Genomic DNA, 57,671 nt, shown 5'->3' with positions numbered 1-57,671 from the left:
TGAGATCAATCGGGTCGTTGATCCGGAGGGAACTTTGGTGAAAACCGCGCGGGGCTTAGGGATTTGTCTTGGCGATCGCCCAGGCGAAATTTAGGCCACATTTAAGCCGCCCAGAACTCTAGGGAGAAGCTGGCTCCAGAAGATAGGGCTGCAGATCGAGGGGCACCTGGTTTGCGGTTTCTAATTGCATCCCCTCTCCCCATTGGCGCAGGGGCAGGGTCAGATCCGCAAAAAACTGCGTTGGGTCTGTCTCTGGCTTCAAAATTAGGAGCGTCGTACAAGGGCCGCCTTTCGTTTGAGTCAGGGCACAAATTGCTTCCCGTTCTGGGGTGGCCGGGTTGGGCTGATAGGTGAGGGCGCGGAGTTGCTGTGGTACTAGGGAATCTAGGCGCTGGGCGACCTGCTCACAACGACTTTTGGGGGACACATCCCCTTCCATGCCCGGCACCATTTGCAGCCAAGGTTGCGGTTGTCCTTGGCCCTGATGAAAGACCGTCCACATCAATTCTCCTGTTTGGGGTTCTATGACGGGCTGACAGGTAAACTGCCGGGGTTTAAGAATATTGCGCCCCAGGGCATTGCTGACCCCCACCGTCAGGCCCACCGTGAGAAAGGCGATTGCCACTACGCCGCCCAACAATAATTGATAAGGCTCTAACATCATCAACTTCGCCATTGTGTTTCCCTAATACTTCACCATGATTATCTGTCGGGGATAACCCCAAAAAAGTTTCCCGATTAGACCCTAAATTTCCAGAATTTTGCCTATTTCGTCCGATTAATAAGGTAATTGGGAATAGGCGGCCTGGGAAATGGTCGGCAACTCCGCATATTTGCCGAGGATCGATTGCACCATTGCATAGAGGCAAGCCACTAAAGTACCAAGAAAGGCAACATTTGAAAGGGTTTCAACGAGAAGACTGCCGCCCCCAAAGCCGAATAATTGAATCACAATGCTCAATAAAATCAAGGCAATATCGATGAGAATCGCTTGTAGGGTGTTGAAGCGGATGAAGTGACTAATCCGGCTGTTGCGTACCACCGCAGCATAGAGAATGAAGAAAATAATCAGTCCCGCAAAGGGAAACGAATAAAGGCGGATTAATGGCTGTAGGGGTACATAGATAATCGAGAGAATCGGGAATTGCCTCAAAAATGGAATCCCCAGGGGCAAGGCGTAAACGAGGGGCAGAAGGTAGGGTAAGGCCCCAAATAAACGATCTGTGGGTTCAGTGGTAGTGGACATAAAACTTTTTCTGCAATGGACTAGCTCCTATTTTACAGAGAAGTCTTGAAGAAGTTCTGTGGCGATCGCCAGGGCCAAACAATGGGAAAAATTAAACGAAATTCAGGAATTTTGCGGCGATTTCCCCTGCATCCTGACAAAAGGCAGTAGAATTGTAAACATTTGTTAATCTCTTTTTGAAACTGAATGCAAAGTACAGTCCGCTCCCCAGGGAGTCGCGAGTCTCTACGGCAAGATCTGCCCTTCACCCTCAAGGATGTGAAAGCAGCCATCCCAGACTACTGTTTTCAGCCTTCTGTCTTCCGTTCCCTCGCCTATTTTTTTCTTGATATTGGGATCATCGCTGGCCTCTATGCGATCGCCGCTTATTTAGATTCTTGGTTTTTCTATCCCATCTTTTGGTTTGCCCAGGGCACCATGTTTTGGGCTTTGTTTGTGGTCGGCCATGATTGCGGCCACGGATCTTTTTCTAAGTCCAAATGGCTCAATAACTTGATTGGGCATTTGAGCCACACGCCGATTTTGGTGCCTTTCCATGGTTGGCGTATTTCCCACCGCACCCACCACTCCAACACGGGCAACATTGATACCGATGAGAGTTGGTACCCAATCCCAGAGTCAAAATATGACCAGATGGGTTTTGCGGAGAAACTTGTCCGTTTTTATGCGCCCCTGATTGCTTATCCGGTTTATTTGTTTAAGCGATCGCCGGGTCGGGGGCCTGGTTCTCATTTTTCGCCCAAAAGTCCCCTGTTTAAGCCTGCCGAGCGCAACGATATCATCGTCAGTACCGCCGCGATTATTGCCATGGTCGGTTTTCTCGCGTGGTTTACAGTGCAGTTCGGGCTTCTCGCCTTTGTGAAATTCTATTTTGTGCCCTACGTCATCTTCGTGATTTGGCTCGATCTAGTCACTTATCTGCACCATACTGAGGCGGATATTCCTTGGTACCGGGGTGATGATTGGTATTACCTCAAGGGTGCTCTTTCCACCATTGACCGGGATTATGGCATTTTTAACGAAATTCACCACAATATCGGCACCCACGTCGCCCACCACATTTTCCATGCTATTCCCCATTACTATCTCAAGGATGCGACCGAAGCGATCAAGCCTCTCCTAGGAGATTATTACCGGGTGAGCCATGCTCCGATTTGGCGCAGTTTCTTTAGATCCCAAAAAGCCTGCCATTACATCGCGGATCAAGGGTCTAACCTGTACTACCAACCGAAAAAGTAACGCTATTATTCTCAACTGCAATCTTTTTTATTGATCCTAATTTCCCCTGGAAGTTAGGTTTTTTTGCGGCGATCGCCTGGGGAAAGCACCGGATTTTTGAGAGATCGCCTATGATCGAAACCGTTGAATTTACGACAGCAGCACCATGAAGCGGGTTCGGGTCAAGTACAGTTCGCCAACCTTTTGGATTGGCCTTGGTTTAACGGGGATCTTGGGTCTGGGGGCGATCGCCGCCCGGCAACAAATACCCTTACTGTCCCAGAGCGCTGGCCAGGTGGAATCCTCTGAAACAAGCGATTCTGAAGTACTGGCTTTGGTAGAACAAACACCAGAGGAACGGCGGGAATGGCTTGAGGCGATCGCCAACGGGAAAAAAAATAGCCTTGACCGCAGTCGCGCCCGTTACCTATTAGGGATGGACTATCTCGTTGAACAGGATGGTGCCGCTGCCCTGGCCGCCTTCGAGAATCTAGAGCAAGATTATCCGGTGTTGACGCCCCATATTTTGATTAAGCGGGGCCGCGCCTACGAATTAACGAACAACCCCGAACAGGCCCAGGTGATTTGGTTTGATGTGGTGCAAAATTACCCAGAGGATGCCGCCGCAGCCGAAGCCCTCTTTCGCCTCAGTGCCTACGACCCGAAATATGCCGACCAGGCGATCGCCGAATATCCTGCCCATCCCCGCACCCAAAGCTTGATCCAGCAACGCCTTGCAGAAAATCCCCAGCAACGGGATCTTCTGGAACTACGCCTCAAGTATGACGCCGACGCCCCAGATATTGCCACAGTCCGTCAAGCTTTAATTGATAATTTCGCCGATCAGCTATCCCCAGAAACCTGGCAGGCGATCGCCGATAGTTTTTGGGATCAATGGCAATATGCCGCCGCCGCCACCGCCTACCAAAAAGCCCCCGAAACTCCTCAAAATTTATACCGTCTCGCCCGCAGCTTCCAGGTCAGTGACCAACCGGAGCAAGCCCGACCTGCCTACGAAGCCTTGATCAAGACTTTCCCCGACGCCCCAGAAACAGGCCTTGGTTTACGTCGCCTCGCCAGTTTAGTCAATGACACCACAGCGCTGACCTATTTAGATCAAGCCGTCGAAAAGTTTCCAGAAGAAGCCCCCGAAGCCCTCTTTACCAAGGCCAACCTTTTAGAAAAGCTCGGTAGCAATAGTTCCGCCAACCAAACCCGCGAAAAAGCGCTCAATACTTATAAAGACGGCACCGCCACCACAGAATACCGCTGGCAACAGGCCGAACGCTACGCCGCAGAAGGAAATTACACCCAGGCCATTGAATGGGCCAAGGCGATCGCCCCCCTGACCCCGGATCATTCCCTTGCCCCTGAATCTATTTTTTGGACAGGAAAATGGCAACAACAGCTTGGCCAAACCCAAGCAGCAAAACAAGCCTATCAACAAGTCCTCCGCGACTACCCCGAATCCTATTACGCTTGGCGATCGGCGGTACAACTCGGCTGGGATGTCGGGGATTTCACGTCGGTACGCAGTCTCCAACCGGAATTAACGATCCCAGAAACTCGCCCTGTGCCCCCGGCGGGTTCCGAAACATTTCAGGAGCTTTATCGCCTCGGCCAGGATTTTGACGCCTGGAATACCCTCCAACTCGAACTCGCCAGTAAAACAGAACTCACTGTCCCCGAAGCCTTTACCCAAGGTCTGTTAAAACTGGCCCAAGGTCGCTATCTCCAGGGGATTAATACCATTTGGAATCTCAGCCAACGGGACGAACCCGGCGATCGCCAAGCGTGGTTAGCACTCCGGGAAAACGAAACCTATTGGCACGCCCTTTTCCCATTCCCCTATGCTGAACCGATCCAGCGGTGGGCCGCCGAAAATGACCTTAATCCCCTGCTGGTCGTTTCTTTAATGCGTCAAGAATCTCGCTTTGAGAAAAATATTGAGTCCCCCGTGGGAGCAAAGGGACTGATGCAAGTGATGCCCAGTACCGCCGAATGGATTGCCCAACAGACAACCGGGAACGCCTATGCCCTCGATGAACCAGAGGACAATATTAAACTCGGTACCTGGTATCTGCGCTACACTCACCAGGAATATGATGATAATTCCATGTTGGCGATCGCCAGTTACAATGCTGGCCCTGGTAACGTTGCCCAGTGGCTCCAACGCTATGGCCTTAACGATCCCGACACCTTCATCGAGCAGATCCCGTTTAATGAAACGAAAAACTACGTCGAAACTGTCTTTGCTAACTATTGGAACTACGAACGCCTCTATAATCCTGAACTTCAAGCCAAGCTAGACTCTTTGTAGCAACTTCCTTGGCCGCTCGTGCGAATTATGATGCATAAACCTAAGGCAAATGTAAAGATCTCCCCAGAACCCTTTACAAAACTTCATTTTGTTGCTAGTATGGACACATACATACAAAACAGTTCTGGTTTTTCCAGAGCGCACCTTGATAATTTCATAGCAATCATAACGATATGACTACTACACTACAACAGCGCGGAAGCGCTTCCTTGTGGGAGAAGTTCTGTCAGTGGATCACCAGCACCGAGAACCGCATCTATGTCGGTTGGTTCGGCGTCCTGATGATTCCTACCCTTCTCACTGCTACTACCTGCTTCATCATTGCGTTCATCGCAGCTCCCCCCGTTGACATCGACGGTATCCGTGAGCCCGTCGCAGGTTCTCTTCTCTACGGTAACAACATCGTCTCTGGCGCAGTTGTACCTTCTTCTAACGCAATTGGTCTCCACTTCTACCCCATCTGGGAAGCTGCTTCCTTAGATGAGTGGTTGTACAACGGTGGCCCTTACCAGTTGGTAATTTTCCATTTCCTCATTGGTGTTTTCTGCTACATGGGTCGTGAGTGGGAACTTTCTTACCGCCTCGGTATGCGTCCCTGGATCTGTGTTGCATTCTCTGCTCCCGTAGCAGCAGCAACTGCAGTATTCCTCATCTACCCCATCGGTCAAGGTTCCTTCTCTGATGGTATGCCTTTGGGTATCTCTGGTACGTTCAACTTCATGATCGTATTCCAGGCAGAGCACAACATCCTGATGCACCCCTTCCACATGCTTGGTGTGGCTGGTGTATTCGGTGGTTCTTTGTTCTCCGCAATGCACGGTTCTCTCGTAACCTCTTCTTTGGTACGTGAGACCACTGAAACCGAATCTCAGAACTACGGTTACAAGTTCGGTCAAGAGGAAGAAACTTACAACATCGTTGCAGCCCACGGCTACTTCGGTCGTTTGATCTTCCAATATGCATCTTTCAACAACAGCCGTTCCTTGCACTTCTTCTTGGGTGCATGGCCTGTAGTCGGTATCTGGTTCACTGCTCTTGGTGTATCTACCATGGCATTCAACCTGAACGGTTTCAACTTCAACCAGTCCATCCTTGACTCTCAAGGTCGTGTAATCAACACCTGGGCGGACATTCTGAACCGTGCGAACCTCGGTTTTGAAGTAATGCACGAGCGTAACGCTCACAACTTCCCCTTAGACTTAGCAGCTGGCGAGCAAGCACCTGTGGCTCTGCAAGCACCTGCAATCAACGGTTAATAACTGTTTGAGTCTTCGGGCTTAGTTGAGAAAAGATGATTGCTTTGACAGTAAAACTGAATAAGTAATGATTGGCGAGAGCCCCTACCAGAGATGGTGGGGGTTTTTGCTTGCTTTTTTTGGGAAAATTTCGGATTGTTGGTATCGCAATCGCAGTTGAAAAAATATATTTTTGGTCAATCATTAACAACTACTTTGATTTTTGAGCCATTCGTAATCTTGATCTTGGCTTTTTTGATTTTTCTTGGGTGAAATTAATATTTGATAGCCTGATGTTTTTTTACATTTTTGATAATAAAGGCGCATCAAATTGATATGGGGCACCCGGCATTCTGTCCATTTGTTGTCAGTGGCGCGGACTTTTTTGGCGGCGTAGGCTTGGCCTTCGAGAATATCTTTCAGGGCTTTGATGAGAGCGGCGAGGTTTTCGGGCTGGTCTACTAATACATTTAGAGAGTCCCGCAGAAGGGTGATTTCTGGTAGTAGAGTACCCACAAGGGTTTGTATTTGTTCTGCGTTGAGGCGATCGCCTTGGGTCTTTTGTTGGGAAGCTGACTGCTGTTGGAGATTAAATAAATCAACTCTTTGCTGTTCTAAGTTAACTGCATATTCTTGTAATTGGGCTTTCAGTTGGCTGATTTCTGCTTCTTTGTGGTGCAGGACATCCTGTTGTGATTGTTCTAAAGATTCAAGAATTTCGTCAATGTCGCGGTTATTTTCACGGAGTTTCTTTTGGCTAGCGAGGCTTAATTCTTTTTCCCGTTGTAGCTTTTGCTCGAGACGTTCTTTAATTTGAGTTTGGCTGGCAATGCGTTGTTCAAGGTCGGCGATCGCCTGTTGAAAATCCTGGGCTTGATTCGCCATTTCTAAACTGTAGTTTTCCGCCTGGAGCTGGAGCTGGGATTCGTAGGCTTCCTGTTGGGTGGCAAAGTTTTTTTTGAGCTTTAAAATTTCCTGCTTTTGGACGGTGCGCATCGTAAAAAACAGGCCAATTCCCCCTAACCCTAAGCCCCAAAAAAAAGAAAAGTCCATAGCCGCAAATGTTGCCTACCGTAGTTACCTTTCTTCCAATTTAGCGTAAGGCACTTTGGATTTAAGTGCCCGTAGAGCCGAACCCGCCCGTACCTCGGCTTGTGTCGCTGACTTTGTCAACCACCGTAATATCCAAATGCATCACGGGAACCATCACCATTTGGGCAATGCGCATCCCGGCTTTGACCTCAAAGACTGTATCGCTATGGTTGATTAAGATCACGCCGATTTCACCGCGATAGTTGGCGTCGATGGTGCCAGGGCTATTGAGGACGGTGACACTTTGTTTGAGGGCTAAACCACTGCGGGGGCGAATTTGAAGTTCGGTGCCAATGGGAATTTCCGCCGCGAGGCCCGTTTTAATCAAGGCGGTTTTGTGGGGGGCGATCGCCACAGGTTCGATGGCATGAAGATCAACGCCAGAATCCCCATCATGTTGATACTTAGGAATAATCGCGTTGGGGTGGAGCTTGAGGAGGCGGAGGTGCATAGAAAGCTAGACAGTGGTGGTTTGTAAACGATGTTTGAGGGTTTGGGGATCGCCTTGGTCAACGACTCGGCCATTTTCCAAGAGGAAGGCCCCATCACAAAAGTCTAATTCATCGAGGCGATGGGTCACCCAGAGGGCCGTCATCCCCCGACTTTTAACTAAATGTTGCACTTGTTTGACGAGATCGAGTTGGGTATCACCATCCAAGAGGGCCGTGGGTTCATCGAGGAGCAGCACTTCACAATGTCTGGCGATCGCCCCGGCAATGGCGACCCGTTGTTTTTGGCCACCACTGAGGGCATAGATCGGCCGACGAGCCAAATTACCTAAACCCACTGCTCCCAAGGCTTCGGCCACCCGCTGTTGGATGCTGGGGGTTGGTAAGCGTTCAGAAACCAGGCCAAAGGCGACATCTGCGCCCACGGTAGGCATGACCAACTGATGATCTGGGTTTTGAAAGACAAAGCCAACGGGTTGGATCAATTCAACGGTACCCGAATCGGCCGTTAGGAGTCCCGCCAGAATCCGTAACAGAGTCGATTTGCCACTGCCATTGGTGCCCAAGAGCATCCAAAATTCTCCCTGGGGGACGGCTAAATTGCAGTGACTGAGGATTTTTTTGTCCGGTTGCCAACTGAAATTTAGGTTTTCGACGGCAATGGCAGAACTAGACATGGCTTTGGGAGTGGTCACTGGGGGCCATAATCACAACGACACAGTAAACGTAACAAAAAAGAGGGCAGCGATCGCCCCCCGTGGGTTGAGGCCAGAGACCTTTGTTATTCTGCCGCTTGGGTCGCAAAAAAGCCTGGTACCCGTCCGCCAGCAGCTGCACCACTTTTCTTGTTGAGGACAACGGCACTAATTTGATCACTGAGGAGGGCGATTTTTTTATCCTCATCCTTTTCGCAGGTGAGTTCGAGGAGGGTGGCGTGGTCGCCTTTCATCGCCTCAAGGACAGATTGATAGAGTGCTTGGGCAGTATCGGCTTCTTTACGTTGGACAGAAACGGGGATCGGGCTATATTTGAGGGTCAAATCCAGACTATACATGCAGGTTTACGGGTTATTTTTCCTGTTATTTATCTTAAACGGTTTGGGAGATCACGGTTGGGTGGCTTCGGCGATCGCCTTGATCCGTCGCAGTTGGGCCTGCATATCTTTCTTTGTCCAGCGGGCGGCAAAGGTTTTAAAGCCCCAACGCACCAAAGGATTGGGAATTTCAAACTGAAAGCGGTTTACCAACTGGGTTCCTGTGGCATTGGGGATGCATTCCCAACGGTCTCGCCCCCGGAAAAAGCCCGTGAATTGCCAGACAATCAAACCTGGTTCCCGTTCCACGACGCGATTATTCAACACCAGGTTAACCAAGGGAATTTTTAACCAAAAGCGACTTTGACTTTCGAGGGCTGTGCTCCAGCGATCGCCGAGGGGTTCACACCGCAGCAGGGGATTTAACCAGCGGTGCATGGTTTCTAGATCCGTAAAACACTGCTCAACACAGGTGGCACTGGCCCGCACTTGAATTGATTGCTCAAAAATTTCCATCAAAATTCTATCTAAAGGTGGATTTTCCCAAAGTTATGAAAAGAAATATAGCGAATTTATCCTTTTTGCGGGTGAAAAATCCGGAGGATCTTTGTAGGGTGGAAGAGGCAACGTCTTGCCGTAAATTAGCGCAAAAACGCCCATTATGGCCGTGATTAGCGATGTAGTTATTTGATTTTAATTCTGAAACAATGTCACCTTTAATCAATACCTTGGGGCCTCCTGTGGGTGACCCCTATGCTGTTTTAGCACTCCAATTACCGGAGTCTCTACAAACCCTCGTCGGGGAAGATGTCGCCAATATCATTAAGGCGATCGCCATCTTAATCATCGGTTGGATCGTTGCCCTAGTGGTGAAAGCCATCGTTAAAGGGTTGCTGAATAAAACCGATGTCGATAATAAAATTGCCGCTTGGATCACCGGTCACGACGGCAAAAGTGATCTGCCCATTGAAATTTGGGCGGCGAATATCGTCTACTGGTTCGTCATTCTCTTTACGGTGGTGGCTGTTTTAGAAACCCTCCAGCTTGACGGGGTTTACACACCACTGAATGAACTGCTTAGTCAAGTCACAAACTTCTTGCCCCAACTGTTTGCGGCGGGTTTGTGGTTAGGGGTTGCTTGGTTGGTGGCCACCATTGCCAAATTAATTGTGGTCAAAGGCCTAAATACCTTTCGCCTAGATGAGCGCCTTAATCCGGCGGACACCGACGCTGAGACCGAGGCGACAGAAGCAGAAACGGCACCGCAATCCCAGACCACGAATATCAGTGAAACCATCGGCAATGCGCTGTATTGGTTTATTTTCTTCTTTTTCCTTACGCCGATCCTCGAAACCCTGGGCTTAGAAAATACCCTCGCGCCCCTACGGGATGTCGTGGATGAAGTATTGCTAATCCTGCCGGATCTCTTTGCGGCGGCCCTGATTGGGGTTGTGGGTTGGTTCATTGCCCAGGTGGTGCGCCGTTTGGTGACCAACCTCCTGAAGGCAACGGGCGTAGATCAAATTGGCGAAAAATTTGGTCTGTCTAGTAGTGCTGGGCGACAGTCTTTGTCTTGGGTGCTCGGTACCATTGCTTATATTTTGATCTTGATCCCTGTGGCGATTTCTGCCTTAGAAGTGGCCCAGATTGAGGCGATTTCGCTCCCGGCGATCGCCATGTTGGATCAAGTGTTGATGCTCTTGCCCAAGATTCTCGCCGCTGCGATTATTCTCACCTTTGCCTATGTGGTGGGTGAATATGTGTCTGAGTTTGTGAGCAATGTACTGACGGGTTTTGGCTTTGATAATGTCTTAACTTGGCTCGGCCTAGACGGAATGGTTAGTGCTGCTCCGAGGGAAGGCGAGGGCGAAACCGCGAAACCGGGTAAAACCCCTTCCCAGGTGATGGGGACGATTTCCCTGGTGGTCATTATGTTAGTGGCGGCGCTGACTGCCGTTGATGTGCTGCAAATTGAAGCTCTCACCAGCGTTGTGGGGGTCATTTTGGCGATCGCCGGACAGGTGTTAGTCGCCCTTTTGATCTTTGCGTTGGGTTTGTATTTCTCCAACATTTCCTACAAAGCCCTGGCTGCCTCTGGCTCTAGGCAATCGAAGATCCTCGGTCAAGCGGCGCGGATTATCATTCTCGTCCTCGTGGGCGCGATGGCACTGGAACAAATGGGCATTGCGACCAATATCGTCAACCTTGCCTTTGGACTGCTGGTCGGTGGGATCGCTGTGGCGATCGCCATTGCCTTTGGTCTCGGTGGTAAAGATATCGCCGCAGAACAGGTGAGAAATTGGCTTGATTCGATGAAAAACGACTAAATGCCCTTAAAAACGTAATTAATCTGGACATGGTCGCAACCATGTCTTTTTTTTTCGGTCACTTTGGCAGAACTTTACAGCCCACTAACGGAACCTTAACGCGCCGATTAAACAACTGTGCCACGCTTCCCCTAGAAACTGCATTTCGTCATTGTGGCGATCGCCTCTCCCTGTGTCGTCATCCTTTTGGGAAGTCCTGTGAACAGCCAGCCAAACCTTCCACTCCCAAAGCCTTCTGCCCGATCAGAATCTGCGTTTGTCCCCAATCCGCTATGCTTGGTCGCCGCTCCCTATCTGGCGAAAAATCAAGGGCGATCGCGGTTTTTGTTTATTGGCGATGCCACCCAGCCCATTACCGCGATTGACGTTGATCCCAATATTTCCAGTCGCTACCAAATCCCCCGCGCCGCTGACCTGCCGATTGTGACCCCCTTTCGGTTAAAAATTTTGCATTTTAATGATCTACATGGACGCATCAGTCACCTTGCCCCAGAGGGAAATATCCCTGTTTTTTCGCGGCTTGTCTCCCGTTACCACCAGCAACAACGCAAGTATGCCAACAATCCCAAAGCTGGGGTGTTACTCCTTTCGGCGGGGGATGACATGGTGGGAACCCCCTTTGATGCGCTGGTTTCTGAATGCAACCATGCCTACGATCTGTATCAAACCTTGGGGGTCGATGCCGCCGCTTTGGGGAATCACGATCTCGATTTAGGCACCCATGCCCTCGCCAAAATGATTCAACGGTCGGGGGATTTTCCGGTGTTGTCGGCGAATCTGTTACCGCCAGCCCAGCTAAAAAAGGTCGTTTATCCGGCGGCATTACTGGATGTGAAGGGGGTACGGGTCGGCATTATCGGCTTAACCACCTCGGCGCAAATGAAGGGTTCCGATGCGCGCCATTTAACCTTTGTCGATCCGGTGCAAGTTGTCAAAAATCTTTTACCTGTGTTGCGTCCCTATTGCCACGTGCTGATTATCCTCAGTCATTTGGGCTATGACCTCCATTCGACCAGTGCCACGGTAGAGGGTTACGGCGATCGCCAACTGGCGGAACATTTACCCTCTGGCGCAGTGGATTTGATTATCGGCGGACACACCCACCACATTTTGAATGAAACCTGCCTCAATCAAGAAAATATCGTCAACGGCATTCCCATTGTGCAGGCGGGAACTTTAGGGCGGTTTTTAGGGGAAGTGACCATTACCCTGAGAGATGAGCAGCAGCCCGCCACTGTGACCAATGCCAAACTGTCTGTGACTGCCGATCTGCCCGTCGAGCGAACCTTTGAGCAAACCCAGATTGCCCCGATCATTACCTCCCTACACAAAAAACTGAATCACCCCTTGGGCATGGTCGCCGATCACCCCGATTTAGAAACCGACGTCGTTTTAAATGATTTTGCCAGCCATGAATCCGCCTTTGCCAATTTCATCACAGCAGGCATGGTGGCACAGGCACAAAAAAACGGTTACGAAGTAGATTTTGCCCTGACCGATGCGGCGGTGTTGTGCGCAGGTTTACCCCCAGCAACGTTGGTCTATGGCGATTGGTTTGCGGTGATGCCCCACGCCGATACGTTGCGTTTGTTTCAAATCACAGGGGCACAACTTTGGGATCTGTTGCAGGACAATGCACGGCGGGCAAATCGCTACGGTGAAGCCCACCTAGAACGGGGTTTTGTGCAATTTAGCGGGCAAATTCGCTACAAAATTCAGCTTGGTGAAAATCGCGCCGCAGCCCAAGCAACAGCTATTTTGGTGCGGGGTACACCGTTAAAAGATCAACTGGCGCATACTTTTACCTTTGTGACCCATAGTTTTATCCGGCAACCTGCCTGCCACTGGGAAACTAAATTTACCCAAAAGCATCTGGATATTGACTTGTTTAATCTCGATATCTTGCCCAGCAAAGATACGGAATTGCTGCTGCGGGAAGCTTTGATTACCCACATTAAAACCTATGGCGGCGTGACGAAAGCGGGGGGTCTATGGCGGGATGGACGGTTACAGATTGAGTTTGCCTAAAACGATTCCTAGTCAAATCTTAAACTAGGCTTGATCTGGGTTTGCTTTGATCGGAAATGTTTTTTTGCCGTCGCGTTTGGGTTGCCACCGATGAAAATTGTCATGTTCTCGATTAATCCCCTGTTTGGCGATCGCGTGCTGGGGGGCGCACCGAAACAGATTAAAAATATTTCGGTGTATCTGGGGGAAATGGGGCATGAGGTGGTGATTCTCTCGACCCGTTGTGCCGATAGTTGCGTTGAATTTCGCTGGCATGACAATGTGCTGGTTAAACCGATTTTGCGGTTCCATCAACCCTTTCCACAGCCCTACGCCATCCCCGCCTACGATATTGCGAACATGATGCAGGATGTGGCAGCTCACCTCGATGGGGCGGATCGCTTTTATATGCACGACGGCGAATTTCTCTTTCCCTATGCTTACCAGCACATTCCGACAGTGGTAGCCCTGCGGGATAACGTCTATCCGGAAACGATCCTTGGGGGATTTTTGTTTCAGGGCGATCGCCTGATTGCGGTGTCGGAATATTCGCGGCGATTTTATGCGGAGACAATGGGGCGATTTTTGCCAGAATTAAATGAGCGGCTATTAGTCGTTTCAACGGGCATTGATTGGGATATTTTTAAACCGACTCCACCGCAAGAAATTTTGGCGATTGTGCCTGTTGATCCGGCAAAAGATGCGATTGTGATTCATCCCCACCGCCCTGAACCCAGCAAGGGTTTACCTCAAACGATCGCCGTCGCTGATTTACTCGTCCACAAATACGGCATTAAAAATTTAAAAGTGCTGGTTCCCCGCTGGTTAGAGGTGAGCATTTCGCCGGAAGTGGCAGCCTTTTATCGGGAGATGGAAACGGAAATTAAAACCCGCAATTTAACGCAAAATTTCATTTTTCATGAATGGATTCCCCAGTCGTTAATGCCGCAATATTACAGTTTGGGTGCTGTCACCTTGGGCTTGGGTAATTTTGTTGAATCCTTTGGTAATTCTCCCTATGAATCCTTGGGTTGTGGCACACCAGCGATTGTGTCCCGTGTCTCGACCCATCGGGAATTGTTGCCCGATCATTTAATTGATAAAGTCCATTTTGGGGATGCAGAAACAGCGGCGGCGATCGCCGCGCAAATTATTATAGAAAAACGCAAAACTTCCCCCAAAACCCTTGCTTATCTCCACGAAAATTATGGCGTACAAAGCCAACTCGAAGGCTATGCCCAAGCGATTTTAAACGCGCAATGTCGTGACCCCCTCGCCTATCGTTATACGCCCATCACGGAGGAAACCAATTACCGTTTACCGTCGTGGTGTTACCTCTGGGAAGGGGGCATTTACCACGATTTTCTCGCCAAACACCAAACCATTCCCGCACTGCAAACTTTGCTCAGTGAATATCCTGAAGGGTTTACCCAAAAAGAGGCGATCGCCAGCGGCATTCCCCCCGCACAGCTTGAAACTTGGTATCGTGACGGTTATCTGATTGTTCAATAGTCCGCAATCTCAGCACTGATAATCTAACTGAAATTCAAAAAACAATTAATGTATTTCAAGATGGAAAAAATTCATAGCAGTTTAATGTTAGCTGGATCTACTGGTTGAGATTTTTAGACTGAAATTGAATTGAGATTTACTGTCAATTACTAGAAAATTTAGAGGCGTTGTTTTTACATCATGAAGCGATCGTTTTAATTTAAACGAAAAAAATATTGCTTTTCCCTTCATAAATCAAACAACAGGAAACATCGCTTGATAAGATAAGAGTTATCTCCCAAGGAATTGATACATAAAAGTTGGTTGTTGCACTTCCTGCCGCGACTTTCTTTCAGCCTATGTGCCATGTCAACAGCACTTCCATCACGGTTTCCAGTGCCCGAAATGATCGCCAGTTTGCTGCATCAACCGGTTATTGTTTCGCCTAATCTATCTCTCATTACATTGAGCGATCGCCTTTGTGCCGATCCTCAGCTTGTTGGTGTGCTGGTTATGGCTAACGAACAGCTCCTTGGCACCGTTTCTCCTGGGGATATTTTACGGGCGATCGCCCAGGGGGAAAATCCCCAAACGGCCACCGCCGCAGAGATTATGCAACGGCCTGCCCCGACCTATCCCGTGGCCGCCCTCGACCAAATTGAATCATTATGTCAATACTTCGCCGAGCAGCAGCTTGCTTGGCTAACCCTTGTGGATGAGCAAGGGAGACCAGTGGGAATCTTGCCTGGCGATCGCCTCGCCGAATTACGCCAACACCTCGACCCAGAACCAGCCGCAGCACCGGAATACAGTCACCATGAACTGAAATTTTTTGAAGAAATTCTTGAAAATGCCTTTGCTGGCTATTGGGACTGGGATTGTATCAACAATATCGAGTATCTCAGCCCCAGTTTTAAGCGGATGTTTGGCTATGCAGATCACGAACTGCCTAACCGCCCAGAATCCTGGCAAAAACTGATTTTTCCCGAAGATCTCCAGAAAGTTAACCACAACCTGCAACAGCACATTGCTAGCCACGGCGAAATTCCCTTCTGCAACGAAGTCCGTTATCGTCACCGAGATGGCTCCACTGTCTGGGTGCTTTGTTCAGGTAAGGTCATCGAATGGGATGCACAAGGTCAACCGCTGCGTATCATTGGCTCCCACATTGATCTGACTCCCTACAAACGCTTTGAAGAACGCCTCAAACGCAGTGAAGCCTCCCTCCAGGAAGCCCAACGCCTCGCCCATATCGGTAGCTGGGAAGTCGATCTAGCCACTGGTCATCTCTCCTGGTCGCCGGAACTGTTGCGGATGTTTGGCTTAAATATGGCCCAGGGGCCGCCCACCTACGATGAACATTGGGCTTTAATCCACCCCGATGACCAGGAACGCCTCAAACGCTGCGTTGAAACAGCGATGCGCACGGGCGAAAGCTATGTGGTGCAATACCGTGCCCAACTGACCAATGGCCAAATTTTCTACCATGAGGCGAGGGGGAGTAGTCAAAAAGATGCCTCTGGCAAAACCATCCGTTTTTTTGGGACTGCCCTCGATATTACGGAGCGAGTCTTGGCAGAACAGGCTCTCCGGGAAAGTGAACTCCGTTGGCAATTTGCCCTAGAGGGTTCTGGGGATGGGGTCTGGGATTGGAATGCCCAAACAAATCATGTCTTTTTTTCGCGGCAGTGGAAAGCGATGTTGGGCTACGGCGAGGCGGAAATTGGTGACACCCTGATGGAATGGGAAAGTCGTCTCCACCCAGATGATTTGGCAATGACTTATCAAGCCATCCAGGCTCACCTTGATGGCCGGACAGAAACCTATCGCAGTGAACATCGGGTGCGGTGCAAAGATGGTTCCTACAAGTGGATTTTAGACCGGGGCAAGGTGATCGAATGGACGCCGTCAGGGGAACCCCTGCGGATTATTGGTACCCATAGTGACATTGGCGATCGCAAACAGGCGGAGCAGGCGTTGATTGATGCCAAAGAAGCAGCAGAAGCGGCCGCCCATGCCAAAAGTATGTTTTTAGCCACCATGAGCCACGAAATTCGGACGCCCATGAATGGCATTATCGGAATGCTCAATTTATTGCTCTATAGCGAAGAGCTCACCACAGAACAGCAAGAACACGCCCGCATCGCCCTTTCTAGCGCCGAATCTTTACTGATCTTGCTGAACGATATTTTGGATTTCTCGAAGATGGAAGCCGGCAAGTTGCAACTAGAAACGGTGGATTTTGATCTTCATCAATTTTTTGAAAATTTTGCCAAGTTGATGGCGTTTGCGGCCCAGGAGAAAGGTCTCAATCTCATTTTTGATTTACGGGGTTTGCGGCACGGTTCTATCCAAGGGGATCCTGGGCGTTTACGACAAATCTTGACGAATCTGGTAAGCAATGCCATTAAATTTACCAACCAAGGGGAGGTGATGATTCGCTGTCAAACGGAGCGGGTTGGCGATCGCCTCGATTTTACCTGCTCAGTGACGGATACTGGCATTGGCATCGCCGCTGAGAAATTGAACGATCTTTTCGAGCCTTTTACCCAGTTAGAAGCAGGAACCACCCGGCGTTATGGTGGCACGGGTCTCGGTTTGGCGATTACCCAGCGTCTTTGTCAGGTGATGGGGGGCACCATTGAAGTGGTTAGTACCCCAGGGGAGGGGAGCTGTTTTACCTTCACCCTAGGGTATGGGGCGGGGCGTTCTCAACTGTCGCGGATGACCGCCGATAGCTTGCAGGGGCTAGAGATCCTCATCGTCGAAGAGCAACAAACCCAACGGGAAATTTTGCGCGATGAACTCCAAGCCTGGGGCGCCACTGTCCAAGCCGCAGCCAATGGCCAAGAGGCGATCGCCCTTTGGCAAACCCAGCCCCCCACCACCGCAACGCCCCTCCTGATCTTGGATCATTCCCTGAGGGAGATCGATGCCCTGACCCTCGCCCAAAATCTCCAACAGCTTTACCTCCAAAAAACCTGCCAGTTACTGCTGCTCACCACGTTTCCCTACAGCCCCACCGATCCCCAAAGCTTCCCCCAACTCACGGCAACCCACCACCTCGTCAAGCCGATTTTATCCCGTCCTCTGTGGCAGGCCTGTCGGCGTTTCTGTGAAAATTTCGCCCAGCCAAACGCTAGAACCTCAGATTCTGGTTCCCAACCTAGCGCAAGCAAACAGGGCCAAAAAATCTCGGCCCGCCTCCTCCTCGTGGAAGATAACCCCGTCAATCAAATTATTATTCGGAGCCTCTGCCAACAGTTTGGTTTTTCCGTCGATGTCGCCCCAGGGGGCACAGAAGCCCTACGGCTGCTCCAAGCAACCCCTGAAAATCAACCCTATCGTTTAATTTTGATGGATTGCCTCATGCCCAAGATGAATGGCTTTCAAACGAGCCAACATATTCGCCGGGGTGGTGGCGGCGATCGCCACCGGCAGATACCGATCATTGCGCTCACCACCACCCTAGGAGAAGCCAACCAAGAGCAGTATTTAGCAGCAGGCATGAACGACTACCTCAGTAAACCCCTCAATCCCCAAACCCTCCGAGAAACTCTCAATCACTGGTTACAGGAACAGTCCCCGACGGGCTAACTTGACCCAAGATTTTTCGCCCAGAAAACAAAAAAAAGCACCCCGGAGGGTGCCCAATGCAGATAATGAATCTTTAAAAGGGTTTAGGAAAAATTACATCATTCCCATGCCAGGCATTCCCATGCCGCCCATGCCACCCATACCGGGCATACCACCACCCATGTCAGGGGCGGGCGCTTCGGGTTCGGGCTTCTCAACGACGAGGGCTTCGGTTGTGATCACCATTCCAGCGATGGAGGCTGCATTTTGCAAAACAGAACGGACAACCTTCGCCGGGTCAATGATGCCAGCGGCAATCATATCGACATATTCGCCAGTGGCCGCGTTGTAGCCAACGTTGAAGTCACTGGTACGAACCCGTTCTACAACCACAGAACCTTCGGCACCCGCGTTATCAGCCAATTGGCGGAGGGGCGCTTCTAGGGCGCGGGAAACGATATCGACACCGAGCTTCTCTTCGTCGCTACTGAGGCTTGCCTTTACTTCAGCGACCTTTTCAGCGAGGTGAATTAGGGTCGTGCCACCACCGGGAACAATGCCTTCATCGACAGCGGCTTTGGTGGCGTTGAGGGCATCTTCGATGCGGAGTTTGCGGTCTTTGAGTTCAGTTTCAGTGGCTGCACCGACTTTAATCACGGCAACACCACCAGCAAGCTTAGCGATCCGCTCCTGGAGTTTCTCCATGTCATATTCGGAGTCGGTTTCAGCCAGTTGCTTACGGATTTGGCTAACGCGGGCGTCAATGTCAGCTTTGCTACCGCCACCGGAAACGATGGTGGTTTCTTCCTTGCTGATGGTGATTTTTTCGGCATTACCGAGCATATCAAGGTCAATGGCTTCGAGGCTGAGGCCCACTTCTTCGGAAATGACCCGACCGCCGGTGAGGACAGCGATGTCCTGGAGCATTTGCTTACGGCGATCGCCAAAACTGGGAGCCTTGATTGCGGCGGCATTGAGGACACCACGGGCTTTGTTCACAACGAGGGTCGCCAGGGCTTCCCCTTCAATGTCTTCGGCAACAATCAACAAAGGACGACCGGAACGGGCTACCTGTTCGAGGGCGGGCACGAGGTCGGCGATCGCCGAAATTTTCTTGTCGGTGATCAGGATGTAAGGATTTTCAAATTCAACGATTTGCCGTTCCTGATCGGTGACGAAATAGGGGGAGATGTAACCGCGATCCAGTTGCATTCCTTCAACTACATCCAGTTCAGTGGCGAGGGACTTGGACTCTTCCACGGTGATCACGCCATCTTTGGTGACTTTGGCCATGGCTTCAGAGATCATCCGGCCTACTTCTTCGTCATTCCCGGCAGACACAGCGGCCACCTGGGCGATCGCCTCTCCTTCAACGGGCTTGGCGATCGCGGCAACTTCCTTCACGAGGAACTTCACTGCCGCATCGATACCCCGGCGCAGGGCCACGGGATTTGCCCCAGCCGTCACATTTTTCAAACCTTCGCGGATCAACGCTTGGGCCATAACGGTGGCAGTGGTCGTGCCATCCCCAGCACTGTCATTGGTTTTCGCTGCCACTTCCCGGATTAACCGCGCCCCCGTATTTTGGAGCGGATCACTAAGTTCAATATCCTTCGCAACGGTGATCCCATCATTCACAATTTGGGGCGCACCATACTGCTTTTCGAGGAGTACATTCCGACCCTTGGGGCCGAGGGTGATTTTTACCGCATCGGCAAGGGCATTAATCCCTGCTTCGAGGGAGCGTCTAGAGTCATCCTTGAAAGAGACAATCTTAGCCATAGGAGTTTGCGTTATAAAGTTTTACGTCACTAGCAAATTTAGCACTCCTAGGGGGCGACTGCTAATGTTTTCTGGTTTCGGCGATGCAAACGGGCCAAAAGCGCTCTAAAAAAGCTTTTCAAGCAATTTGTCTTTTGTGGCTACATATTTTCTTTAAAAAATCAAGTGAGGGATCTCATACCTTTCCCCCCAATGAACCGAAACCCTACCCCCTACTTTTTCTCGGACTGATCTGTGGATTGGGTTAATTTGGCGATCGCCGCCTTGGCCCGTTGGGGTTGACCCCAGAGAATCGTTTCCTGTTTATAAATGCACATTCCTGGTTTGGCCCCCTTGGGTTTATAAACGTGCTTGGGTTTTGTATAAACAATGGGCACCTGATCGCTTTGGCTGGCGCGGCTGTAATAGGCTGCAAAATCCGCCGCCCATTGCAATTCCGCCTCATCGGGAACTGCACCGGGTTCTAGTCGTAATAAAACATGGCTACCGGGGATTTCTTGGCTATGGAACCAAAGATCATAATCATTGGCCACCCGAAACGTTAGATGATCATTTTGTTGGTTATTGCGCCCGATCCAGAGTTCTGATCCTCCTGGGGTGCGGTAAATATGGGGTTTAGAAACCGCTTGTTTAGCAGTAGGTTCTCGGTTGGTTTTGAGGTAACTCCCGTGGATCAATTCTGCCTGAATTTCCTGTAAAGCTTCCAAGTCAGTGGCATTTTCGTAACTCGCAATTTGTCCCAAACTGGCTTCAATGTGTTCGAGGTAATGAATTTCTGTTTCTACTTCCTTTAAAAGTGGTTGCACAATGTGATTTGCCCGCTTTAGTTTTTGGTGTTGTTTATAAAAAGCCTGGGCATTTTGGACAGCATTTTTATCCGGTTGGAGGGGAATTTTAAGGCGATCGCCTGAGGCAAAATCCGTTAGGGCAATTTCAGTTAAACCCGGTTGCCACTCATGCAAATAGGCCATGAGTAAATCGCCGTATTGACGGTATTGATCCGCTTCGGTGGATTCTGTGAGGCGCGTTCGGAAAAGTTGGGCCTTTTGCTGCAATTTTGCCAACAGGAGACTAACTTTCTGGTTGAGTTGGTGGTGCAGTTGTTGGAATTGTTGTTGATTAAGGCGGCTTTGATAATAGTGATTGAGAGTTGGCTGTAGGGGCAAACAAAATTCATCCGACTGCCAGGTGACCACTTGGTATTGGTTGTCCTGGAGCGTCAGGCAAAACTGTCGCTGTTCTAGGCAAGCAAGCCACCGTTGCCATTGCTGAAAAAGACTTTCCCAATCGTTAGCGGTGAGGGTATCCGTCGTTTGCTCAGGGGTTAACTGGGCCGCGCCAATCATCCCTTCTAGAAGAATAGGACTCACGCCCCGGTAATTTTCGAGGATTTGTTTTTTCAGGGATTTGGGTAATAGGGCGATTCTTTCTTGCCAGCGTTCAAAGGATTCTGTAGGGCTGGGCGCTGTTTTCGTCAGGGCTGGGGGAAATTCGTAGGGTTGGCCAGTTTGGACGGGGCGGACGGTGGAGCGATCGCCACTAATTTGTTGGGCCGTAGTGACAATTTGCTGATCGGCATTGGCGAGGATTACGTTGCTATGTTTCCCCATAATTTCGACGTACAAATGCCATTGGGGGACTTCTCCAGGGCGGCGACCAAACTGAAAATCCACCACCCGTTCCCAGGGTTGGATCAGTTCAATTCCCAGCAAGGCCGAACCTTTGATGAGGTGGCGCAGTTGGTCGCTAAAGGTAAAGGTATCGGGATCTCTGGGGGGGCGATCGCCTAAATGCATTCTGGCGGCCTGGGGGTGCCAAGATAACCAGAGCCATTCCCGTTTTTCGAGGGTGCGCAGGGCTAAACAGAGGGTTTGTTTGTCGTATTGATAAACCTGTTCGAGGCGCGCCGGCACCCAGTCCCGCTGTAATTCCGTGACCAGGGCCACCAAGGTTGTGTAGTCTACTGCCTGAATTTTCATTGCTGCTCGATTCTCCCCAATGCCGATGCCACGGATGCGCAGTCTTGGATCTTAGGGGCTTTCGCTAAAACTATCCAGGTAAGCGCCGATATATTTTTTCATTCGTTCGATGAAATAGGCCGAAAACAGTTCCCCATAGTCTGCTTCTACGAGGGCGATCGCCTCATTTAAACGGTGATGACCACAGGCGATAAACTGCGCCGTAGAAATGGCATGGAACTGCGATTCTGCCCCAGGCAGATTATTTTTAAACGCATCAATGTAGAGTCCCCGCACCCGCCGCACATAGTCTGTTTCCCAATCGCTAAATTCAACAGTGCCGATGCTGGGAAAGGTCAATTCTACATTTTTCATAAAGCCCATCACCATGTTCATACATTGCCGGGTCTGCTCGATGGGGAGCGCTTGGGCCGCGCCACGCCGATAGGCCCATTGGGTAATGCCGTTGGTCACTTCTAGGGCACGTAGTTTTGCTAGTTTATCCAGGGTTTCCGTCGGGAAGCGATCCAGATCTTGCAATTGCTGTTCAATTTCGGCTTGAAAACCAGCAAAATCCGCCGCAAAAAATTCCTTGAGTTCGTAAATTTCCGCTAACTTCTGCCAGTTAATCTGTCGCTGTGGTGCCATAATCATGCCTCAAGCTTCCGTGCAAAATCTACCATTCATCCCGCCGTCGCCGTTGGGGTGCAGTCCATTCCAACTCCGCTAACTCTGGGTCTTCTTCCAGTTCAATTTGCCACACTTCCTTAAAGGGATTGACAACTTTTAGAATGGCATCGCCGACAAAATCTTTGACAAACTCATCTTTTTTACTGAGCTTAAATTGCTCCTGCACTACTTCCGTGATCCCGCCATCGCCCCAATCCTGATCGTGACGAAAATATTCAATGAAACTTTTGCCCGCGATGCGCGTGAGGTAGGCGGCTGTTACCCCCTGGATTGCTTTGCCCACGAGGTATGTAGCAATGTTTGTTTGGAGAATTTTTGCAAGGATTTCCACCGCCCCTTTAACAACCCCTAAACTGACCAGGGTTTTGCCGAGAGAAACAGCTAATTCTTTACCGCGATCGCCATCGATTTCGCAGCCATACACCCGACCAATTTCCATCACCATCTGGGCATTCACCGCCGCCGTCGCCAACATATCCACCACGGGCAGAGGGGTTACAGCAATTACTCCAGCGCCAATCCACTGGTAGCGTTCAATCACCTGTTCGGCCTGTTTTTTCCGTTGGTGTTCAATGATTTTGCGGGCTTCTTCCCCCAGGCGTTGGGATTGTAGAAGAAGATTATCTGCTAACAAATCATCCCCTTCGGCCCGCAGCACCACCGCTAAACGTTTCACTAAGGGCATCACGTCCGGCTCTGGGGTAAAAATTTCGCCATCCTCTAGTTCTACGGGTTGGGGATTGGCACAGACTAAAACCACGTCCTGGGGAGTGATCAGGTGTTGTACTTTTTCCTTGAGGCGATCGCCAATCAATTGTTGATCAGCATCTGCGTAAACATCGATTTTGTTAAACACCAACAGCGATCGCTTGCCAATTTCAGCCAATTCACAGAGGGGATCATATTCCGATTGCCGCAGATCGTTATCGACCACGAAAATCAGCAGATCCGCATTGGTTGCCAACTCCCGCGCCAGGCGATCGCGTTGAATGCCCGCTTCCCCCGCTTCTAAAATCCCCGGCGTATCTGTGATCAAAATCTGCCGATTCACCCCTTTTAGTTTTAGGCGATAGGTCTGGCCCGTCTGGGTAGTGCCCATGGTCGCTTCGACGTTACCCACCATTTGCCCAATTAGCGCATTCACCAAAGATGTTTTCCCCGCCGATCCCGTACCAAAAACAGCCACCTGGAGCTCTTGTCGCTCAAAATTCGCCTGAATTTCCTGGGAACGGTTCAGGAGGACTTTCTGGGCCACTTTATCTTGGATTTGGTTGACTTGCTGTTGAATGGTGCGTAGATTTGCCGCCGCCACCTCTGTTTTTTCCGTGGGTAGTTGGGGCTGATAATTGACAACTTTCCGGGGCGATCGCGGTTTTCGTTTGCGACCAAAGAGGTTGAAATAGCGCCAAAACGTCCAGAGAATTAAGCCAATTAGGGCAATAAGCACCAAAATCAGCAGATTTGCCAGAAATGGCGCCGTAAAGGACACCTGGAGATAGAGACGGTAGAGGGAATTCACCAACCACAACATCAGCCCCAGAATAATACTCAGGCCAATGAAAAATAAGGTGAGGCGAATCGGGTGCATTAACGCGCAAACTCTCTGAAAAACCTGATGACCATCATAGCTTGTCCCCCTTCGCTGAGGATGCTGTAACCCTTAGTTCACTTGACTCCCATTGTTTGTTTCCGACTGTTTGGTCACCATTGATCTTGGTGATAGGCATCAAATGCTAGACAAGGGAGTGTTGGTTAGAACCAGAGGCGATCGCCTTTTCCCTTTTGGCAACCCAACAGTTGATATAAGAGAATGGAGCAAAAGCAAATTCTGACCCTGCAGACATAACCCCATCACCACAAACTCCTATGAAACGTGATTCCTACGGTGCTTTAGCGGGCGCATCGATCCCCGCCGCCATCCTCAGAGCCTCGGCCACCCTCAAACTCGCCGGTAATATTGGCTTCTGGGTACAGATTATCCTCGGTGTTGTCGCAGCGCTAATTCTCCTCTTTGCCAGTGCGAGCCTAGTCGGCAGTGATGCCACCAACGCCAACCAAGATATTCGCTTTAGCCAGGGAAGCAGCTTTGGGCTATTCTGTGCTGCCGGCGGTCTCATTGCCCTCATCGTGAGTATCTTTTTCTTCTTCCGCTATAAAACCATTGCCCGACTGATGCTCGCGGGTGATAGCTCCCTCCGGCCCAAGAAATCCTACACCATTCAAACCATTAAATTTGGTCTCTTGGCTAACCTCCTGGGCATGATGTTTGCGATCATTGGTGCCGAAGCCTTCGTGGGGCTCGTCCTCGGGAAATCTTTGACCATTCCCCAGGGGGCCGTTTTTTCCAATACATCCCAGCTCATTCAACCGAAAGATCTATTTATCATCCTGGCGAATACCCACACGATCGCCTCCCATTTCACAGGGATTGTCATTGCCCTCTGGCTCCTCGATCGATTGAATAAATAATGTCCTCACCGTTCCCGATGTGACCTATGCAACGCACCCGACTCAATCTCCTCCTGGGGGCAACCCTTGGGCAATTTACCAGTTTTTTTCAAAATCCATGGCGCAAGATGGCCTTGCTCGCCATTTTTCTCCTTTTTGGAAACTTTGTTGCGACGGTTTTTCCGCCGGCTATCGGCCAAGCCATGGCTTGGGATCCGATAGTTGCCATTGGGATCATTTTTTTGGCTGAAGTGAGTAATTTTCTCTACTATAGGCAAGGCGATCGCCAAACCATTGCCCAAAAAGCGGCCACAAACCCCACTGCGCCCCAGAGCCGGCTCTTATTTCAACTGATGCATGTCTTCAAAATTGGGCTCCTGTATGGCCTCACTGTTTCTGCCGTTAACGTCGGTTCGTAGCGAATGTTACCAGAGCTTGCCAAGGGGGAGAAACCGTATCAGAATCAATTGTTCTAGGCATCAACCAAAAATTTCCCCTGTGCTAGAATCAACTCTACATAGGGACTAGCAGCAGGTAAAAAACAGGTCATGTTTGAACGCTTCACAGAAAAAGCTATTAAGGTGATTATGCTCGCCCAAGAGGAAGCGCGTCGCCTTGGTCACAACTTCGTTGGTACGGAGCAAATCCTCCTCGGTCTCATTGGTGAGGGGACTGGCGTTGCCGCTAAGGTACTCCGGTCTATGGGGGTTAATCTCAAGGATGCCCGCATTGAGGTAGAGAAAATTATCGGGCGGGGTTCCGGCTTTGTGGCCGTTGAAATTCCGTTCACGCCCAGGGCAAAACGGGTCTTAGAACTCTCCCTCGAAGAAGCTCGCCAATTGGGTCACAACTACATTGGTACGGAGCATTTGTTACTAGGCTTAATCCGTGAAGGGGAAGGAGTTGCTGCCAGAGTCCTCGAAAATTTAGGGGTTGACCTCTCCAAGGTACGTACCCAGGTAATCCGGATGCTCGGTGAGACCGCAGAAGTCGCAGCGGGTGGCGGTTCTTCCCGGAGTAATAAGACACCGACCCTAGATGAATTTGGCTCGAATCTGACCCAACTGGCCAAAGACAGCAAGCTTGATCCCGTCGTTGGTCGTCAAAATGAAATTGAACGGGTGATTCAAATCCTTGGTCGCCGCACGAAAAATAATCCGGTACTGATTGGCGAACCAGGGGTCGGGAAAACGGCGATCGCCGAAGGTCTGGCCCAAAGAATTTCCAATGGGGATGTGCCTGACATTCTCGAAGAAAAGCGCGTTGTCACCCTCGATATTGGTTTGCTGGTTGCGGGCACGAAATACCGGGGTGAATTTGAAGAACGCCTCAAAAAAATCATGGACGAAATTCGCCAAGCCGGGAATGTGATCCTGGTGATTGACGAAGTTCATACCCTAATCGGTGCGGGTGCTGCGGAAGGGGCGATCGATGCCGCCAATATCCTCAAGCCTGCCCTCGCCCGTGGTGAACTGCAATGTATCGGTGCCACCACCCTTGATGAATATCGCAAGCACATTGAGCGGGATGCAGCCTTAGAACGGCGCTTCCAACCCGTAATGGTTGGTGAACCTTCCGTCGAAGAAACCATCGAAATTCTCTTTGGTCTGCGGGAACGCTATGAACAGCACCACAAGCTCAAAATCCTTGATGAAGCCCTCGATGCAGCGGCAAAATTAGCCGACCGTTACATCAGCGATCGCTTCTTGCCCGACAAAGCCATTGACTTGATCGATGAAGCGGGTTCCCGTGTTCGGTTGATTAATTCCCAACTGCCCCCTGAAGCCAAGGAACTCGATAAAGAATTGCGCGATGTCCTGAAGCAAAAGGATGAAGCGGTGCGCTCCCAAGACTTCGATAAAGCGGGTGAATTGCGCGATCGCGAAATGGAAATCAAAACCGAAATTCGGGCGATCGCCGCCAGCCAAAAAGAGAAAAATAGCGACATCGATGCCGTGGTTGATGCCGAAGAAATCGCCCACATCGTCGCCTCTTGGACAGGGGTTCCCCTCAACAAACTTACCGAGAGCGAATCCACCAAGCTTCTCAACATGGAGGATACCCTGCACCAGCGGCTGATTGGTCAAGAGGATGCCGTCAAAGCAGTGTCCCGTGCCATTCGTCGCGCCCGCGTTGGCTTGAAAAACCCCAACCGTCCCATTGCTAGCTTCGTCTTCTCTGGCCCCACTGGGGTTGGTAAAACCGAGTTGACTAAGGCTTTAGCTGCCTACTTCTTCGGTTCTGAAGATGCGATGATTCGCCTCGACATGTCTGAGTTCATGGAGCGGCACACCGTTTCTAAACTAATTGGTTCCCCTCCCGGATACGTCGGTTATAACGAAGGCGGCCAGTTAACCGAAGCCGTTCGTCGTCGTCCTTACACCGTTATTCTCTTTGACGAAATCGAGAAGGCACATCCCGACATCTTCAACATGCTGCTGCAAATCCTTGAAGATGGACGCTTAACCGACGCGAAGGGGCGCACCGTCGACTTCAAGAACACCTTGATTATCTTGACCTCCAACATTGGCTCCAAGGTTATTGAAAAAGGTGGTGGTGGCCTCGGCTTTGAATTTGGCGAAGATGCGGCAGAATCTCAGTACAACCGGATCCGCTCCCTGGTCAACGAAGAGCTCAAGCAATACTTCCGTCCAGAGTTCCTCAACCGTCTCGATGAGATTATTGTCTTCCGTCAACTCAACAAAGAAGAGGTTAAAGAAATCTCCGAAATCCTCCTTAAGGACGTCTTCAAGCGCCTGACTGAGCAGGAAATTGAGTTGCAAGTTACCGACAAGTTTAAGGAGCGACTCGTGGAAGAAGGCTACAACCCATCCTATGGTGCCCGTCCGTTACGTCGCGCGATTATGCGCCTGTTAGAGGATGTCCTCGCTGAGGAAATTCTTTCTGGCCGCGTTGGTTCTGGTGATACGGCGATCGTTGACATCAATGAAGAAGGTAAAGTGGCCGTCAGTAAAGCGGCAAAACCTTTGGAATTAGCCAAGCAACCTGGTTAACTGTGACCAATCCATAGCCTGTCGATAACCCTAACGTTAATTAAAACCTAAGATGCCAAGAGGAGCTTTCGGGCTCCTTTTTTGTGGCTTGGTTATACGCAATCTAAGTAGAATCCTTAAGTTTTTCTGATTTTTTCGAGAAAATTTAGGAATTAATGTAACAATAGTTACAGAAAAAAGTTTTGAGGCACAGTGAGGAAATCTCTATGAAATTGACATATCGTGGTGTTTCCTATGATTCTCTTCCCGCAACCTTAGAAGTGACAGAAGGGGATATCTTAGGTCGTTATCGTGGACAAACGGTGCGGCGACACTGTGTAACGCAAACAGTTGATCGTCCGGATGTTGAGTCAGTACTTCTCCACTATCGGGGTGGCACCTACGCGATTCAGCAACCTGTGGTTAAGGCGACGGCCCAACAGCAACAGGAAGCGGCCGCTGCAGCTTGTCCGGTACGAGTCCCACAGCTCTCTAAATTAATGGGTCAAGACGCCCGGCGTGTGCACCTAGAAAATATGCGCCGCAGCTTAGAACGGCGGATCCGCACGGCCCAAGCCCAGGGGGATGAACAACTGATTACCCTGCTGCAACAGGAATCTAATGCTTTATCCTCGGTGTAAGTTGTGATTTTGATTTAAACTCTTTCTGACTCTGGTGATAGAACAAGGTAAATCTCCCCAGTAGTCGTAACAGTAAGAATAATGAATATTAGTTGGAAGTGGATGGAAGCTGCTTCCTTTTTTATTGGAAAAATGGTCGGCGATCGCCTTGGGTCAGGTTTCCTTCTTCGGGAATAATGGGAATCAAGGTGTTTTGGAAGTAACCATGCGCATTTTGTTGGTAGACGATGAACGGGAATTACGGGGCGCCCTTAGCCAAGTGCTCCAACGGGAAGGGCATACCGTAGCATTGGCAGAAACTGGCCAGCAGGGGTTAGAACTGGCCTGCGATCAAGAGTATGATCTACTGATTTTGGATTGGATGTTGCCGCAATATTCGGGGGTTGAAATCTGCCAACGGGTGCGATCGCTAGGCCGCACAACGCCTATTTTATTTTTAACGGCCAAGGATACGGTGGACGACCGGGTTTCTGGTCTAGATGCTGGTGCTGATGATTATTTAGTCAAGCCCTTTGAGTTGCGGGAACTGCTGGCCCGGGTGCGGGCGTTATTAAGGCGATCGCCGGGGGGAGAGCCACCTAATCGTTTAAAGATCGCCGATCTCGAATTAGATATCGCCAACCAAATGGCCTACCGTGCTGGCCGGGCCATTCGCCTCTCGGATCGGGAGTTGCAACTCCTGAGCTATTTTATGGAGCACCCAGCTCAACTTCTGACCCACGAGCAAATTTATCAACACCTCTGGCAAGATGGCGATGAATCTCCTAGCAGTAATGTGCTGGCGGCTCTGGTACGCTTGCTACGACGCAAGGTAGAAGCAAAAGGCGATCGCCCTCTAATCCACACCATTTACGGAAAAGGATATTACTTTGGCGAGCAGAATACCTAGGGAGCTGTTTCCTTCTTTTGAATGACAGGGGGAGCCGGCACATCAACATTCGTAGGAGCTGGTCTTGGGGCCGCAGGCGGACTCGGTGGCGTTGCGGTGGATGCAGGTCGATTATTCCTCGGTAAGGGGGCAAGGGGAGGCACAGTATCCGCCGGATCAGTGAAGTCAAAGGCCGGTGCTGGGGGTTTAATTTCATTGTCGACCACAGCTTTATTATCATTGCTCGTCGGTGTTGTCGCCGCTGCCTCTGGGGTTGGGCGCTCATCAGAGGATGCTTCCGTGGTCTCTTGTGCTTCTGAATTTGTGGTGCTGGTTTTTTCTTCTGTATCTGTGGCAACGACCTTCGTTTTTTTCGCGCCCCCTTGGATTGGTTCTGCGGCAATAGAACCGACGCGATTATTTAAATTTGGTAATTTGGGAAAGTCTTCCACCGTCATGGCCGCTGCAATTTGACGCATTGCATCACCCCAAAGGCGCGCCGCTGTACTACTGGCTCCCCAGGTGGGTTTATTATCGTCATTGCCGAGCCAAACCCCTGTTACCATTTGGGGGATGTAACCAATAAACCACAGGTCTCGCGCCTGATCAGAGGTGCCTGTTTTCCCGGCCACTGGACGACCAATATTCGCTTGGCTGCCGGTACCGCTACTCACGACATTGCGCAGCATATAGGTCATGATGGCGGCACTATCAGAATCGATAGCTTGGATCGGTTTGCGGTTCGCTTGGTAAACGACCTTGCCATTGCGATCAAGAATTCGACTAATGCCATACACAGGCTGATAAGCGCCACCATTTGCGAGGGTGCCATAGGCGGCGGTTAGCTCTAGTAAATTTACTTCCCAGGCACCTAAAGCTAAGGAATAGGTGGGCTTCATCTCCGATTCAACGCCCATGCGGTGGGCGAGATTAATGATCGGGTCCCAACCCACATCGAGCATCACACTCAAGGCGATGGTGTTGATCGATTTTGTCAGGGCTTCTGTGAGGGAAACGGCTTGATTGCTGACGGTACCGGAATAGTTTTTCGGACGGTAGCCATCAATGGCAAATTCTTGGTCAACATAGGTTGCATTGGGAGACATCCCAGAGGCGATCGCCGCTGCATAGACAAACATTTTGAAGGTCGAACCCGGTTGCCGTTGGGCTTGGGTGACGCGGTTATATTGATTATTTTCAAAATCTAAACCCCCAACCATCGTTTTAATCTGGCCACTGCGGGGATCGATGCTCACCATCGCCGCCTGTTCAAAGCGTTGATAACGTCCGTAGTTCGTAATTCCTTCCGCCACAACCGCCTCTGACCACTCCTGCCATTGAGGATTTAAGGTCGTTTCAATGACAAAACTGCCCGTTTCCAACTGCTCTGGGGAAAGGTACCGTTTCAGTTCTGCCTTCACATAATCAGCAAAATAGGGGTATTTGCGCAGTAAACGTTGGGGCGTTTGCCGATTCGTTTCAATGGGGGTGGCGATCGCCGTTTCATACTCGGCCTGGGAAATATAACCCTCTTCCCACATCCGCTCTAGCACCTGATCCCGCCGTACCGTCGCCGCCTGGAGATTAACAAACGGTGAATATAAACTGGGGGCTGGCGCTAAACCCGCAATCATCGCCGTTTCCCCTAGGGTCAACTCTTCTAAATTTTTACCAAAATAAACCCAAGCCGCATCCGAGACACCATAGGCCCCGGAGCCTAGATAAACTAAATTTAGATAACTTTCTAGGATTTGCTCCTTGGAGAACTGTTCTTCTAATTTTGTTGCCAAGCGCATTTCCTTGACCTTACGCGCTAGGGTCATTTCCTGGTTCAAAAAGACAATACGCGCCACCTGCTGCGTAATGCTACTGCCCCCTTCTACGACTCTGCCTGCCCGAAAGTTCATGTAGGCGGCCCGTGCGACCCCCTGTAAATCCACCCCAAAATGTTCATAGAAGCGTCGGTCTTCACTGGCAATAAACGCCTCGGTTAAAGTCGTTGGTACGGCCCAGATTTTGACTCGGTCATGGGAAACAGGCCCCACCTCTTCAATGACACTGCCATCGGCTGCTTGAATGGTAAGGGTGCCAGGACGTGTATAAATTAAGATTTCATCGACATTTTCCGGCACCAGTGCCTCTAGTTCCTGCCAGCCCCGGTAGATGAGAAAACTGCCGCTGCCAACCCCAAGCACAAGTCCCGCCAATAGCCAAAGCCGCCAACGCCGTTTTTTTGATTTTCGCTGTGGCTTTTGGGGCGATGCGCCGTTATCTGTAGTGGTTTGTGGTAATTCTCCCTCGCCCATGGCCACCATTTCAGCACCTTGTAAGTCATGGTCAGAGCTAGCCCCAGGTTGTGACCCACTCTGCAATTGATTGGTGTTGTCTTCTAGGGGTTGAGACACTGACTTTCTGACAAAATTAAACACGCCGAAATCCTCTAAGCATGGCTCGAATTACGCGATATGTATGATGCATCGCAGTCTTTGATTCGGAGCCAGTTTAACAAATGTGCTCGAATATTCCAGACAGTCTATAGCAAATCGCAACGATTGTACCAGGCCAATGATGAGGTTATTTTATTGTTTGATTAGTTTTTCAGTTAAGCGGGTAACGCGATTCGAACGCGCGACATTCACCTTGGCAAGGTGACGCTCTACCGCTGAGCTATACCCGCTTGTGTGCTGAGCACGTATACAACTATGCCAAGAAAAAACGAAGATGTCAAGGGTCTCGTTGATTTTTTTTGAGATCCCGTTGGCGATCGCCCCAACGCTTAAATTTTTCCCATCAGACTCGCCATTTCTAAAGCACTGAGAGCGTAGCCCCAACCGAGATTATTCTTAATCCCGGCCCGTTCGAGGGCCTGCTGCATGGTATCTGTGGTCAGGACGCCAAAAATAACCGGTACGCCTGTTTGGAATGCCGCCGCCGCAACTCCCTTGGAAACTTCAGCCGCAACGTAATCAAAGTGGGGAGTATCGCCCCGAATCACCGCCCCAAGACAAATGATGGCATCGTATTTACCAGAATCAGCCAGTTTTTTGGCGACTAAGGAAATTTCAAAACAGCCGGGCACCCAAATGTAATCGATTTGCGCTCCTTCTGGATCGGTATTGACTCCATGGCGACGGAGACAGTCTTGGCAGCCTGCGAGGAGCTTGCTTGTTACCAGGTCATTGAAACGACCGATGACGATCGCCAATTTGAGCGCTTGGGTGTTGTCGTTATAGGTTCCTTCAAAGGTAGCCATAATGGATTTGTAGAGAAAAGGTGTAAAGGGGGAAATTAATAAAAAAATTAAGGTGCAATCACGCTGAGGTTGCCAACGCAGAAGATTGCACCTTGGGGGAGATCAGGGCCGTCCTGATCGCCAAACATAGGAATGTGCGTGGTTAGATCACGAAAAAATTCAGGACACCGACGGCAATGACCAGAACAGTCCAAGCAATGGAACCGACAAAAATCAATGATTTGGACTGTTCCCAGTTGGTGGGGGAAGCATAGGCAACGGGAACACCAATTACCATCAGGAACGAAAGGGCCACGAGGGCAGCAAGGGCAAGTTGGAATAAAATAGTCATTTTTTAAAATTCTCCCAAGACAGCAAGCAAATGGGGTTTATGGGCTTAGGATGCCAAATAAGGTTTTGAAAATCCTAAAGTTTTCATTGTTTATAGTAAGCTACCAGAAAATTGACCTTCTCTGGTAGATGGGGCCGCAAGTGATTCTCAAAGAAGGCATTCTCGGTGAGAATGGGAAAGCTTTTCGCTTTTTATTGTATTTTTTTAATTCCTAAAAGATTGTGACTGATTCTCCTCGAAAGTCTCGTTCGCTAGCTGGTATTGCGGGGGTTGTGGCGATCGCCACCCTGATTAGTAAGGTATTCGGCTTGGTGCGAGAGCAGGCGATCGCCCGGGCATTTGGGGTGGGGCCAGTGGTCGATGCCTATGCCTATGCCTACATTATTCCGGGCTTTTTGCTCATTCTGTTGGGGGGAATCAATGGGCCGTTCCACAGTGCCCTCGTGAGTATCTTGGCCAAGCGAGATCAAAAAGATGCTGCGCCCCTCGTAGAAACGGTTTCTACCCTGGTGACGGGGGGACTCCTGTTGATCACCGTTTTGCTGGTGGTCTTTGCGGGATTTTTCATTGACTTGGTAGCCCCAGGCTTAGAGGGAACGGTGCGGGAGTTGGCGATTTTGCAGTTGCAGATTATGGCTCCGTTGGCGGTCTTTGCGGGTCTGATTGGCATTGGTTTCGGGGTGTTAAATGCCTCGGATCAATATTGGCTACCGGGGATTAGCCCGTTGTTTTCGAGCCTCAGTGTGGTGATCGGGGTCGGCAGCTTGATCTGGATTTTGGGGGAACAGGCCAGCGCCCCCGAATATATGCAGTTGGGCTGTATTGTCCTCGCTGGAACGACCCTCGTTGGTGCGGTTTGGCAGTGGCTCGCCCAGGTGTTTGCTCAGTGGAAATCGGGTTTGGGGACTCTGCGGCCTCGGTTGGATCTGAATATTCCAGGGGTAAAAGATGTGATGCGGGTGATGTTACCCGCCACCTTGTCTTCGGGGATGCTGCATATCAATGTTTATACGGATATGTATTTTGCCTCCTACATTGAGAGTGCGGCGGCGGCGATGCGCTACGCCAATTTCATCGTCCTTACGCCCCTGGGGATTATTTCCAACATGATTTTGGTACCGTTGTTGCCTGTGTTTTCGCGGTTGGCGGCCCCAGAAAATTGGGACGATTTAAAGATTCGCATTCGTCAGGGTTTGTTGCTCACGGCCCTTTCGATGTTGCCCCTGAGTGCAATTTTTGTCTCCCAGGCGCGGACGATTATCCGGATTATCTACGAATACAATGCTTTTGCGGCGGAAGCGACGGCCATTGTTGCTCCAGTCTTGATGGCCTATGGGATAGGGATGTTTTTCTACCTCGGACGGGATGTGTTGGTGCGGGTTTTCTATGGCTTGGGGGATGGGGTCACGCCGTCACGGATTAGTGTTTTTAATATTTTTTTAAACGCGTTTTTAGATTTTATTTTGGTAAACCAATTCCAGACACCGGGTTTAGTCTTTGCCACGATTGGGGTCAATGTCTTTTCTATCGTCATGATGCTTGGGATCTTAAATCGTCGCCTCGGCGGATTGCCCTTGGGAGAATGGGGCTTGAATTTGCTGGGCTTAACGGGGGCAGCGATCGCCGCTGGATTTGTGAGCTGGGGAATTTCTCTGGGGGTAGAATCCTTGAGTTTTGGCCAAAACCTCTATGTGCAGGGCTTGGAATTATTCGTGGCGATCGCCTTTTCCTTAGCCGTTTTCTTTGGCCTCGCGAGTTTGTTGAAACTGCCAGAACTCGAAATCCTTTGGCAACGCATCAAAGGCAAACTCAAGCGGGGTTAGGAGCAAAAGTTTGAGGGGATTTGGTTTATTAAAACCCCTGGTTTGTTTGGCGAGACAGATAAAGATTAAAAATGGAGAGAACAAAAATCACCAGGAACAACACCAGGCCAATGGTGCAAGCATAGCTAATCTCCAGATTTTGAAACGCCTGTTCATAGAGGTAATAGACCACCGTTTTTGAAGCGTTCAAGGGGCCTCCCTGGGTCATCACGTAAATTTCTTCAAAGACTTTTGTCGCCGAAATCGCCGAAATCACTGACACCAGCAAAATATAGGGACGCATCAAGGGCACTGTAATATCTAGATGTTTGCGCCAGCCGTCCGAACCGTCTAAGGAAGCTGCTTCATACAGTTCCGGGGAAATCGCCTGCAATCCTGCCAGATAGATCACCATGTAATAGCCCAGTCCTTTCCAAATGGTCACCAACATCACACTCCAGAGGGCGAGTTTCGGATCCGTGAGCCAAGGAATCCCGTCCCCTAAACCGACTTGCTTCAGGAGTTGATTAAAAAAACCATTGGATGCATACAAGGCGCGCCAGGCAATCCCCGCCACGACCAGAGAAACGATCACTGGCGTATAAAAGGCCGCCCGAAACCAAGTAATCCCCCGGAGACTCTGGTTCACCAGAATTGCTAGGGCTAAGGAAAAACTTACCAAGATCGGCACGACTCCAATTAAGTACAACACCGTATTACCCAAGGTTTTCCAAAACAAATCATCCTGGAGCAGCAGGGCAAAATTTTTAAACCCGATCCAGCGGGGAGTTTGGGTCAGATCATATTGATACTCTGTGAAACTGAGGTAAAACGCTTGGAGGGCCGGGAGGGCTACCGCTAAGCCCAAAATGGCAAGGGCCGGTAACAAAAACAGATATGGCATCAGGAACTTAGTTGAAAGTTTCATGGGGAATACCGGGGCGCAGAATCAAAATGTATCTTAAGGCAAAAATCCAAGGTTGCCTGACCTAGACTGCAATTTAGGGTCGTCCCTCGAACCAAGGAGAAGCGCCAATTTGTTAAGCTAAAGGTGATCGTTATTCATCATTTTTCAGCCCCTGTGGAAAATTTCCCTGGAAAATTCTATGGCCCGTTTCAATCGACGAACTGTTAAGCGTTTATATCGCAAGGAGCCAGTGTCTAGCTTCTTGATTGTGATGGGTTTAATCGAAGTGGTCATTGGGGGCGTCGATGAGCATTGGGGTCTATTTACCATCGGTTTGGGATTTGTATTGGGGGCGATCGCCATTCGCTGGTCTCGCATTCGTCGCGATCAACGGGATCTCAACCGGGTTTTACCGCGTCGTTATTTACCCCCCACAGAAGTGAATGTCCCGCTTCCCCAGTTGATGAACGAAAGACAACGCTAATGGCAACGGCAGATTATGGCCTCAAAATTGGGACAGTGGCCCAGCAGAGCGGTTTACCGGTAAAGACGATTCGCTACTATGCGGATCTGGGTTTGTTAAGCACGGTGATGGGGCGATCGCCAAAGGGTTATCGACTCTTTTCGGCGGCAGTATTGGCTCGCTTGGCATTTATTAAACGGGCCCAGTCCCTCGGTTTAAGCCTCGAAGATATTGGCAAAATCCTGACAGTGCGCGACCAGGGTAGCTTGCCCTGTGGGGTGATTAAAGAATTATTAGAAGCACAACTCCAAGAAATTAATCAGCAAATGGCCGCCCTGACGATCCTAAAGGGGGAATTACAGGGTATTCTGTCTGGTTGGCAAGATTTTTCTGATCAGCCCCAGCCTCCATCGACCATTTGTCCGAATTTGCAATGACCCCCCTCCAACAACGCTGGTTTGCACAACTCCAAGAACACCGGGCGATCGCCGTCATTCGGGCCTCGGACTGGCAACTGGGGATAAGAATGGCTACCACCGCCATTGCTGGGGGATTACAACTCATCGAAATCACCTGGAACAGTGACCAGGCCGGCCGCATCATTGCAACCCTGCGGGAACAGTTCCCCCAGGCAATTATTGGTACAGGCACCATCCTCACTCCCACAGATTTAAAAGAGGCGATCGCCTGTGGGGCCACCTTCGCTTTCAGCCCCCACAGTGACCAGGAGTTAGTTGATATTGCTCACCACCAGGATATTCCCATGGTGCTAGGAGCCTTAACCCCCAGCGAAATCTACCAGGCCTGGCGTTGGGGTAGTGATGGCGTCAAGGTATTTCCCATTAAAGCCGTTGGTGGCGCTAGTTTTATCCGTTGCCTCCAAGCCCCTCTACCCCACATTCCTCTGATTCCCACTGGGGGCGTTAGCCTCACCAATGGCCCAGACTTGATCCAAGCCGGGGCGATCGCCGTTGGTCTGTCGAGTGATCTTTTTCCGCCTGCAATGCTAAGGCAACAGGAATGGCAACACCTGAGCCAACGCCTCCAGCAACATCACCCCAGTCAATGGTAAACATCATAAAAAAACGACCCCCATAAATGGCGATCGCTATACTGATTTGTGCAGATTAATTCTTAGGAAAATTTAAGCCTCTTCGTCGGCACCCAGTTGCTTGAGATGAATATGCTTGCGACCTAAAGAAATTTCAAATTCATCACCAGGCTGAAGACCCATCTTTTTTGTGTAGGCAGACCCAATCAAAAGATTCCCATTGGACTGTACACTAATACGATAGGTGGCAGCGCGACCACCCCGACCTTGGGCATTTGTATTGCTATCTAACTGCACCCCTTCTGCTTCGATGAGGGCGTTATAGAACTTCATCATATTGACACGTTCAACCCCATTCTTGGTGATCGTGTAATAGCCGCAAGCTCTAGCTTTTTCTTCTTTACTGTGGTTTTCAAGCTCCTTAACTTTTGCGAGCAGTGCGTCACCGGTCAATGTTTCAATCTTTTTCTTTGTAGCCATTTACTTATTACGAATGAATGACGATAAATGAGAGTTATGGGATGAAGCCTGCGAATTCTTTTTTTACTTCGCTGCGCACCTTAAACTTTTAAATTAGCTGTTTCTCATGTTTATCTTACATTATTCTCTCTTAAAATAGAGGTTAAGACGATTTTTTTTGGCAAAAATAATCGCATTCTTTCCTAACATGCCAAAATTTTTTCAAAAAAGATAGCCATGAAGCTAACCACCAGAGGTCATTACAGCGTTAAAGCTTTACTCGATATTAGTTTGCAACCTGGTTATGGCCCCACCTCCGTAAAGGCGATCGCCAAACGCCAAAACCTCCCAGCCCCATACCTTGAGAAGCTGTTGATTGAGATGCGTCGAGCCGGAATTCTTCGTTCAGTCCGTGGTGCCCAAGGGGGATATCAATTACTATCGAAACCCGAAGATATTTCCCTAGGTCAAATTCTCCAGGCCATCGGTGAAACCATTGAACCGCTCCCCCACCATGAACCCCACCCCGACCAAGCCGAAGATTGGGTTACCTTTAGTCTCTGGCAGCGGCTCCACCAAAAACTCCAAGAAGCCCTTTATAACATTACCCTTGCTGATTTGTATTACGACGCCCGCAGTTGGAAAGCAGCCCAGGGAGAAGCCACAAGTTTTGTGATTTGAAGTTTTTACAATGTCTAATTTTTCTACACCGAAACGTTATGGTGGTGGCTGTCATTGTGGTGGTGTTCGCTTCCAAGTCGTTTTGAGAAACTTTCAAGCCCTTGACTGTAACTGTTCTATTTGTCGTAAAAAAGGATTTCTCCATATCATTGTCCCCCAGGCAGATTTCCATTTACTCCAAGGACAAGATCTGCTAACGGCCTACCAGTTTAATACCCACCAAGCAACCCACCTTTTTTGTCGGCGTTGTGGCGTCCATTCTTTTTATCTACCCCGTTCCCATCCCGATAGTATCGATGTGAATCTGCGCTGTTTAGATGAAAATCTATTAGATGTCTTTGAGATTATATTTTTTGACGGAGAAAATTGGGAAGACAATCTCTCCCAAATCACCTAAAATCTGGATCCTGTGCTGTTAGCTAAAAAATAAGATTGTGCTATCGAGAAGATATCAACGCATTTGCCAAACCCTAGACCGTCGCCAACTCGACCTCACTGTCCTCATGGAGGATGTCCACAAACCTCACAATATTTCCGCGATTATTCGCACCTGTGATGCGGTAGGGGTGATGGCTGTCCATGGGATGAATCAGGTCGCAGATGGTGATATCCTCGACACTTACTCCCAGGTGGCCCAAGGCAGTGAGAAATGGGTTGATTTAAACCGTCACCCCGATATCACCACGGCCATTGACCATCTCCATCAGCAAAACTTCAAAATCTATGCGGCCCATTTAAGCGATCGCGCCGTTGATTACCGTGACATTGACTATACGCAACCCACAGCAATTTTGATGGGCGCCGAACGCTGGGGAGTGAGTGATACAGCAGCCGAGTTAGTGGATGGTCACATTATTATTCCGATGTTAGGGATGGTGCAATCCCTGAATGTTTCCGTGGCTGCAGCGGTGATTCTCTTTGAAGCGCAACGTCAACGCCTCCAGGCCGGATTTTATGACCAACCCCGCCTAGATCCAGAGTTCTACCGTCAGAAAGTCTTTGAATGGGGCTACCCCGAACTTGTCGCCCATTACCGCGATCGCCAATTGCCCTATCCCCCTTTAGATGCAGAAGGTCAAATTATTCAAACCGAAGCCTAGCCAGCCTTGACCCTCCATTTCAAGACACCCATGACTGTGATCATTCCTGCTTGGGTGTTTTTCATGCAAAAACGTAATTCAATTTATGCATGGAGCTCAAGTGCCATCAAAAAGCGTAGCTTCGGTTACAAATTTTTAGGATTTCCTTGTTTAGCTTATGAACTGTTGAATGTACAAGATCTCTTTAAAAAAGATTTTTTGTAGATCAATTTCTCTTTTGCCAAGGATTATTACTGTTCTTGCAAAAGCAACTGTAAATCACACATTGATCATCTCCTTCTAAGCAATATAAGTACGCTATGTTTTGTTGCTAACAGTAAGAAAATAGGGCTTTAATTGTGACTGGAAGATGATTTCTTTTAAAAGGATTGCCCTTTGGGCAAATTGCTCAAAAATGCTGTGATATTCTGCCTTGACGTAGTTCAAGAGGTTTTTTTAGATCCATATCAAAGCAGAATAAAAATCCAGAGCTAAGCTTTTGCAATTAAATTCACAAAAAACAAAATTAAGTTCTTCATGAACAATTTCCCTGTAGTTTAAAAGTTAATCTCAAAGCGCATTAACTTTAGAAAAATTAATGACCCTTTTGTTTCCCAATCGGTTTTAAATTAGGAGAAAATAATGGACTACGTAATCCCCAAAGAACTAGTAGATGCCAGTATCAAAGCAGGCGAAACAAAAGCACGTCTTTCCGTCAAAGATCTGCTCATCCGTGGCTTCTACTCTGGTCTGGCCCTTGGCGTTGCCACAACCCTCGCTGTTACCGTCGCTGTGCAAAGTGGTTTACCCTTCCTCGGAGCGCTCCTCTTCCCTTGGGGATTTGCCTCCATCGTGCTCTTTGGGATGGAACTGGTGACCGGAAACTTCGCTTTGATGACATCGGCGATGTTGGCAAGACGAGTGAGGTTTGGCAGAGTCATCAACAATTGGCTTTGGGTTTATATCGGCAACTTTTTAGGTTGTTTGTTTGTTGCACTACTGATGGGTTTCTCCCTCACCAATGGTGGCACGGCTGACCCGAGTCCTGTGGGCGAAAAAATCATGGAAATTGCCCTCTCCAAAACCGTGGCCGTCAAGGAAATGGGCACCAATGGCTTCTTCCTCTTCATCGTCCGTGGTATTTTCTGTAACTTCCTGGTTTGCCTAGCCGTGATGATGGGTATGGTGAGCAAGTCTGTCCCTGGTAAGTTTATGGGCTGTTGGTTCCCGATCTTCGCGTTCGTCACCCTTGGTCTGGAGCACATCGTCGTTAATATGTTCTTTATCTTGACTGGTATGGTTCTCGGCGCGCCGATCTCTGGTATGGATATGGTTTTCTGGGATTTCCTGCCTGTGACGATCGGTAATATCATTGGCGGTGGTATTTTCATCGGCGCTCTGTTGTATTCAACCCACTACACGAAATCCCAGGGTCTTCCCCAAATGGCAATGGAAGAATCCATGAAAAATCCCGTGCTGCGCTAAAAAATTGGGCTTAATTCACTGATTGCCAAAATAAAAATAATCAGGGAAATAAAGGGAGTGACTCAAGTCACTCCTTTTTCATGTTTTGGATATTAAGGAAGGGCGATCGCCTTGGGGATTAATTCAAAGAATGCTGAAGGTTAAACCACTGTAGGTAGTGAGACGTTCGATGAGAGGTTCGCCCATCCCTGTGGCTGGCGTCCAGAAGCCACCTGGTCGGGATAGATGATCTTTGGCTAAACAGAGTCCTGCCTGGGCAATAATTTTTGCGGTGGAGCCATAGCCGGGATCGCGATCGCCAGTGACTTTGGCCATGAGGGTTTCGCCGGAGGCAGTGGTTCCCCAAAAGCGTAGATCGTAAAACCCTGCTTGCTGTTGACTGGGGGAAGGCCCTTCACCGGGGGCCGGGACAATTTTTTCGAGGATGCCAGGGGCGATCGCCGCTGTTCCTCCCAGGATTTTAAGTAATAGGCTTAGACCCTGGGCTTTCAACCAACCCCCGACACTGACCCCCGTAAGCAGCCCTTCGTCGTACTGAAACTGCTCTCCATAGGCCCAATTTTGTAGGGCATTGGAGCGTAGCACGATGGGGGTATTCACCGCTGCCATGATAAAGGGCGTCACCCATTCGCCGAAAGTGTGGTCGATTTGTACCGGGATTAGGGGAACTGGATGCTGGGGATTAGGGGCTTTGGGACAGAGGGCATAGGGATTAGCCAACAGCGCTTTGATCTCTGGGTCGGCGATCGCCTCTTTGATCAGATTTACGCCGCTGGCCGCCGTCCCCCCAGAAATGCCTCCCTGGGCCGCCTTAACGCGCATCTTAATTTGGCGACAGGGTTCTCCGAATCGTTCTAAAGCCCGCTGTTGCAAAAAATACACCCCAAGGTCAGACGGCACCGAATCAAAGCCGCAACAATGGACGATCCGTGCCCCCGATTGTTGGGCGATCGCCTCATATTTAGTCACCATCTTTTTGACCCACTGGACTTCCCCGGTCAGATCGCAATAATCGGTTCCCGTTGTGGCACAGGCCCGGAGCAAGGTTTCTCCATAAAGACTGTAGGGGCCGACCGTTGTGAGGATCACCTTCGTTTGCTCGCAGAGGGCCGTCACTGTCCCTTGATCAAACACATCAACAACAAAGGTTGCTAAGGTCTCCCCTGGGATGCCCAAGGAGTGCTTGAGTTGGGCTAATTTTTCGGCTGAACGGCCGGCGATCGCCCAAGTAAACGATTCACGTTCGGCATGGTCACAAAGATAGCGGCAAATAATTTGGCCCACAAAACCAGTGGCCCCTACCACGATCAGATCATAGGGGGGTGACGATGACGACATTTTTTCAGAAGACATAGCGCCTAGTGTCCCAGACAAAGATGCCCTTCAGTGTATCGTCTGCGCTAAACCTTTGTGGCTCGGTTGGGGGTGCCCCGTTCTGCATCCCGCACCCGTTTACCGCGCCAAACCAAACGGATCGGCGTGCCCGCAAAACCGAGATCCTGACGAAATTGCTTCTCGATATAGCGGCGGTAGCTATCGTTAAACCGTTTGGGGTCATTAACAAACAGAGAAATTGTCGGCGGCTGACTGCGCACCTGGGTGCCATAGTAAATCCGGCCCTGTTTTCCTTGGCGACTGGTGGGGGGAGAATGCCAGGAAACCGCTTCTTGGATCACCTCATTAATCACGGCGGTAGAAACGCGGCGACGGTGAGATTCGGCGGCTTGATCAACTAAATCCAGGATTTTATTCACCCGCTGACCAGTCTGGGCGCTAATGAAGAGCATTTCGGCCCATTCCATGAAAAATAGACGCGCTTGCAACTCTTTGCGGTATTGGTTGATTGTGTAGGTATCCTTCTCGACAGCATCCCACTTGTTGGCAACGATGATCACCGCCCGGCCTTCGTCAATGATCCGACCCGCTAGTTTGAGATCCTGTTCGGTCACCCCATCTAAAACATCAATCACAAAAAGTACTACATCCGCCCGACGAATCGCTTTAAAGGCACGGTTAATGCTAAAAAATTCGGCCCCATAATCCACGTTTTTTTTCCGGCGGATGCCAGCGGTATCAATGAGACGATATTGTTGGCCGTTGCGTTCGATGATTGTGTCAATGGCATCGCGGGTTGTCCCAGAAATCGGACTGACGATCGCCCGTTGTTCTCCGGTGAGGGCATTGAGCAGACTCGATTTACCGACGTTGGGGCGGCCAATGATCGCGACGTTAATGGTGGTATCTTCTTCGACATCGGTGATCGTGGGGAGGTATTCGATCACTTTGTCTAAAAGATCGCCGGTGCCACTGCCATGGATCGCCGAGATGGGGAAAGGTTCTTCCATGCCCAGCTCCCAAAATTCAGCTGCTTGGGTATAGCCCTGTTCGAGGGATTCGCATTTGTTCACGGCCAGGACAACGGGGACATTTTGTTGGCGCAACCAGTCGGCAATTTCTTGGTCGGCGGCATTTAACCCAGCTTGGCCATCCACCACAAACAGGGCAACGGCTGCTTCGGCGAGGGCGATCGCCGCTTGTTCGCGAATTAAAGGTAAAAATTCTTCGTGGTCGTCGAAAACAATCCCGCCCGTATCGACAATCTGAAAATTGCGGTCTTGCCAAAAACCAGGCCGATAGGTGCGATCGCGGGTAATGCCGGGCTGGTCATGGACGATCGCCTGTTGATCGCCAGCAATGCGGTTGACGAGGGTAGATTTGCCCACGTTGGGACGACCGATCACGGCAATAATGGGGAGTTTCATAGGGACTCTGCTTGAATCAGGGGAAAAGACTGGATAATGACGGGGGGACTCGCTAAGCTTTAGTACAAGCGGTCTGTTTTGCTTCAAAAAATTATGATATAAACGCCAACATCAAAACTCAGAATATTTAATCATACCAATTTTTAAGGTGATCGCCCCGATTCCGGCTCCTCTTTTCCTATTCTTTATCCTGTAATTTTTCCCATGGTTTCCCACAATGAACTGCCTGAGGTGATTAAACCTCTCTTGATGTACAGTGGCTCGAAATTTGCCTACGAAGTGAATCGTCTGCGGTTACCCAATGGGGCCGTTGGTGATTATGGGGCGATCCGTCATCCGGGGGGCGCGTTGGTGGTGCCTGTGACCAATGAGGGTCAGTTGGTGGTGGTACGGCAATATCGCTTTGCGCTCCAAGGGCGGATTATCGAATTTCCGGCGGGAACGATTGAAACCGAGGAAGACCCCCTCAGCACGGTGCAACGGGAACTACCAGAGGAAGCGGGTTATGGGGCAAAAAATTGGCGATCGCTGGGGAAATTCCCCCTTTGCCCAGGCTATTCTGACGAGTGGATCTATGCTTTTTTGGCAACGGATTTAGAAAAATTAGCCACTCCTCCAGCCCAGGACGTCGACGAGGATATTGAGGTGCTTTTGTTGAGTCCAGAGGAGTTGGAAGCGAAAATCCATAATGGCGATCGCCTCGATGCCAAAACCATTGCCAGTTACTATCTCGCTAAACCTTTCTTGACCCACTAAATACCGCGTTAGTCCAACGAAAAATTGAGCTAAACTGCTACTGAGATGACAAAATTTCCCTGAGCACAGACTAAAATCGGGAAAATCCCAGGATTTGGAGGCAAATGATGCAGCTAGGCGCACTTTTAAAACAGGTATCGGCCATTGAATCCCTGCCGGATCACCCGATGCTCCAGCAGGTCGTCAAAGGATTGGCGAGCAACTCCCAAGCCGTAATGCCTGGGGATCTGTTCATTGGTTTGCCCGGTACCCGCGTCGATGGGGGCGAGTTTTGGCAAGGGGCTATCGAAGCTGGGGCGATCGCCGCTGTGGTCAGTCCAGAGGCCCTCGAAAAATTTCCCGCGACCAAGGGCGAATGCGTCATTCCCGTTGCTGACCCCGTAATTGCCTGTGCTGAAATTGCCAACCTCTTTTACAACAAACCCACTGCAAGTTTAAAACTGGTAGGAGTGACTGGGACGAACGGTAAAACGACCACCAGCCACCTCATTGAATATTTCCTCCAAGCTGCCCAACAACCCACCGCTCTAATCGGCACCCTCTACACCCGCTGGCCCGGCTACGAAAAAATTGCCACCCACACGACTCCCTTCGCCATCGATCTCCAGAAAAACTTTGCGGCAGCCCTCGAAGCAGGCAATACCCACGCCGTTATGGAAGTGAGTTCCCATGCGCTGCACCAAAATCGCGTTAAGGGTTGTCAATTTGATGTGGCCGTTTTCACCAATCTCACCCAGGATCACCTGGATTACCATCCGACGATGGAGGACTATTTCCAGGCGAAAGCCCTGCTTTTTAACGAGGAATATTGCCACGGCAGGGCAGTGGTGAATTTGGATAATCCCTATGGCGATCGCCTCGCCCACAAACTCGGTGAAAAAGCCTGGGGTTATAGCCTCCAAGATGCCGCAGCGGATCTTTACATGGATCGCCTAATTTACACCGCGACGGGGGTTGAGGGCCGCCTAAAAACCCCCATGGGCACGGTAGAATTCACGTCACCCCTAGTCGGTCAGTTTAATCTCGAAAATGTGATGGCCGCCATCGGTGCAGGTCTGGCCTTGGGTCTGGATTTAAACCAGATGATTACCTGTCTGCCGCAATTCCAAGGGGTGCCGGGGCGCATGGAACGGGTGATTGTGGCTGAGGATCAAGACATTAGCGTGATCGTTGACTATGCCCACACCCCCGACAGTTTAGAAAATCTCCTAAAAGCATCCCGGCCTTTTATCGCGAAAAAAATGATCTGTGTGTTCGGTTGCGGTGGCGATCGCGATCGCACTAAAAGACCTTTGATGGGAAAAATCGCCGCGACGCAATCAGATTGGGCCGTGGTCACCTCAGATAATCCGCGTACGGAAGACCCCAAGCAAATTTTGGCCGATGTGGTGGAAGGGATTCCCGAAAATATCCAGTTTTTCGTGGAAGCAGACCGGGCCACGGCAATCCAACGGGCAATTTTAGAGGCCCAACCGGGAGACGGGGTTCTCATCGCTGGGAAAGGCCATGAAGACTATCAAATTTTGGGGACTGAAAAAATTCACTTCGATGACCGAGAGGAAGCCCGCAAAGCCCTCGGCGATCGCCACCCAAAAACCCCCTAACGCTACAATCAACATAAATTTTTCTATAAATTTCTCTGCCTGAGTCTAGTAAAAAAACTGCCCCCATGAGTGATCTGGTTCTCGATGTCCGTCAACTGCAGGTGGCCTTCACCAGCGAAAATCAAACCAATCTCGCGGTTGATCAAATTAGCTTTCAGCTTAAACGGGGCCAGACCCTCGGCATCGTGGGGGAATCCGGCTCCGGCAAATCGGTCACATCCCTTGCGCTGATGGGGCTGATCCAAAAACCAGGCCGCGTCACCGGGGGCGAAATTTTCTTTAAGGCGACCCCAGACACAGAACCCCTCGATCTCCAAAGTTTGCCGGAATGGGAACGGCGCACCTATCGCGGTGGCGAGATTGCGATGATTTTCCAGGAACCCATGAGTTCCCTTAATCCTGTCTATAACGTGGAATTTCAGCTTACCGAAGCGATTTTATTGCACCAAAATGTCACCCCAGCCCAGGCCCGCCAACAGGCGATCGCCCGACTCCAGGAAGTGCAACTGCCCGCCGAGGTGATGAAACGCTATCCCCACGAATTGTCCGGGGGCCAACTGCAACGGGTGATGATTGCCATGGCGATCGCCTCTAATCCGACGCTATTAATTGCGGACGAACCCACCACTGCCCTCGATGTGACTGTGCAAGCGACGATTTTGCAACTGTTGCGGGATCTGTGTCAGGCCCGGCAAATGTCTCTAATTTTCATTACCCACGATTTGGGGGTGATTGCGGAACTTGTTGACGAAGTGGCGGTGATGTACCGGGGAAAAATCGTTGAGCAAGGCCCCATCGAACAGATTTTTAAAGCGCCCCAACATCCCTATACCAAAGGATTACTGGCCTGTCGGCCCCGCCTTGATCAAAAATTAGTCCTGCTGCCGACCGTTGCCGACTACATGAGTGTTGAAACCGATCCCGACACCCAAACCGTCGTGATCCAAGAGCGACAGCCGGATTTGAATTTACTGGCAGAAGTCTCCCTAGAAGCCGATAAAAAGCGCCTTGAAGCCCTAATTAAACAAAAACCGCTTCTATCTGTGCAAAAGCTCCAGGTGGGTTATCCCAGTCGCAATTTTCTTTTGACGGGACAACGGTATTTCATGGCCGTTAATAATGTTTCCTTTGACCTCTATCCGGGGGAAACCCTCGGTCTAGTGGGCGAATCCGGGTGCGGCAAATCCACCCTGGCCCGGGCCATTTTGCGACTGATTCAACCCCTCAGTGGCGACATTTGGTTTCGGGGCGAAAATATTGCCCAACTCCCTACCCGCAGCAAACGTCTCCGACAACTGCGCCGGGAGATGCAAATTGTCTTCCAAAATCCTTACAATTCCCTCAATCCCCGCATGACCATTGGCCGGGCGATCGCCGAACCGTTAATTATTCACAATATCAAGCGGGACAAGAAAAAACGCCTCGAACGGGTGCAATATCTGTTAGAGCGGGTGGGCCTCAATCCCCAATGGGTGAACCGCTATCCCCACGAACTATCAGGCGGTCAACGGCAACGGGTTTGTATTGCGCGGGCCTTAGCCATTGAACCCCAATTTATTATCTGCGACGAATCCGTATCGGCCCTAGATGTCTCTGTCCAGGCCCAAGTGTTAAATCTGCTTAAGGAACTACAAGCGGAATTTCAACTGACCTATATTTTTATTTCCCACGACCTCAGCGTTGTGAAATTTATGGGTGATCGCATCATCGTGATGAATAAAGGCAAAATCGAGGAAGTAGGTACCGCTGACCAAATTTACCGCAATCCCCAACAGGACTACACCAAACAACTCATCGCCGCGATCCCCCAAGGCCTCTAAAAAACATCCTCCCTGGAGGAAAGTGCCGCAGGCGGAGGGTGTTTACCCGTAGTTGTTATAACTATCTACCGCATTGGGATCCACATCCCGCTTAGAACCCAGCAAATCTAGACGATTAACCCGAATTACTGGCTTAGACGATTCGTGGCCATTGCGATTCGTGAAAGTCTCAATCTTTAAAGTGCCTTGGATACCGAGCAGACTGCCTTTTTTTACATAATTAGCGGCGATTTCTGCTGTTTTTCCCCAAATCTCTAAATTAAACCAATCTGGCTGATCTGTCCGGCTGGTGGGACGATTTACCGCTAAAGTCAAATTACACAGCACACTACCCGACTCGAAATAGCGCACTTCCGGATCTCCGCCGGCCCGGCCCACAAGATTTACGAGGTTAATGGTCATCGTTGACTTTCCATACAACTGTTCTGCTTTATTGTGCCACAAGTTCCCATGGCAATTTGTTGTGAAGTTTTGTAAGGTGTGAGTGATTTACCTACTCAATCATCAAGGCGAACCCCTATGTTGGCGTTATACCAATTTGAACTATCCCAGTTTTCGGAAAAAGTCCGCTTAATCCTCGATTACAAGGGTTTAGAGTACAAAAAAATCGAAGTGACCCCCGGTATCGGTCAACTGGACGTATATAAAATGTCGGGTCAGCGTCAAGTGCCTGTCCTCAAAGATGGCGATACGGTAATCAGTGACTCCACAGAAATTGCTTTTTACCTTGACCGCAAATATCCTGAAAAACCGATTATTCCTACCGCTCCAGTGCAACGGGCCCAATGTTTGATCATGGAAGAATGGGCCGATGAGTCCATTGGCTTGAAAGGTCGCAAAGCCTTCATTGGTGCCCTCAACCAAAACCCTAACTTCCGCACCTCCATTGTGCCGAAGCAGGTGCCTGATCTCTTTAAAAATCTTCTGGGGGCTGTGCCGGGGGATGTTTTAGATTTCTTTGGGGCGGGCGTTGGCCTTGGTGGTGATGCAGTTAAAGAAGCCCAGCGGGGTCTCAGGCAGGATCTCGAAGGGTTAACCTTGCTTGTCCAGCAACAACCCTATTTAATCGGCGACCAACCAACCTTGGCGGATTTTTCCGTGGCCGCCCTGAGTATTTTGCTCAAATTTCCTGAGGGGAACTATTTTGATATCCCTGACTACCTCAAAGGTAAGGGCATTCCGGGTCTGGGGGATAATGCGGAATATGCGCCGTTTTTTGAGTGGCGCGATCGCCTTTATCGCGAGTTCCGCCAAGAAACAGGGGGCAATCGTGAGTCAAAGACTGAAGATGGTGCCCCCACAACCATTGAAATTGATTAATTGATTGTTCTTATAAAGAAAAAAGCCCCCAAGTTTTATGTAAGCTTGGGGGTTAAATTATTGTCAGAAAATAGAATATTTTCTGAAGCAGATAGTTTTTAAAGCAATTCTTGGATATCTTTGGCGATCGCCTCCGGTGTTGCCGTGGGTGCATAGCGTTTTACCACTTGACCCTGACGGTTAATGAGGAATTTTGTGAAGTTCCATTTCACATTTTTTGTCCCCAAAATACCGGGCGCTTCCTTGGTTAAATATTGATATAACGGGTGGGCATTGCTGCCATTAACATCAATTTTTTGAAACATTGGAAAAGAAACTCCAAACGTAGTTTCACAAAATGATTGGATTTGCGATTCGTTGCCGGGTTCTTGTTGGCCAAACTGGTTACAGGGGAAGCCGAGGACGACTAAACCTTTGTCGCCATATTGTTCATGGAGCGCCTGCAAACCTTTGTATTGGGGGGTGAATCCACATTGGCTGGCTGTATTGACAATCAATAAAACCTGATCTTTATAGGTACTAAGATCGACCGATGTGCCATCAATGGCTGTGGCCGAAAAATCATAAATAGAAGTAGGCGTTTGTGTCGTCATAAACTCGAAAAAATATTTGTAGAAGCGGTTTAAAACAATCTCGCAAGCATTATATTCATTATTTCAGCAGAGTGTAAATGAGTCTTAGAGATAAGACCTCTGCGTAATTTTTGCCGTTACTCTCCCCATAATGCTTAAACAGCAGCAATAGTATAACAAAGACCAACAAGACTGGGGGCGATGTTTTGAAAACCGATGGTTTGCTGCTTTGATCAGTTGAGTTTAAATAGGCGCGTTTTGTTTTGTCAGAGGCAGAACAGCCTTTGCCGCTTAGGGACGAGATTTTTCTTCGTTATAATGTTTTTTTTGAATACCTCCCAATAGAAGTTAAGAAACGCCCTTGAGATCTATGCAATATCGTCGCTTTGGTCGCACCGAACTGCAAATGCCTGTTTTTTCCTGTGGCGGGATGCGCTATCAGTTCAAGTGGCAGGATCAAGACCCCGCGAAAATTCCTGCTGACAACCAAAAAAATCTAGCGGCAACAATCCGGCGATCGCTTGAGCTGGGCATTAACCACATCGAAACGGCACGGGGGTACGGCACGTCAGAAATGCAACTTGGGTGGGTCTTATCGCAATTTAAACGAGAAGATCTCATTATCCAAACAAAGGTTTCCCCAAAGGCTGATCCCCAGGCATTTCGGCGCGAGATTGAAAAATCCCTCAATTATTTGCAACTGGATTATGTGGATTTATTTGGTATCCACGGCATTAATAACGAGGAAATATTTAAGTTCACCTTTGAACGGGGTTGTCTAGAAGTTGCCCAAGAATTGCAGCGGGCGGGACGGATTCGTCACATCGGTTTTTCGACCCATGGTTCGACGGATTTGATTGTGAAAACCATCGAAACGGGGGCGATGGATTATGTGAATCTGCACTGGTATTGGATTAATCAGGACAATTGGCGGGCCATCGAAGCGGCAACGCAGCAGGATATGGGGGTATTTATTATTAGCCCGTCGGATAAGGGGGGACATCTTTACAATCCACCCCAAAAGCTAGTCGATCTCTGCAGGCCGTTGCATCCCATGGTGTTTAACGATTTATTTTGTTTGTCCCATCCCCAGATCCATACTTTGAGCGTGGGGGCGGCGCGTCCCTCGGATTTTGATCAGCATCTAGAAACCCTCCCTCTGCTGGGGCGGGCCGATGAAATTTTGCCAGATATTCTCGCGCGACTGGAAAATCAGGCGATCGCCTCCCTGGGGGAAGATTGGGCCAAGACCTGGCAAGTGGGCCTGCCGACCTACGACCAAACCCCGCACCAGATTAATATCCCCGTCATTCTTTGGCTTAGAAATTTGGCGATCGCCTACGACATGATTGAATACGGCAAAGCCCGCTACAACCTGATGGGCAACGGCGGCCACTGGTTCCCTGGCCAAAAAGCCGACCGCTTAACGGAGGTAGATCTACGCAACGTATTACGCCTTAGTCCCCACCGCAAACACATTCTCCAGTACCTCCAGGAAGCCGATAATTTATTGGGAGGAGCAGCGGTGCAACGGTTATCGACGAGCTAAGTTTTATCCTGAGAAAATGGCTTAAGGCACTTGGAGGGTAACAAAGCGATTTTCCGGCACAAAACTATGGTACTCACCATCATCGGCCAAAATTGCCACTAAATTGAGCGTATAGTCCGGTTTAATCTGCAGTACATCCCACGGCACAGACAATTCTAAACATTCTCGGTAAGCCATTTTGGCATGGGCACCCCGGGGCCGCCACTGGCCATAGTCACTGGCTTCTTCAAACCAGATAGATTGGGTTAAGAGATTAATGCCGATGTGGTGCCGGAAGAGATAATTTAGGGGAGCCTGGTCGGGCATACTGGCGATGGGAGCCGGGCTAATGGCGCAGTTTACCCCTGGATAGAACCAAAGGAGATGGAGTTCTGCCGGGAGTTCCTCGCCCCATTTGATGCCCCGCTTGAGGTCAAAGCGCAAATAAAAATTAAGATGATCCCAACCGTAAAAGAGTCGTTGTAGAGCGCTGCTTTGGTGCATAGTTCCCCGGGCACCGCCAATTTCGATGCAACCGGCTTTATCCCAATCCTGTTCGTCGCCGATACCATCAATGATCGGGTGAATAAAGCTTTCGGGGAGGTGCTCCCGGTGGCGGGTGTGGTCTTCAATGGGTTGGAGCACTTCCGGCGGAATCGGTTCGTTTAGGGCTTTGTAGATCCCAGCGACGTGTTCCCGAAAGAGTTGGTCAAACATGGCGTCTTGGTTAGAGGAGTGACCTTCCCCAAACCACCAGAACCAGTCTGAGCCTTCGGCCGCATAGAGGGATTCCCAGGCTTCGGGGTTGGTAATTTCTGTCGCTTCAGGATGGGTGGCCAGCAGGTGGCGGGCTTTGGTGAGCATATCCCAGGCGCGATTTTTGGCGGGGTCCCCAATCCAGGTGGTAAAGCTTCCATCAACCCAGGAACCACTATGGAGTTTGTGGCTAGGAATGGTTTCGGTGGGGGGAAATTGCTCGATAAATTCGGAGACCGTGACGAGTTCGAGTTGGCGATTGGCGCTCAGTTTTTCGTAGAGGGAGGTCAGGAAAGGGATGCCGTCTTTTTCGTAGAATTCCCAGCAGTTTTCACCGTCGAGGGCGATGGTTACGAGGTGTGGTTCTTGGAGGGCGGTTTGGCCTTCTTTTTGGTGGTGTCGCAAGCTCCGGGCGATCGCCTCTAGGTGACCAACCAGATCGCAGGCGGCCTGTTCTGAGTCCATACCACTGTAGGTAAAGCCCACCAGATCCGACAAACGGTGATCCCGGAAGACAATGGCGAGATCCCCATGGTCTGTTTCGAGGCGATAGGGGCGATACATTTTTTCCGGTTCGTAGACATTGCCCACTTCGTCCCGATGGAAGAAATGTTTCAGGCTCCAACCCAACACTGCTTCATCGGAACAGATCCACTTAAAGCCAGCGGCGGCGATGGGGTTAAGCACTTCCGGGCTGACAGATTGCTCCGATGGCCACAGACCCCGTACTTCTCGGCCAAAACGTTCCCGGTACATTTCCTTGGCGCGGTTGAGGTGGCGGGGAATATCTTCTGACCACTGGAAGCGTTCCTGGGGAAGTTCCATCTTGGGGACGGCGACGCGGCCAGAATTGGTATCTGCGAGCAGGGGCAAAATCGGGTGGGTGTAGGGGGTGGTGGTCACTTCCAGTTGCCCATTGTCCTGCATCTGTTTGTGTTTGGGGATAATCCGCTTAATAATTTCCCGTTGTTTGGAATAAATGCGTTGGCGATCGCCTAAAGTGAAGCCGCGATCTTTTTCGAGCCAGGCAGCGATCTCCGGGTCATCCCAGAAGAGGGGATCAATCCAGGCTAAATTATGCCAAGCCAAGAGATCACTAAATTTTTGTTCGTCCCAATTTTCCAGACACCAGGCTTTGCCGTTGTCCTGGCGCTCGGTGTACAGCTCCCGGTAGCGGGGATGGGGATCGACTAAGGTGCGGTGGTTGCCATCAAAGAAATGCTCCAGGATGTACCATTTTTGGTCACTGTTGAGGTCTGTGACGGGGGTGAGGGCCAGCTTTAGATAGGGGTCAAGAGCCTTGCCTTCGGCATAATCTTCCAACTGCATCATCAAGGAAGGTACCAAATTCACAGTTTGGTGGAGGCGCGGATATTTTTCGAGCAGCAAAATCAAATCTAGGTAATCTTTAGTGCCGTGGAGCCGCACCCAGGGGAGATGATATTGACCGTCCGGTGCTTTGTAGAGGGGTTGATGCTGATGCCAAATAAACGCGATGTAGAGGGGATAAGACATATAAATGGAAATATTTTGCCGCTGTGGAGTCTCCAAAAGCCTTGGGTAAGCTTGGCTTTCTCTTTAAATCATAGCGATCGCCTTTCCGTTCTTCCGGGCAGCCTTAACGAATTGCAAGGATGCGATGGGGCTGTGACATTTAGCAATTAGCGTGATTGACTTTGATTAGTCTGATTTTCAGTGACTTGACGGGCCAGGTAAGCCACGGCAAAATCGCCATTGTTGTGGGCCGCTAGTTTTTCCCCTAGGTCGAAAACATCGGTGGCCAGGGTCGGCCCAAGTTTCTGGATCAGGGCCTGTCGTTCGCTGATATTGTGCTGTTGTTCCCGGACTTTGTGTTGCCATTCGGCGGTAAAAATATATTCGAGGCTAGTGTGAAGTTGGAGTTTTTCTAAAATTTCCCATTCTTGGCGATCGCACCAGAAGCCATTACATTCGGGGCAACGCTCTAAGTAAAAAGGTTGATCAACGGGGATTTTTACCCGCGATAAATAGCGGCGGCATTCGGGACAGAGGGCTGCTTTATTGTCTGTTTCACCGGGGATCACGGTTTCTGGGAGGGACAGTTGGGTATTGAGGCGCTGTGGTTTTCGTTGGCTATTTTGCCAGGTTTGGTAGCGATCGCCAGGGAGCCAATCTCCTTCACATTTTTCACAATGACAACTGGTCAGCTCCCCAGATAGAAGCTGATCCCCAAGCTCAACATCGCGACATTTAGGACATTGCACAGTTTAATGACTCCCACAGTTTTTCCTCGTTTTATCCTACGCCGAAGCCAATCCCGCCACAACTACGGCCCAGAAATTTGGCGCTAACTTTTCTATAATCACCAAACAGAAACAATAGACGGGACAAAAAATTCATGCAGCGGTTATCGGTGGTGGTCGTCCATGGCAGTTTTAGTGACAGTTACCAGCAGGAATTTCAAACCCTGATCGCCCAGGTGAAAGCCCAGGTAGATCATCCGGTACTTGGGGCCTATTTAGAATGTAGCAAGGTGCCCCTAACGACGGCGATCGCCCAGTTCCTCCGAGATCACGCCCCGGAACCCGCTGAAGTGCAGATTCTCCCTTTGTTCCTCTTGCCCGGTGTCCATGTCCGTGAAGATCTACCAGAGGCGATCGCCCAACTGCAGTCCCAATTTCCCCAGGTAAAGTGTCAACAACTCGATTACCTTGGTAAAGATGCCCGCCTTGCTCCTTTCCTAGAGCGACAGTTTGCCGAAAATTCCGCTGCCCAGCGCCTTTTGATTGCCCATGGTAGCCGTCGCACCGGCGCGAATCCCGAAATCGAAAAGCTGGCCCAAACCCTCAACGCCAGTACCGCCTACTGGGCCACAGAACCCTCTTTAGACCAAAAACTGGCACAGCTCCAAGAGACGACCGCAACAACGATTCACTTGGTTCCCTATTTTCTTTTTTCTGGCAAAATCCCAAAGGCGATCGCCGCCCAGATGAAAACCTTCGCCCAGGCCAACCCCACCATGACAATTCAGCTTGGTCAACCCTTTGGCACCGATCCCCAATGTGCAGTGGCGATCGCCAACATTCTCCGGGGTAACCCCTAGGCAAATAGTGAAATGCAGGGTGAAATATTGCTGTTCTTTACGGATTTATAAGAAAAATTCACGCCAATGGCATGATATGTATGGTTAGTTGCCCTGGCTGACTGGTGCCGTTGGCAACGCAAATTTAAATAAACAAAGATAAGCACATTTACTTACAGCCTTGATAAATTCTTGCCTGTAGGTCTGCCTTCACAGTTAAATAGGTGGAGATAGATTTATTTACGTTATTGCTGTATTGAGGAAAAACATGAATAAAATTCTGGGGATCGACCCACTCAAAAAATTTATTTTCGGGATTAGCGCATTCGTTTTACTATTTTGGCAACTCAATGTCGGCGCTGCCAATGCCACCGCCCTCCGGGAAGTAGACCGCACCGTCAACCTCAATGAAACCGAAACGGTCGTCCTCAGTGACCAGCAGGTTGCCAAAGGAGAGCGGATCTTTATCAACACCTGTTCCACCTGCCACAACAGCGGCCGGACAAAGAGCAACCCCAACGTAACCCTTTCTCTAGTGGATCTAGAAGGGGCAGAACCCCGCCGCGATAATATCCTGGCCATGGTGGACTATCTCAAAAATCCCACCTCCTACGATGGTGAATTAGACCTATCTCAGTTACACCCCAATACCGTCCGTGCCGACATCTGGAGTAGCATGCGTAACCTCAACGAAGAGGATCTGCAAAATGTTTCCGGTTATGTCCTCGTTCAAGCCCAGGTGCGTGGTGTTGCTTGGGGTGGTGGTAAAACCGTTAACTAAAACACGATTGATCGACTTTATTTAAATCGTCTTTTTTATCTAAAATTCGCAAAATGAAGTACCGAAGACAACCATAATGAGGTTGTCTTTTTTATTGTCTCTAAAAGTGTTCATTGACTTTTGCAACAAAAAAACTCCCCAGACCGGGGAGCCATAGATCGTTTTTTATTGCGTATTTGAGGAAAATCCCAAGGAGCAACGAGATGAACCTAAAGGGTCAGACTGTGTGTGTTATTTTCAATCAAGTCGGCTAGATCCTTAAGGAATGCCGCCGCATCAGCACCATAAATAATGCGGTGGTCGCAGGTGATATTGACGGTCATTTGCTTTTTCACACCAAATAAACCGTCGGGCGTCGCAACGACTTTAGGCTGAGCCCCCCCAATCGCGAGGATTGAACCTTGGCCGGGGGGTAAAATCGCATCAAAACTGCTGACCCCAAACATGCCTAGGTTAGAGAGGGTAAAGGTGCCAGTGCTGTACTCATCGGGCTGCAGTTGCTTGAGGCGCGCCCGGTCTACCAAATCTTTCCACTTGCGGGAAAGGGAATAGATATCCATTTGATCGGCATTTTGCAGCACAGGGGTAATCAGGCCGCCATCGGGCATCGCAACGGCCACCGCCACATTAATACCACTGCTGTATTGAATCGCATTATCCCCAAAGCTGGCATTAACCACTGGATGTTTCTGGAGGGTCACAGCCACGGCCTTCGCCAATAGACCTGTCATGGTGACGCCCTTACTCTTAATTTGCTTGTAGAGGGCATCTAGGGCATCGGTCGTGATGTCATAGGACACATGGAAAGTAGGTACATTCAGGCTGGCATTCATATTCCGCACAACCGCTTGTTGCAATGTATTCAGCGGGACAACTTCACCAGGAGTAACGGCGACGGGAGCTGGCGCTGGGGCGGCAGGCTTACTGATTGTCGGCGCTGGAGTTGATACGGCAGCAGGGGCAATAGTGGGCGCTTTACCAGCGGCTTTTTCGACATCTTCGGCGACAATTCGACCGTGGGGGCCAGAACCAGGCACTGTTTTAAGATCAACGCCAAATTCTTTGGCGAGTTTTTTCGCCCTCGGAGAAGCAATAATTCTGCCATCGTTGACCACTGGTGCGGGGGTCGGGGTTGTAGGTGTAGGCGCTGGGGCTGCCACAACGGGAGCCGGTTCTGGACTAGGTGCCGCAGGGGCGGGTGCAGGCGCAGGATTAGCAGCAGGAGCACTACTACCCCCTTTCAGAGTCGCGGCTTTTTGTTTGGCCTCTGGAATTTCTGCTTCGGTTTCAGCGATGAGGGCGATCGCCGAACCCACTGGTGCTTCTTCCCCCGCATCAACGATAATCGCTGCGAGAAACCCTTCGTTAAAAGACTCAACGTCCATATCGGCTTTGTCAGATTCCACCACGACAACGGTTTCACCTTTAGCGACTTTATCTCCCGGGGACTTAGTCCAAGAGACGATTTTACCTTCGGTCATCGTAGAACTGAGGGCGGGCATGAAAATATCGTGAATCATGGAGGAATCTTCTTTTAAAACAACGGTGTGGACAAACTTTACAATCGTTGTCGATTTTAACCCATTGGGGGAAGCTGGGCTGAGGAATTTGCCATCAAGGAATCAAGGTCTGTGAGGACTTCTTGGCTATGGATCGCGGGATTTACTCCTAGATAAATTTTGCGCAAAATCCCTTCTGGATCAATGAGGTAGGTATGGCGCAGGGAATAGCCTGTCAAGTAGGAACCGTACTGTTTGCTCACATCCCCGGTACTATCGGCCAGGAGGGGAAACTTTAAGCCTTCGGCATCACAAAAAGCTTCGTGG

54 protein-coding genes and 1 tRNA gene (2 of these 55 running past the window's edge) are annotated in these 57,671 nt (G+C 50.0%); 30 read left to right on the top strand and 25 right to left on the bottom strand.

All coding sequences use genetic code 11. The features are described from left to right. Positions 1–94: the 3' portion of an ATP-dependent 6-phosphofructokinase gene (locus tag FEK30_RS04850; protein ID WP_138072110.1), read on the top strand. 1,004 nt of this gene lie to the left of the window's left edge; only the last 94 of its 1,098 coding nucleotides appear in the window; its start codon lies beyond the left edge, outside the window; it ends in the stop codon at positions 92–94. A 24-nt stretch (positions 95–118) separates the two neighbouring features. Here the strand turns inward: FEK30_RS04850 and FEK30_RS04845 are convergent, their stop codons facing one another. Further along, the gene (locus tag FEK30_RS04845) at positions 119–676 is read right to left on the bottom strand and encodes a COP23 domain-containing protein (RefSeq protein WP_084448936.1); all 558 of its coding nucleotides are present in this window, start codon (positions 674–676) and stop codon (positions 119–121) included. A 102-nt stretch (positions 677–778) separates the two neighbouring features. Continuing rightward, positions 779–1,246, bottom strand: a complete 468-nt coding sequence (locus FEK30_RS04840) for a Tic20 family protein (protein WP_138072108.1) — start codon at positions 1,244–1,246, stop codon at positions 779–781. A 186-nt stretch (positions 1,247–1,432) separates the two neighbouring features. Here FEK30_RS04840 and FEK30_RS04835 point away from each other — a divergent pair, with 186 nt between their 5' ends. The 3 genes from FEK30_RS04835 (at position 1,433) to psbA (ending at position 6,040) form a co-directional block, all read left to right on the top strand. Beyond that, positions 1,433–2,485: a fatty acid desaturase gene (locus tag FEK30_RS04835; RefSeq protein ID WP_138072106.1), complete on the top strand. Its 1,053-nt coding sequence runs from the start codon at positions 1,433–1,435 to the stop codon at positions 2,483–2,485. A gap of 145 nt (positions 2,486–2,630) precedes the next feature. Beyond that, the gene (locus FEK30_RS04830; RefSeq protein WP_138072104.1) at positions 2,631–4,784 is read left to right on the top strand and encodes a lytic transglycosylase domain-containing protein; all 2,154 of its coding nucleotides are present in this window, start codon (positions 2,631–2,633) and stop codon (positions 4,782–4,784) included. 173 nt (positions 4,785–4,957) lie between these two features. Next, positions 4,958–6,040 (top strand): photosystem II q(b) protein, encoded by a 1,083-nt coding sequence (gene psbA, locus FEK30_RS04825; protein WP_012307032.1) that lies wholly within the window; start codon positions 4,958–4,960, stop codon positions 6,038–6,040. Between the two features lie 183 nt (positions 6,041–6,223). Here psbA and FEK30_RS04820 read toward each other — a convergent pair whose 3' ends face one another. The 5 genes from FEK30_RS04820 to FEK30_RS04800 form a co-directional block, all read right to left on the bottom strand. Further along, positions 6,224–7,072, bottom strand: a complete 849-nt coding sequence (locus FEK30_RS04820; RefSeq protein WP_138072102.1) for a hypothetical protein — start codon at positions 7,070–7,072, stop codon at positions 6,224–6,226. 61 nt (positions 7,073–7,133) lie between these two features. Next, entirely contained in the window at positions 7,134–7,562 is a 429-nt protein-coding gene (dut, locus tag FEK30_RS04815) for a dUTP diphosphatase (RefSeq protein ID WP_030006710.1), read from the bottom strand. A gap of 6 nt (positions 7,563–7,568) precedes the next feature. Then, complete coding sequence (locus FEK30_RS04810) at positions 7,569–8,237, bottom strand: energy-coupling factor ABC transporter ATP-binding protein (protein WP_030006711.1); 669 nt, start codon at positions 8,235–8,237, stop codon at positions 7,569–7,571. Positions 8,238–8,341: 104 nt separating this feature from the next. After that, complete coding sequence (locus FEK30_RS04805) at positions 8,342–8,614, bottom strand: UPF0367 protein family (RefSeq protein ID WP_030006712.1); 273 nt, start codon at positions 8,612–8,614, stop codon at positions 8,342–8,344. Positions 8,615–8,665: 51 nt separating this feature from the next. After that, positions 8,666–9,109, bottom strand: coding sequence for an SRPBCC family protein (locus FEK30_RS04800; protein WP_030006713.1), 444 nt, complete (start codon positions 9,107–9,109; stop codon positions 8,666–8,668). A 191-nt stretch (positions 9,110–9,300) separates the two neighbouring features. On the opposite strand from FEK30_RS04800, the gene FEK30_RS04795 reads away from it, so the two are divergent. The 5 genes from FEK30_RS04795 to FEK30_RS04780 all read left to right on the top strand — a co-directional run bounded on the left by FEK30_RS04795 (position 9,301) and on the right by FEK30_RS04780 (position 18,015). Further along, complete coding sequence (locus FEK30_RS04795; RefSeq protein WP_168191117.1) at positions 9,301–10,920, top strand: mechanosensitive ion channel; 1,620 nt, start codon at positions 9,301–9,303, stop codon at positions 10,918–10,920. A gap of 41 nt (positions 10,921–10,961) precedes the next feature. Beyond that, a complete protein-coding gene (locus FEK30_RS17050; RefSeq protein WP_255447960.1) occupies positions 10,962–11,285 on the top strand; it encodes a hypothetical protein in 324 nt (107 codons plus the stop codon). Further along, complete coding sequence (locus tag FEK30_RS04790) at positions 11,197–12,948, top strand: bifunctional metallophosphatase/5'-nucleotidase (RefSeq protein ID WP_255447959.1); 1,752 nt, start codon at positions 11,197–11,199, stop codon at positions 12,946–12,948. The genes FEK30_RS17050 and FEK30_RS04790 overlap by 89 nt, the downstream gene beginning before the upstream one ends. Before the next feature lie 90 nt (positions 12,949–13,038). Continuing rightward, positions 13,039–14,439 carry a glycosyltransferase family 4 protein gene (locus tag FEK30_RS04785; RefSeq protein ID WP_138072100.1) on the top strand — a complete coding sequence of 467 codons (1,401 nt, stop codon included), beginning with the start codon at positions 13,039–13,041 and terminating at the stop codon, positions 14,437–14,439. Positions 14,440–14,784: 345 nt separating this feature from the next. Beyond that, a complete protein-coding gene (locus tag FEK30_RS04780; protein ID WP_138072098.1) occupies positions 14,785–18,015 on the top strand; it encodes a PAS domain-containing protein in 3,231 nt (1,076 codons plus the stop codon). A gap of 93 nt (positions 18,016–18,108) precedes the next feature. Here FEK30_RS04780 and groL read toward each other — a convergent pair whose 3' ends face one another. The 4 genes from groL to FEK30_RS04760 all read right to left on the bottom strand — a co-directional run bounded on the left by groL (position 18,109) and on the right by FEK30_RS04760 (position 24,012). After that, complete coding sequence (gene groL, locus FEK30_RS04775) at positions 18,109–19,776, bottom strand: chaperonin GroEL (protein WP_012305785.1); 1,668 nt, start codon at positions 19,774–19,776, stop codon at positions 18,109–18,111. A gap of 212 nt (positions 19,777–19,988) precedes the next feature. After that, positions 19,989–21,749: an Rqc2 family fibronectin-binding protein gene (locus tag FEK30_RS04770; protein WP_138073742.1), complete on the bottom strand. Its 1,761-nt coding sequence runs from the start codon at positions 21,747–21,749 to the stop codon at positions 19,989–19,991. A 57-nt stretch (positions 21,750–21,806) separates the two neighbouring features. Next, complete coding sequence (locus tag FEK30_RS04765; RefSeq protein ID WP_168191116.1) at positions 21,807–22,382, bottom strand: hypothetical protein; 576 nt, start codon at positions 22,380–22,382, stop codon at positions 21,807–21,809. Positions 22,383–22,410: 28 nt separating this feature from the next. After that, a complete protein-coding gene (locus tag FEK30_RS04760; RefSeq protein ID WP_030006721.1) occupies positions 22,411–24,012 on the bottom strand; it encodes a YcjF family protein in 1,602 nt (533 codons plus the stop codon). A gap of 278 nt (positions 24,013–24,290) precedes the next feature. Between FEK30_RS04760 and FEK30_RS04755 the strand changes: the two genes are divergently transcribed. The 5 genes from FEK30_RS04755 (at position 24,291) to rppA (ending at position 29,395) form a co-directional block, all read left to right on the top strand. After that, positions 24,291–24,893, top strand: coding sequence for a DUF3611 family protein (locus FEK30_RS04755; protein ID WP_012305781.1), 603 nt, complete (start codon positions 24,291–24,293; stop codon positions 24,891–24,893). Between the two features lie 26 nt (positions 24,894–24,919). After that, on the top strand, positions 24,920–25,291 hold the full coding sequence (locus tag FEK30_RS04750; protein WP_138072094.1) for a DUF565 domain-containing protein: 372 nt from the start codon (positions 24,920–24,922) through the stop codon (positions 25,289–25,291). 129 nt (positions 25,292–25,420) lie between these two features. Continuing rightward, on the top strand, positions 25,421–27,886 hold the full coding sequence (locus tag FEK30_RS04745) for an ATP-dependent Clp protease ATP-binding subunit (RefSeq protein WP_062431746.1): 2,466 nt from the start codon (positions 25,421–25,423) through the stop codon (positions 27,884–27,886). Between the two features lie 206 nt (positions 27,887–28,092). After that, positions 28,093–28,506, top strand: a complete 414-nt coding sequence (locus FEK30_RS04740; RefSeq protein ID WP_012305778.1) for a DUF4278 domain-containing protein — start codon at positions 28,093–28,095, stop codon at positions 28,504–28,506. A gap of 205 nt (positions 28,507–28,711) precedes the next feature. Beyond that, positions 28,712–29,395 carry a two-component system response regulator RppA gene (gene rppA / locus FEK30_RS04735; RefSeq protein ID WP_030006723.1) on the top strand — a complete coding sequence of 228 codons (684 nt, stop codon included), beginning with the start codon at positions 28,712–28,714 and terminating at the stop codon, positions 29,393–29,395. Here the strand turns inward: rppA and FEK30_RS04730 are convergent. The 4 genes from FEK30_RS04730 to psbZ form a co-directional block, all read right to left on the bottom strand. Beyond that, positions 29,392–31,779 carry a transglycosylase domain-containing protein gene (locus FEK30_RS04730; protein ID WP_255447958.1) on the bottom strand — a complete coding sequence of 796 codons (2,388 nt, stop codon included), beginning with the start codon at positions 31,777–31,779 and terminating at the stop codon, positions 29,392–29,394. The genes rppA and FEK30_RS04730 overlap by 4 nt on opposite strands. Before the next feature lie 200 nt (positions 31,780–31,979). Then, positions 31,980–32,051: transfer RNA gene (locus tag FEK30_RS04725), tRNA-Gly, on the bottom strand. 99 nt (positions 32,052–32,150) lie between these two features. Then, positions 32,151–32,627 (bottom strand): 6,7-dimethyl-8-ribityllumazine synthase, encoded by a 477-nt coding sequence (ribH, locus tag FEK30_RS04720; protein ID WP_012305775.1) that lies wholly within the window; start codon positions 32,625–32,627, stop codon positions 32,151–32,153. Positions 32,628–32,769: 142 nt separating this feature from the next. Further along, positions 32,770–32,958, bottom strand: a complete 189-nt coding sequence (gene psbZ / locus FEK30_RS04715; RefSeq protein WP_012305774.1) for a photosystem II reaction center protein PsbZ — start codon at positions 32,956–32,958, stop codon at positions 32,770–32,772. A gap of 221 nt (positions 32,959–33,179) precedes the next feature. Here psbZ and murJ point away from each other — a divergent pair, with 221 nt between their 5' ends. Continuing rightward, complete coding sequence (gene murJ / locus FEK30_RS04710; protein WP_138072090.1) at positions 33,180–34,781, top strand: murein biosynthesis integral membrane protein MurJ; 1,602 nt, start codon at positions 33,180–33,182, stop codon at positions 34,779–34,781. Positions 34,782–34,809: 28 nt separating this feature from the next. Here murJ and FEK30_RS04705 read toward each other — a convergent pair whose 3' ends face one another. Beyond that, positions 34,810–35,688, bottom strand: coding sequence for a carbohydrate ABC transporter permease (locus tag FEK30_RS04705; RefSeq protein WP_138072088.1), 879 nt, complete (start codon positions 35,686–35,688; stop codon positions 34,810–34,812). Between the two features lie 178 nt (positions 35,689–35,866). Between FEK30_RS04705 and FEK30_RS04700 the strand changes: the two genes are divergently transcribed. Genes FEK30_RS04700 through FEK30_RS04690 form a run of 3 tightly spaced genes read left to right on the top strand, consistent with a single transcriptional unit; the run spans position 35,867 to position 37,202 of the window. Next, positions 35,867–36,151: a hypothetical protein gene (locus FEK30_RS04700; protein ID WP_012305771.1), complete on the top strand. Its 285-nt coding sequence runs from the start codon at positions 35,867–35,869 to the stop codon at positions 36,149–36,151. Then, positions 36,151–36,567, top strand: a complete 417-nt coding sequence (locus tag FEK30_RS04695) for a heavy metal-responsive transcriptional regulator (RefSeq protein WP_138072086.1) — start codon at positions 36,151–36,153, stop codon at positions 36,565–36,567. The genes FEK30_RS04700 and FEK30_RS04695 overlap by 1 nt, the downstream gene beginning before the upstream one ends. After that, positions 36,564–37,202: a bifunctional 4-hydroxy-2-oxoglutarate aldolase/2-dehydro-3-deoxy-phosphogluconate aldolase gene (locus FEK30_RS04690; protein ID WP_138072084.1), complete on the top strand. Its 639-nt coding sequence runs from the start codon at positions 36,564–36,566 to the stop codon at positions 37,200–37,202. The genes FEK30_RS04695 and FEK30_RS04690 overlap by 4 nt, the downstream gene beginning before the upstream one ends. A gap of 72 nt (positions 37,203–37,274) precedes the next feature. On the opposite strand, the gene FEK30_RS04685 is transcribed toward FEK30_RS04690, so the two are convergent. Continuing rightward, positions 37,275–37,661 carry an AbrB family transcriptional regulator gene (locus FEK30_RS04685; protein ID WP_138072082.1) on the bottom strand — a complete coding sequence of 129 codons (387 nt, stop codon included), beginning with the start codon at positions 37,659–37,661 and terminating at the stop codon, positions 37,275–37,277. A gap of 216 nt (positions 37,662–37,877) precedes the next feature. Between FEK30_RS04685 and FEK30_RS04680 the strand changes: the two genes are divergently transcribed. The 5 genes from FEK30_RS04680 (at position 37,878) to FEK30_RS04665 (ending at position 40,885) form a co-directional block, all read left to right on the top strand. Next, positions 37,878–38,321 (top strand): Rrf2 family transcriptional regulator, encoded by a 444-nt coding sequence (locus tag FEK30_RS04680; RefSeq protein WP_012305767.1) that lies wholly within the window; start codon positions 37,878–37,880, stop codon positions 38,319–38,321. 10 nt (positions 38,322–38,331) lie between these two features. Then, entirely contained in the window at positions 38,332–38,718 is a 387-nt protein-coding gene (locus tag FEK30_RS04675) for a GFA family protein (protein WP_138072080.1), read from the top strand. A 37-nt stretch (positions 38,719–38,755) separates the two neighbouring features. Further along, a complete protein-coding gene (gene trmH, locus FEK30_RS04670; protein WP_138072078.1) occupies positions 38,756–39,421 on the top strand; it encodes a tRNA (guanosine(18)-2'-O)-methyltransferase TrmH in 666 nt (221 codons plus the stop codon). A gap of 30 nt (positions 39,422–39,451) precedes the next feature. Continuing rightward, positions 39,452–39,625, top strand: a complete 174-nt coding sequence (locus FEK30_RS16715) for a hypothetical protein (protein ID WP_168191115.1) — start codon at positions 39,452–39,454, stop codon at positions 39,623–39,625. A gap of 417 nt (positions 39,626–40,042) precedes the next feature. Then, the gene (locus tag FEK30_RS04665) at positions 40,043–40,885 is read left to right on the top strand and encodes a formate/nitrite transporter family protein (protein ID WP_138072076.1); all 843 of its coding nucleotides are present in this window, start codon (positions 40,043–40,045) and stop codon (positions 40,883–40,885) included. 123 nt (positions 40,886–41,008) lie between these two features. Here FEK30_RS04665 and FEK30_RS04660 read toward each other — a convergent pair whose 3' ends face one another. Both FEK30_RS04660 and der read right to left on the bottom strand, forming a co-directional pair. Beyond that, complete coding sequence (locus FEK30_RS04660; protein WP_138072074.1) at positions 41,009–42,238, bottom strand: saccharopine dehydrogenase family protein; 1,230 nt, start codon at positions 42,236–42,238, stop codon at positions 41,009–41,011. A 47-nt stretch (positions 42,239–42,285) separates the two neighbouring features. Further along, a complete protein-coding gene (gene der, locus FEK30_RS04655) occupies positions 42,286–43,647 on the bottom strand; it encodes a ribosome biogenesis GTPase Der (RefSeq protein ID WP_012305762.1) in 1,362 nt (453 codons plus the stop codon). A gap of 204 nt (positions 43,648–43,851) precedes the next feature. Here der and FEK30_RS04650 point away from each other — a divergent pair, with 204 nt between their 5' ends. The 3 genes from FEK30_RS04650 (at position 43,852) to FEK30_RS04640 (ending at position 47,827) form a co-directional block, all read left to right on the top strand. Further along, positions 43,852–44,403, top strand: coding sequence for an NUDIX hydrolase (locus FEK30_RS04650; protein ID WP_065709871.1), 552 nt, complete (start codon positions 43,852–43,854; stop codon positions 44,401–44,403). 107 nt (positions 44,404–44,510) lie between these two features. After that, positions 44,511–46,007 (top strand): UDP-N-acetylmuramoyl-L-alanyl-D-glutamate--2,6-diaminopimelate ligase, encoded by a 1,497-nt coding sequence (locus FEK30_RS04645; RefSeq protein WP_138073741.1) that lies wholly within the window; start codon positions 44,511–44,513, stop codon positions 46,005–46,007. Positions 46,008–46,072: 65 nt separating this feature from the next. After that, positions 46,073–47,827 carry an ABC transporter ATP-binding protein gene (locus FEK30_RS04640; protein ID WP_138072072.1) on the top strand — a complete coding sequence of 585 codons (1,755 nt, stop codon included), beginning with the start codon at positions 46,073–46,075 and terminating at the stop codon, positions 47,825–47,827. 42 nt (positions 47,828–47,869) lie between these two features. Here FEK30_RS04640 and FEK30_RS04635 read toward each other — a convergent pair whose 3' ends face one another. Beyond that, a complete protein-coding gene (locus FEK30_RS04635) occupies positions 47,870–48,229 on the bottom strand; it encodes a single-stranded DNA-binding protein (protein ID WP_030006734.1) in 360 nt (119 codons plus the stop codon). 117 nt (positions 48,230–48,346) lie between these two features. Here FEK30_RS04635 and FEK30_RS04630 point away from each other — a divergent pair, with 117 nt between their 5' ends. Then, positions 48,347–49,147, top strand: coding sequence for a glutathione S-transferase (locus FEK30_RS04630; protein ID WP_138072070.1), 801 nt, complete (start codon positions 48,347–48,349; stop codon positions 49,145–49,147). A 98-nt stretch (positions 49,148–49,245) separates the two neighbouring features. Here the strand turns inward: FEK30_RS04630 and FEK30_RS04625 are convergent, their stop codons facing one another. Further along, complete coding sequence (locus tag FEK30_RS04625) at positions 49,246–49,740, bottom strand: glutathione peroxidase (protein WP_062431717.1); 495 nt, start codon at positions 49,738–49,740, stop codon at positions 49,246–49,248. Between the two features lie 349 nt (positions 49,741–50,089). Here FEK30_RS04625 and FEK30_RS04620 point away from each other — a divergent pair, with 349 nt between their 5' ends. Beyond that, a complete protein-coding gene (locus FEK30_RS04620) occupies positions 50,090–51,268 on the top strand; it encodes an aldo/keto reductase (RefSeq protein ID WP_065709867.1) in 1,179 nt (392 codons plus the stop codon). A gap of 21 nt (positions 51,269–51,289) precedes the next feature. Here the strand turns inward: FEK30_RS04620 and FEK30_RS04615 are convergent, their stop codons facing one another. After that, the gene (locus FEK30_RS04615; RefSeq protein ID WP_099239861.1) at positions 51,290–53,518 is read right to left on the bottom strand and encodes a glycoside hydrolase; all 2,229 of its coding nucleotides are present in this window, start codon (positions 53,516–53,518) and stop codon (positions 51,290–51,292) included. A 146-nt stretch (positions 53,519–53,664) separates the two neighbouring features. Further along, a complete protein-coding gene (locus FEK30_RS04610) occupies positions 53,665–54,246 on the bottom strand; it encodes a TFIIB-type zinc ribbon-containing protein (RefSeq protein WP_012305753.1) in 582 nt (193 codons plus the stop codon). Between the two features lie 134 nt (positions 54,247–54,380). Here FEK30_RS04610 and FEK30_RS04605 point away from each other — a divergent pair, with 134 nt between their 5' ends. Next, complete coding sequence (locus tag FEK30_RS04605; RefSeq protein WP_138072068.1) at positions 54,381–55,085, top strand: sirohydrochlorin chelatase; 705 nt, start codon at positions 54,381–54,383, stop codon at positions 55,083–55,085. A 247-nt stretch (positions 55,086–55,332) separates the two neighbouring features. Next, positions 55,333–55,845, top strand: coding sequence for a photosystem II cytochrome c-550 (gene psbV, locus FEK30_RS04600; protein WP_012305751.1), 513 nt, complete (start codon positions 55,333–55,335; stop codon positions 55,843–55,845). Positions 55,846–56,054: 209 nt separating this feature from the next. Here the strand turns inward: psbV and FEK30_RS04595 are convergent, their stop codons facing one another. Then, complete coding sequence (locus tag FEK30_RS04595) at positions 56,055–57,365, bottom strand: dihydrolipoamide acetyltransferase family protein (protein ID WP_138072065.1); 1,311 nt, start codon at positions 57,363–57,365, stop codon at positions 56,055–56,057. Positions 57,366–57,421: 56 nt separating this feature from the next. Then, a protein-coding gene (locus tag FEK30_RS04590) for a peroxiredoxin (protein ID WP_030006741.1) crosses the window boundary here: on the bottom strand, positions 57,422–57,671 show its final stretch. The gene runs 329 nt beyond the window's last position; only the last 250 of its 579 coding nucleotides appear in the window; its start codon lies beyond the right edge, outside the window — the gene reads right to left on this strand; it ends in the stop codon at positions 57,422–57,424.

The organism is Picosynechococcus sp. PCC 11901, from assembly GCF_005577135.1.
Classification (GTDB): domain Bacteria; phylum Cyanobacteriota; class Cyanobacteriia; order Cyanobacteriales; family MRBY01; genus MRBY01.
The sequence above is the reverse complement of the archived record's forward strand: the minus strand, read 5'-3'. Positions and strand labels throughout refer to the sequence as shown.

Excerpts from the sequence above, each read along its gene's own strand:
- dut (WP_030006710.1), bottom strand. The coding sequence starts at position 7,562 with ATGCACCTCCGCCTCCTCAAGCTCCACCCCAACGCGATTATTCCTAAG.
- FEK30_RS04625 (WP_062431717.1), bottom strand. The coding sequence starts at position 49,740 with ATGACGACACAAACGCCTACTTCTATTTATGATTTTTCGGCCACAGCC.
- FEK30_RS04705 (WP_138072088.1), bottom strand. The coding sequence starts at position 35,688 with ATGAAACTTTCAACTAAGTTCCTGATGCCATATCTGTTTTTGTTACCG.
- FEK30_RS04660 (WP_138072074.1), bottom strand. The coding sequence starts at position 42,238 with ATGTCTTCTGAAAAAATGTCGTCATCGTCACCCCCCTATGATCTGATC.
- FEK30_RS04745 (WP_062431746.1), top strand. The coding sequence starts at position 25,421 with ATGTTTGAACGCTTCACAGAAAAAGCTATTAAGGTGATTATGCTCGCC.
- FEK30_RS04830 (WP_138072104.1), top strand. The coding sequence starts at position 2,631 with ATGAAGCGGGTTCGGGTCAAGTACAGTTCGCCAACCTTTTGGATTGGC.
- psbZ (WP_012305774.1), bottom strand. The coding sequence starts at position 32,958 with ATGACTATTTTATTCCAACTTGCCCTTGCTGCCCTCGTGGCCCTTTCG.
- FEK30_RS04755 (WP_012305781.1), top strand. The coding sequence starts at position 24,291 with ATGAAACGTGATTCCTACGGTGCTTTAGCGGGCGCATCGATCCCCGCC.
- FEK30_RS04595 (WP_138072065.1), bottom strand. The coding sequence starts at position 57,365 with ATGATTCACGATATTTTCATGCCCGCCCTCAGTTCTACGATGACCGAA.
- FEK30_RS04780 (WP_138072098.1), top strand. The coding sequence starts at position 14,785 with ATGTCAACAGCACTTCCATCACGGTTTCCAGTGCCCGAAATGATCGCC.
- FEK30_RS04785 (WP_138072100.1), top strand. The coding sequence starts at position 13,039 with ATGAAAATTGTCATGTTCTCGATTAATCCCCTGTTTGGCGATCGCGTG.
- FEK30_RS04640 (WP_138072072.1), top strand. The coding sequence starts at position 46,073 with ATGAGTGATCTGGTTCTCGATGTCCGTCAACTGCAGGTGGCCTTCACC.
- FEK30_RS04605 (WP_138072068.1), top strand. The coding sequence starts at position 54,381 with ATGCAGCGGTTATCGGTGGTGGTCGTCCATGGCAGTTTTAGTGACAGT.
- FEK30_RS04750 (WP_138072094.1), top strand. The coding sequence starts at position 24,920 with ATGCAACGCACCCGACTCAATCTCCTCCTGGGGGCAACCCTTGGGCAA.
- FEK30_RS16715 (WP_168191115.1), top strand. The coding sequence starts at position 39,452 with ATGACTGTGATCATTCCTGCTTGGGTGTTTTTCATGCAAAAACGTAAT.
- FEK30_RS04650 (WP_065709871.1), top strand. The coding sequence starts at position 43,852 with ATGGTTTCCCACAATGAACTGCCTGAGGTGATTAAACCTCTCTTGATG.
- FEK30_RS04645 (WP_138073741.1), top strand. The coding sequence starts at position 44,511 with ATGCAGCTAGGCGCACTTTTAAAACAGGTATCGGCCATTGAATCCCTG.
- FEK30_RS04760 (WP_030006721.1), bottom strand. The coding sequence starts at position 24,012 with ATGCACCCGATTCGCCTCACCTTATTTTTCATTGGCCTGAGTATTATT.
- FEK30_RS04620 (WP_065709867.1), top strand. The coding sequence starts at position 50,090 with ATGCAATATCGTCGCTTTGGTCGCACCGAACTGCAAATGCCTGTTTTT.
- FEK30_RS04840 (WP_138072108.1), bottom strand. The coding sequence starts at position 1,246 with ATGTCCACTACCACTGAACCCACAGATCGTTTATTTGGGGCCTTACCC.
- FEK30_RS04635 (WP_030006734.1), bottom strand. The coding sequence starts at position 48,229 with ATGACCATTAACCTCGTAAATCTTGTGGGCCGGGCCGGCGGAGATCCG.
- groL (WP_012305785.1), bottom strand. The coding sequence starts at position 19,776 with ATGGCTAAGATTGTCTCTTTCAAGGATGACTCTAGACGCTCCCTCGAA.
- FEK30_RS04820 (WP_138072102.1), bottom strand. The coding sequence starts at position 7,072 with ATGGACTTTTCTTTTTTTTGGGGCTTAGGGTTAGGGGGAATTGGCCTG.
- FEK30_RS04675 (WP_138072080.1), top strand. The coding sequence starts at position 38,332 with ATGTCTAATTTTTCTACACCGAAACGTTATGGTGGTGGCTGTCATTGT.
- FEK30_RS04690 (WP_138072084.1), top strand. The coding sequence starts at position 36,564 with ATGACCCCCCTCCAACAACGCTGGTTTGCACAACTCCAAGAACACCGG.
- ribH (WP_012305775.1), bottom strand. The coding sequence starts at position 32,627 with ATGGCTACCTTTGAAGGAACCTATAACGACAACACCCAAGCGCTCAAA.
- FEK30_RS04740 (WP_012305778.1), top strand. The coding sequence starts at position 28,093 with ATGAAATTGACATATCGTGGTGTTTCCTATGATTCTCTTCCCGCAACC.
- FEK30_RS04680 (WP_012305767.1), top strand. The coding sequence starts at position 37,878 with ATGAAGCTAACCACCAGAGGTCATTACAGCGTTAAAGCTTTACTCGAT.
- psbV (WP_012305751.1), top strand. The coding sequence starts at position 55,333 with ATGAATAAAATTCTGGGGATCGACCCACTCAAAAAATTTATTTTCGGG.
- psbA (WP_012307032.1), top strand. The coding sequence starts at position 4,958 with ATGACTACTACACTACAACAGCGCGGAAGCGCTTCCTTGTGGGAGAAG.
- FEK30_RS04685 (WP_138072082.1), bottom strand. The coding sequence starts at position 37,661 with ATGGCTACAAAGAAAAAGATTGAAACATTGACCGGTGACGCACTGCTC.
- der (WP_012305762.1), bottom strand. The coding sequence starts at position 43,647 with ATGAAACTCCCCATTATTGCCGTGATCGGTCGTCCCAACGTGGGCAAA.
- FEK30_RS04700 (WP_012305771.1), top strand. The coding sequence starts at position 35,867 with ATGGCCCGTTTCAATCGACGAACTGTTAAGCGTTTATATCGCAAGGAG.
- FEK30_RS04805 (WP_030006712.1), bottom strand. The coding sequence starts at position 8,614 with ATGTATAGTCTGGATTTGACCCTCAAATATAGCCCGATCCCCGTTTCT.
- FEK30_RS17050 (WP_255447960.1), top strand. The coding sequence starts at position 10,962 with ATGTCTTTTTTTTTCGGTCACTTTGGCAGAACTTTACAGCCCACTAAC.
- rppA (WP_030006723.1), top strand. The coding sequence starts at position 28,712 with ATGCGCATTTTGTTGGTAGACGATGAACGGGAATTACGGGGCGCCCTT.
- FEK30_RS04615 (WP_099239861.1), bottom strand. The coding sequence starts at position 53,518 with ATGTCTTATCCCCTCTACATCGCGTTTATTTGGCATCAGCATCAACCC.
- FEK30_RS04835 (WP_138072106.1), top strand. The coding sequence starts at position 1,433 with ATGCAAAGTACAGTCCGCTCCCCAGGGAGTCGCGAGTCTCTACGGCAA.
- FEK30_RS04810 (WP_030006711.1), bottom strand. The coding sequence starts at position 8,237 with ATGTCTAGTTCTGCCATTGCCGTCGAAAACCTAAATTTCAGTTGGCAA.
- FEK30_RS04665 (WP_138072076.1), top strand. The coding sequence starts at position 40,043 with ATGGACTACGTAATCCCCAAAGAACTAGTAGATGCCAGTATCAAAGCA.
- FEK30_RS04845 (WP_084448936.1), bottom strand. The coding sequence starts at position 676 with ATGGCGAAGTTGATGATGTTAGAGCCTTATCAATTATTGTTGGGCGGC.
- FEK30_RS04630 (WP_138072070.1), top strand. The coding sequence starts at position 48,347 with ATGTTGGCGTTATACCAATTTGAACTATCCCAGTTTTCGGAAAAAGTC.
- FEK30_RS04695 (WP_138072086.1), top strand. The coding sequence starts at position 36,151 with ATGGCAACGGCAGATTATGGCCTCAAAATTGGGACAGTGGCCCAGCAG.
- FEK30_RS04800 (WP_030006713.1), bottom strand. The coding sequence starts at position 9,109 with ATGGAAATTTTTGAGCAATCAATTCAAGTGCGGGCCAGTGCCACCTGT.
- FEK30_RS04795 (WP_168191117.1), top strand. The coding sequence starts at position 9,301 with ATGTCACCTTTAATCAATACCTTGGGGCCTCCTGTGGGTGACCCCTAT.
- FEK30_RS04765 (WP_168191116.1), bottom strand. The coding sequence starts at position 22,382 with ATGGCACCACAGCGACAGATTAACTGGCAGAAGTTAGCGGAAATTTAC.